The sequence below is a fragment of the Kaistia defluvii genome (assembly GCF_040548815.1).
GTDB classification, from domain to species: Bacteria; Pseudomonadota; Alphaproteobacteria; order Rhizobiales; family Kaistiaceae; genus Kaistia; species Kaistia defluvii_A.
In genome coordinates this window covers 52,299-99,372 of the sequence record NZ_JBEPSM010000005.1, presented here as the reverse complement: position 1 = coordinate 99,372, position 47,074 = coordinate 52,299, and the positions used below count along the sequence as shown (strand labels likewise).

The 47,074-nt window shown below is 63.6% G+C and carries 45 protein-coding genes and 1 tRNA gene; 20 read left to right on the top strand and 26 right to left on the bottom strand.

What is annotated here, in order from left to right:
• Nucleotides 1–261 precede the first annotated feature (261 nt).
• Nucleotides 262–1,674 carry a PLP-dependent aminotransferase family protein gene (locus tag ABIE08_RS22990; RefSeq protein ID WP_354554386.1) on the bottom strand — a complete coding sequence of 471 codons (1,413 nt, stop codon included), beginning with the start codon at nucleotides 1,672–1,674 and terminating at the stop codon, nucleotides 262–264.
• A 233-nt stretch (nucleotides 1,675–1,907) separates the two neighbouring features.
• Here ABIE08_RS22990 and ehuB point away from each other — a divergent pair, with 233 nt between their 5' ends.
• From ehuB to ABIE08_RS22960, 6 genes are read left to right on the top strand one after another with little or no spacing between them, the layout of a single operon-like run.
• Entirely contained in the window at nucleotides 1,908–2,756 is an 849-nt protein-coding gene (ehuB, locus tag ABIE08_RS22985) for an ectoine/hydroxyectoine ABC transporter substrate-binding protein EhuB (protein WP_354554384.1), read from the top strand.
• A 58-nt stretch (nucleotides 2,757–2,814) separates the two neighbouring features.
• Complete coding sequence (gene ehuC, locus ABIE08_RS22980; protein WP_354554382.1) at nucleotides 2,815–3,477, top strand: ectoine/hydroxyectoine ABC transporter permease subunit EhuC; 663 nt, start codon at nucleotides 2,815–2,817, stop codon at nucleotides 3,475–3,477.
• Nucleotides 3,474–4,139 carry an ectoine/hydroxyectoine ABC transporter permease subunit EhuD gene (ehuD, locus tag ABIE08_RS22975; protein WP_354554380.1) on the top strand — a complete coding sequence of 222 codons (666 nt, stop codon included), beginning with the start codon at nucleotides 3,474–3,476 and terminating at the stop codon, nucleotides 4,137–4,139. The genes ehuC and ehuD overlap by 4 nt, the downstream gene beginning before the upstream one ends.
• Nucleotides 4,136–4,906 carry an amino acid ABC transporter ATP-binding protein gene (locus ABIE08_RS22970; RefSeq protein WP_354554378.1) on the top strand — a complete coding sequence of 257 codons (771 nt, stop codon included), beginning with the start codon at nucleotides 4,136–4,138 and terminating at the stop codon, nucleotides 4,904–4,906. Before ehuD ends, ABIE08_RS22970 begins: the two co-directional genes overlap by 4 nt.
• Before the next feature lie 10 nt (nucleotides 4,907–4,916).
• Nucleotides 4,917–6,227, top strand: coding sequence for an amidase (locus tag ABIE08_RS22965; RefSeq protein ID WP_354554376.1), 1,311 nt, complete (start codon nucleotides 4,917–4,919; stop codon nucleotides 6,225–6,227).
• A 24-nt stretch (nucleotides 6,228–6,251) separates the two neighbouring features.
• Nucleotides 6,252–6,635 (top strand): ectoine synthase, encoded by a 384-nt coding sequence (locus tag ABIE08_RS22960; RefSeq protein ID WP_354554374.1) that lies wholly within the window; start codon nucleotides 6,252–6,254, stop codon nucleotides 6,633–6,635.
• Nucleotides 6,636–7,186: 551 nt separating this feature from the next.
• Here ABIE08_RS22960 and ABIE08_RS22955 read toward each other — a convergent pair.
• Complete coding sequence (locus ABIE08_RS22955; RefSeq protein WP_354554373.1) at nucleotides 7,187–8,194, bottom strand: bestrophin family protein; 1,008 nt, start codon at nucleotides 8,192–8,194, stop codon at nucleotides 7,187–7,189.
• 175 nt (nucleotides 8,195–8,369) lie between these two features.
• On the opposite strand from ABIE08_RS22955, the gene ABIE08_RS22950 reads away from it, so the two are divergent.
• The 3 genes from ABIE08_RS22950 to ABIE08_RS22940 are packed head-to-tail and all read left to right on the top strand — an operon-like array spanning nucleotide 8,370 to nucleotide 10,450.
• Nucleotides 8,370–9,122, top strand: a complete 753-nt coding sequence (locus tag ABIE08_RS22950) for an SDR family oxidoreductase (RefSeq protein WP_354554371.1) — start codon at nucleotides 8,370–8,372, stop codon at nucleotides 9,120–9,122.
• A gap of 10 nt (nucleotides 9,123–9,132) precedes the next feature.
• Complete coding sequence (locus ABIE08_RS22945; protein ID WP_354554369.1) at nucleotides 9,133–9,597, top strand: carboxymuconolactone decarboxylase family protein; 465 nt, start codon at nucleotides 9,133–9,135, stop codon at nucleotides 9,595–9,597.
• Nucleotides 9,587–10,450 carry a sigma-70 family RNA polymerase sigma factor gene (locus tag ABIE08_RS22940; RefSeq protein ID WP_354554368.1) on the top strand — a complete coding sequence of 288 codons (864 nt, stop codon included), beginning with the start codon at nucleotides 9,587–9,589 and terminating at the stop codon, nucleotides 10,448–10,450. The genes ABIE08_RS22945 and ABIE08_RS22940 overlap by 11 nt, the downstream gene beginning before the upstream one ends.
• Before the next feature lie 19 nt (nucleotides 10,451–10,469).
• On the opposite strand, the gene ABIE08_RS22935 is transcribed toward ABIE08_RS22940, so the two are convergent.
• Nucleotides 10,470–11,423 carry an AraC family transcriptional regulator gene (locus ABIE08_RS22935; RefSeq protein ID WP_354554367.1) on the bottom strand — a complete coding sequence of 318 codons (954 nt, stop codon included), beginning with the start codon at nucleotides 11,421–11,423 and terminating at the stop codon, nucleotides 10,470–10,472.
• A gap of 78 nt (nucleotides 11,424–11,501) precedes the next feature.
• On the opposite strand from ABIE08_RS22935, the gene ABIE08_RS22930 reads away from it, so the two are divergent.
• Nucleotides 11,502–12,470: an oxidoreductase gene (locus ABIE08_RS22930; RefSeq protein ID WP_354554391.1), complete on the top strand. Its 969-nt coding sequence runs from the start codon at nucleotides 11,502–11,504 to the stop codon at nucleotides 12,468–12,470.
• A 374-nt stretch (nucleotides 12,471–12,844) separates the two neighbouring features.
• On the opposite strand, the gene ABIE08_RS22925 is transcribed toward ABIE08_RS22930, so the two are convergent.
• Entirely contained in the window at nucleotides 12,845–13,261 is a 417-nt protein-coding gene (locus tag ABIE08_RS22925; RefSeq protein ID WP_354554366.1) for a response regulator, read from the bottom strand.
• 522 nt (nucleotides 13,262–13,783) lie between these two features.
• Between ABIE08_RS22925 and ABIE08_RS22920 the strand changes: the two genes are divergently transcribed.
• Together ABIE08_RS22920 and ABIE08_RS22915 are read left to right on the top strand one after the other, a co-directional pair.
• Nucleotides 13,784–16,156, top strand: a complete 2,373-nt coding sequence (locus ABIE08_RS22920) for a PAS domain-containing protein (RefSeq protein ID WP_354554364.1) — start codon at nucleotides 13,784–13,786, stop codon at nucleotides 16,154–16,156.
• Nucleotides 16,157–16,588: 432 nt separating this feature from the next.
• Nucleotides 16,589–17,266 (top strand): energy-coupling factor ABC transporter permease, encoded by a 678-nt coding sequence (locus ABIE08_RS22915; RefSeq protein WP_354554363.1) that lies wholly within the window; start codon nucleotides 16,589–16,591, stop codon nucleotides 17,264–17,266.
• A gap of 202 nt (nucleotides 17,267–17,468) precedes the next feature.
• Here the strand turns inward: ABIE08_RS22915 and ABIE08_RS22910 are convergent, their stop codons facing one another.
• The 9 genes from ABIE08_RS22910 to ABIE08_RS22870 all read right to left on the bottom strand — a co-directional run bounded on the left by ABIE08_RS22910 (nucleotide 17,469) and on the right by ABIE08_RS22870 (nucleotide 25,469).
• Complete coding sequence (locus tag ABIE08_RS22910) at nucleotides 17,469–18,134, bottom strand: response regulator transcription factor (RefSeq protein ID WP_396309400.1); 666 nt, start codon at nucleotides 18,132–18,134, stop codon at nucleotides 17,469–17,471.
• A gap of 259 nt (nucleotides 18,135–18,393) precedes the next feature.
• Complete coding sequence (locus tag ABIE08_RS22905; RefSeq protein ID WP_354554362.1) at nucleotides 18,394–20,337, bottom strand: PAS domain-containing sensor histidine kinase; 1,944 nt, start codon at nucleotides 20,335–20,337, stop codon at nucleotides 18,394–18,396.
• Between the two features lie 202 nt (nucleotides 20,338–20,539).
• Nucleotides 20,540–21,370 (bottom strand): alpha/beta fold hydrolase, encoded by an 831-nt coding sequence (locus ABIE08_RS22900; RefSeq protein ID WP_396309399.1) that lies wholly within the window; start codon nucleotides 21,368–21,370, stop codon nucleotides 20,540–20,542.
• Between the two features lie 146 nt (nucleotides 21,371–21,516).
• The gene (locus ABIE08_RS22895) at nucleotides 21,517–22,443 is read right to left on the bottom strand and encodes an alpha/beta fold hydrolase (protein WP_354554359.1); all 927 of its coding nucleotides are present in this window, start codon (nucleotides 22,441–22,443) and stop codon (nucleotides 21,517–21,519) included.
• 486 nt (nucleotides 22,444–22,929) lie between these two features.
• Nucleotides 22,930–23,277, bottom strand: coding sequence for a carboxymuconolactone decarboxylase family protein (locus ABIE08_RS22890; protein ID WP_354554358.1), 348 nt, complete (start codon nucleotides 23,275–23,277; stop codon nucleotides 22,930–22,932).
• A gap of 149 nt (nucleotides 23,278–23,426) precedes the next feature.
• Complete coding sequence (locus ABIE08_RS22885; RefSeq protein ID WP_354554357.1) at nucleotides 23,427–24,089, bottom strand: aquaporin; 663 nt, start codon at nucleotides 24,087–24,089, stop codon at nucleotides 23,427–23,429.
• 38 nt (nucleotides 24,090–24,127) lie between these two features.
• The gene (locus ABIE08_RS22880; protein ID WP_354554355.1) at nucleotides 24,128–24,469 is read right to left on the bottom strand and encodes a nitrile hydratase; all 342 of its coding nucleotides are present in this window, start codon (nucleotides 24,467–24,469) and stop codon (nucleotides 24,128–24,130) included.
• A complete protein-coding gene (locus ABIE08_RS22875) occupies nucleotides 24,466–25,140 on the bottom strand; it encodes a nitrile hydratase subunit alpha (RefSeq protein WP_354554354.1) in 675 nt (224 codons plus the stop codon). Before ABIE08_RS22875 ends, ABIE08_RS22880 begins: the two co-directional genes overlap by 4 nt.
• Nucleotides 25,140–25,469, bottom strand: coding sequence for an SH3-like domain-containing protein (locus ABIE08_RS22870; RefSeq protein ID WP_354554353.1), 330 nt, complete (start codon nucleotides 25,467–25,469; stop codon nucleotides 25,140–25,142). The genes ABIE08_RS22875 and ABIE08_RS22870 overlap by 1 nt, the downstream gene beginning before the upstream one ends.
• Before the next feature lie 334 nt (nucleotides 25,470–25,803).
• Here ABIE08_RS22870 and ABIE08_RS22865 point away from each other — a divergent pair, with 334 nt between their 5' ends.
• The 3 genes from ABIE08_RS22865 (at nucleotide 25,804) to ABIE08_RS22855 (ending at nucleotide 28,127) form a co-directional block, all read left to right on the top strand.
• On the top strand, nucleotides 25,804–26,595 hold the full coding sequence (locus tag ABIE08_RS22865) for an SDR family NAD(P)-dependent oxidoreductase (protein WP_354554352.1): 792 nt from the start codon (nucleotides 25,804–25,806) through the stop codon (nucleotides 26,593–26,595).
• Nucleotides 26,596–26,936: 341 nt separating this feature from the next.
• The gene (locus tag ABIE08_RS22860) at nucleotides 26,937–27,209 is read left to right on the top strand and encodes a hypothetical protein (RefSeq protein ID WP_354554350.1); all 273 of its coding nucleotides are present in this window, start codon (nucleotides 26,937–26,939) and stop codon (nucleotides 27,207–27,209) included.
• A 678-nt stretch (nucleotides 27,210–27,887) separates the two neighbouring features.
• A complete protein-coding gene (locus ABIE08_RS22855) occupies nucleotides 27,888–28,127 on the top strand; it encodes a hypothetical protein (RefSeq protein WP_354554349.1) in 240 nt (79 codons plus the stop codon).
• A gap of 44 nt (nucleotides 28,128–28,171) precedes the next feature.
• Here ABIE08_RS22855 and ABIE08_RS22850 read toward each other — a convergent pair whose 3' ends face one another.
• Together ABIE08_RS22850 and ABIE08_RS22845 are read right to left on the bottom strand one after the other, a co-directional pair.
• A complete protein-coding gene (locus ABIE08_RS22850; protein WP_354554348.1) occupies nucleotides 28,172–29,143 on the bottom strand; it encodes an MBL fold metallo-hydrolase in 972 nt (323 codons plus the stop codon).
• 357 nt (nucleotides 29,144–29,500) lie between these two features.
• On the bottom strand, nucleotides 29,501–30,250 hold the full coding sequence (locus ABIE08_RS22845) for a sensor histidine kinase (protein ID WP_354554346.1): 750 nt from the start codon (nucleotides 30,248–30,250) through the stop codon (nucleotides 29,501–29,503).
• A gap of 162 nt (nucleotides 30,251–30,412) precedes the next feature.
• On the opposite strand from ABIE08_RS22845, the gene ABIE08_RS22840 reads away from it, so the two are divergent.
• A complete protein-coding gene (locus ABIE08_RS22840) occupies nucleotides 30,413–31,465 on the top strand; it encodes an NmrA family NAD(P)-binding protein (RefSeq protein ID WP_354554345.1) in 1,053 nt (350 codons plus the stop codon).
• Nucleotides 31,466–32,101: 636 nt separating this feature from the next.
• Here the strand turns inward: ABIE08_RS22840 and ABIE08_RS22830 are convergent.
• From ABIE08_RS22830 to ABIE08_RS22820, 3 genes are all read right to left on the bottom strand, one after another.
• Nucleotides 32,102–32,178 (bottom strand) — tRNA-Arg (locus ABIE08_RS22830).
• Between the two features lie 385 nt (nucleotides 32,179–32,563).
• Nucleotides 32,564–34,048: an OpgC domain-containing protein gene (gene opgC / locus ABIE08_RS22825; RefSeq protein WP_354554343.1), complete on the bottom strand. Its 1,485-nt coding sequence runs from the start codon at nucleotides 34,046–34,048 to the stop codon at nucleotides 32,564–32,566.
• Between the two features lie 256 nt (nucleotides 34,049–34,304).
• Entirely contained in the window at nucleotides 34,305–35,846 is a 1,542-nt protein-coding gene (locus tag ABIE08_RS22820) for a serine hydrolase (protein ID WP_354554342.1), read from the bottom strand.
• A 186-nt stretch (nucleotides 35,847–36,032) separates the two neighbouring features.
• On the opposite strand from ABIE08_RS22820, the gene ABIE08_RS22815 reads away from it, so the two are divergent.
• The 3 genes from ABIE08_RS22815 to ABIE08_RS22805 all read left to right on the top strand — a co-directional run bounded on the left by ABIE08_RS22815 (nucleotide 36,033) and on the right by ABIE08_RS22805 (nucleotide 38,838).
• On the top strand, nucleotides 36,033–37,148 hold the full coding sequence (locus ABIE08_RS22815) for a lactonase family protein (protein ID WP_354554341.1): 1,116 nt from the start codon (nucleotides 36,033–36,035) through the stop codon (nucleotides 37,146–37,148).
• Between the two features lie 172 nt (nucleotides 37,149–37,320).
• Nucleotides 37,321–38,025 (top strand): outer membrane protein, encoded by a 705-nt coding sequence (locus ABIE08_RS22810; RefSeq protein ID WP_354554339.1) that lies wholly within the window; start codon nucleotides 37,321–37,323, stop codon nucleotides 38,023–38,025.
• A 171-nt stretch (nucleotides 38,026–38,196) separates the two neighbouring features.
• Entirely contained in the window at nucleotides 38,197–38,838 is a 642-nt protein-coding gene (locus ABIE08_RS22805) for a LysE family translocator (RefSeq protein ID WP_354554338.1), read from the top strand.
• Here ABIE08_RS22805 and ABIE08_RS22800 read toward each other — a convergent pair.
• The 4 genes from ABIE08_RS22800 to ABIE08_RS22785 all read right to left on the bottom strand — a co-directional run bounded on the left by ABIE08_RS22800 (nucleotide 38,816) and on the right by ABIE08_RS22785 (nucleotide 41,771).
• Nucleotides 38,816–39,271 (bottom strand): hypothetical protein, encoded by a 456-nt coding sequence (locus ABIE08_RS22800; protein ID WP_354554337.1) that lies wholly within the window; start codon nucleotides 39,269–39,271, stop codon nucleotides 38,816–38,818. The genes ABIE08_RS22805 and ABIE08_RS22800 overlap by 23 nt on opposite strands.
• The gene (gene rlmN / locus ABIE08_RS22795) at nucleotides 39,271–40,491 is read right to left on the bottom strand and encodes a 23S rRNA (adenine(2503)-C(2))-methyltransferase RlmN (protein WP_354554336.1); all 1,221 of its coding nucleotides are present in this window, start codon (nucleotides 40,489–40,491) and stop codon (nucleotides 39,271–39,273) included. The genes ABIE08_RS22800 and rlmN overlap by 1 nt, the downstream gene beginning before the upstream one ends.
• Before the next feature lie 177 nt (nucleotides 40,492–40,668).
• Nucleotides 40,669–41,184, bottom strand: coding sequence for an AAA family ATPase (locus tag ABIE08_RS22790; protein ID WP_354554334.1), 516 nt, complete (start codon nucleotides 41,182–41,184; stop codon nucleotides 40,669–40,671).
• A 32-nt stretch (nucleotides 41,185–41,216) separates the two neighbouring features.
• Nucleotides 41,217–41,771, bottom strand: a complete 555-nt coding sequence (locus tag ABIE08_RS22785) for a TetR/AcrR family transcriptional regulator (RefSeq protein WP_354554333.1) — start codon at nucleotides 41,769–41,771, stop codon at nucleotides 41,217–41,219.
• Between the two features lie 264 nt (nucleotides 41,772–42,035).
• Here ABIE08_RS22785 and ABIE08_RS22780 point away from each other — a divergent pair, with 264 nt between their 5' ends.
• On the top strand, nucleotides 42,036–43,577 hold the full coding sequence (locus ABIE08_RS22780; RefSeq protein WP_354554332.1) for an MFS transporter: 1,542 nt from the start codon (nucleotides 42,036–42,038) through the stop codon (nucleotides 43,575–43,577).
• A gap of 250 nt (nucleotides 43,578–43,827) precedes the next feature.
• On the opposite strand, the gene prmB is transcribed toward ABIE08_RS22780, so the two are convergent.
• The 4 genes from prmB to ABIE08_RS22760 all read right to left on the bottom strand — a co-directional run bounded on the left by prmB (nucleotide 43,828) and on the right by ABIE08_RS22760 (nucleotide 47,054).
• Entirely contained in the window at nucleotides 43,828–44,817 is a 990-nt protein-coding gene (prmB, locus tag ABIE08_RS22775) for a 50S ribosomal protein L3 N(5)-glutamine methyltransferase (protein ID WP_354554331.1), read from the bottom strand.
• 423 nt (nucleotides 44,818–45,240) lie between these two features.
• Nucleotides 45,241–45,993 carry a hypothetical protein gene (locus ABIE08_RS22770; RefSeq protein ID WP_354554329.1) on the bottom strand — a complete coding sequence of 251 codons (753 nt, stop codon included), beginning with the start codon at nucleotides 45,991–45,993 and terminating at the stop codon, nucleotides 45,241–45,243.
• Nucleotides 45,994–46,198: 205 nt separating this feature from the next.
• A complete protein-coding gene (gene copM / locus ABIE08_RS22765) occupies nucleotides 46,199–46,582 on the bottom strand; it encodes a CopM family metallochaperone (RefSeq protein WP_354554328.1) in 384 nt (127 codons plus the stop codon).
• 88 nt (nucleotides 46,583–46,670) lie between these two features.
• Nucleotides 46,671–47,054, bottom strand: a complete 384-nt coding sequence (locus tag ABIE08_RS22760) for a hypothetical protein (protein WP_354554327.1) — start codon at nucleotides 47,052–47,054, stop codon at nucleotides 46,671–46,673.
• Nucleotides 47,055–47,074 lie beyond the last annotated feature (20 nt).

Genomic DNA, 47,074 nt, shown 5'->3' with positions numbered 1-47,074 from the left:
TCAGCGCCGACCAACCGGAACTTGCCGACAAGTACGAATACGTCGCTGGCTGCATGTGATTGGCTACGTGGCCGCCTGGATTTGGGCGGCCACGGTGCTTTCTCTATGACCTTGTCTCGACAGCCTGGCGCATGCGCGGCCACGATTGCTGGCTGAGGCGGGAGAGTGGGCCGCGCGTGCCCCAATATCCAGACACACGCTGCAGCAGTGATGATCGAGCCACAAGAGTTCAGCCTTCCATCGGGCCAGCCTTCGAATGCGTTAAACGATAGCGCGGCGCGTATCGGGGGGCGGCTGAGAGAGCACGCTTCTGATGCTCTGCAGCGCTGTTTCCAACACCTCACGATCTGGCGCAGCACCTAATGAAATGCGGACGGCTTCCGAGGATGGCGACGTGACCGAAAAACTGGAACCGGCGACGATCAGTACACCGCGATGCTCCAGCTGACGGACAAAATCGACGGCCCGCCAGGGTTTGGGGAGCGACGTCCAGAGATGGGGAGCGGAGGGATTGGCTGCCAATCTCATTCCGGAGAGGATCGACGCGGCGAGTTCTTGCCGGCCGACGTTCTCGGCGCCGATGGCGGCTGACATTTCCCGCAGGAAGCCGGAACGGATCCACCGCGTGGCGATGCCGGCCAGCAATGGCGACGCCATCATCGTCATGGCTTGCAGCGTCGCCGCCAATTCCTGCGCCCGTTTGGGCGAGGGCGCTGCGACATAGCCAAAACGCAGGGCCGGCGTCAGGCATTTCGATAAGGTCGCGATATGCCAGGTGATGTCCGGACCAAGGGAAGCGATCGCCGTGGGTGGCGTATCGAGCAAAGCGCCGTAGGGATCATCCTCGATAATCGAAACCGCGTGCTTGCGGGCGATCCGGACGATCTCCTGCCGGCGTAGCTCAGAGAGACTCGCCGTCGTCGGATTGTCAGCAGTCGGGGTTATGTACAACGCGTCGAGCGACTGAAGCCGGCAGGCGTCCTCGAACGCGGCCGGCAGGATGCCCTCGCCATCCATCGCCAGCGGAACGAGCACGAGGTCCTGCTGGACGGCGACCGTGTGAATTCCCGGATAGCAGAACTCTCCAACTGCCACATGTCTGGAGGCGCGACACAGCAAATGGCAAATGGCGAACAGGGCGCTCTGGGCCCCTGAGGCCAGAATCACGCGGTCCGGCGCGCAGCCGTCGACGCGCTGACTGAGCCACGTCGCCCCTGCTGAGCGATTGGTCCAACTGCCGCCCGTTTCCTGATAATCGAGCAGGGATTCGTCGCTGCCGGACAAGGCCTGGCCGATATCCCGCGCCAGAACGCGCTGGAAATCCTGCGGCTTTGGCGGGCTATTCTTGCTGAGATCGATCGCCCCTGCCGCAACACCCGCGAGAGTGCTGGCGGGACGGGGCTCGCCCGCGACGAAAGATCCCCTCCCCGTCGTGGCGTCGATGATCCCCTCTTCGCGCGCGCGGCTATAGGCTTTGGTGACGGTGGTAAGGTCCACCCCCAGCGCGGCGGCGACCGCGCGCTGCGGCGGCAGACGATCGCCGGGCCGCAGCCGGCCGCTGGCGATATCAGCAACAAGGGCGTCGAAGATGCCCTGATGCTTGGACGGCGAGGCTTCTTCCAGCCTCGGGCTCCATCGGGGACTGCCAGGACCGATCGACGGGGAACGTCCCATGTGCATCTCCGCGACACGCGTTTGTATGGCGTTGCAGATATCCCGCGTTCGCGCCTGTCACAAGCTACAGGCCTACCGATCCGAATGGGAAGTAATTCCATTCCGCCCTTCGACGGAATTGAGGGGCGAAAAGTCGCCACTTTGCCATACATTTGAAACATACATTCTTCCGATATTTCGTACTATTTGTATGGTTGTGTGACCCAAATGATGGCGGTGTGGAGCATACCAGCATGATAAGATCGGCTCTCGTCGGCGCAGCGCTTCTGCTCGCCTCTCTCTCCGGCGCATCCGCCGGCCTTCTCGACGACGTCAAGGCGGGCAAGACGGTCCGCGTCGGCTTTGCCGAGCAGGAACCCTTCATCGTCACCGGGCCGAACGGCAAGCTGACCGGCTATGAGGTGGACCTGCTGAACGCCGTCCTCGCCAAGATCGGCAAGGTCGAGCTCGAAGCCGTGCCGACCCAGTTCGGCGCCCTGATCCCCGGCCTGCAGGCGCGCCGGTTCGACATCATCGCCTCCGACCTCTACATCCGCCCCGACCGCTGCAAGCTGGTCGCCTTCGCCGAGCCGACGCATTTCGTCAATGACGGGATCATCGTGGCCGCGGGCAACCCGAAGGGCATTCACAGCTACGCCGACATCGCCAAGGATCCGGCGATCAAGCTCGGCTACCTGACCGGCGGCGGCCCGATCGCCGACCACGCGCTGGCCGCCGGCGTCTCCAAGGACCAGCTTGTCACCCTGCCGGACGTCGCCTCGCTGCTCGCGGCGGTGAAGACCAAGCGCATCGACGCCTTCCTCAATACCGGCGTCACCGTCCAGTCGACGATCAAGACCGCCAATGATCCCGCCGTTGAGCGCGCGATCCCGTTCGAGCAGGCGATTATCGACGGCAGGCCGGCGATCGGCATCGGCAGCTACGCCTTCCGCCTCGAAGACCAGCCCTTCGTCGACGAATTCAACAAGCACCTCGCCGTGATCCTGACCTCGGGCGAGGCCGCCAAGATCGGCGAGCCCTACGGCTTCACAGCGGCCGACATTCCCGACGGCACGGTCAAGCTCGCCGAACTCTGCAAATAACCTTCCCTGACCGGGGCGCGCGTCCGAAGATGCGCGTCCCGTTTTCGAGTTCGGTTTGATGGCCCTGATCTGGGAATACCGCTTCGATTTTCTGGCCGGCGTCTGGTGGACCGTCACATTGTCGGTCCTTTCGGCGTTGCTCGCTTTGGTTCTGGCAATCGTCGCCGGCGTGGCGCGATCGTCGAAGCTGCGCGTGCTCCGCATCGCCTCCGGCGTCTATGTCGAGTTCTTCCGCGGCACCTCGGCGCTGGTCCAGCTGTTCTGGCTGTTCTACGTCCTGCCCTATCTCGGCATCGACCTGACGCCGCTGCAATGCGCGACGCTTGGCCTCGGGCTCTGCTTCGGCGCCTATGGCGCGGAGGTGGTGCGAAGCTGCATCCAGGCCGTGCCGCAGGGCCAGTTGGACGCCGCCGCCGCGCTCAACTTCAGCTATTTCCAGACGCTGCGCATCGTCGTGCTGCCGGAAGCGCTGATCATGATGATGCCGCTGTTCAGCAATCTGCTGATCGAGCTGATCAAGGCGACCTCGCTGGTCTCGCTGATCACCATTCCCGACCTGACCTTCCAGGCGAAATCGATCATCACCAAGACCTACAGCTCCGGCAACGTGCTGCTGGTGACGCTGGCGATCTACCTCGTCATTTCGCTGATCGCGGCGAGCTTCATGCGCCGGATGGAAAAGGGGCTGTCGCGCGGCCGCCAGACGGGTCAGCCGGCATGACGGAGATCTTCTCCTGGCCGTTCGCGGCCGAGATCCTGCCGGCGCTGCTGCGCGGCGCGGTCGTCACCTTCATCGCGACGATCGGCGGCTTTTTCGCCTCGCTGGTCATCGGCGCCGTGCTGCTGGCGCTTGGCCGCTCGAGGCAAACCGCCCTCGCCTGGCTCGGGCGCGGGCTGGTCGAACTGCTGCGGTCGACGCCGCTGCTGATCCAGGTCTATGTCCTATTCTTCGTGTTGCCGGATGCCGGCATCGTGCTGGAGCCGGTAACCACCGGCATCCTGGCGCTCGGCCTCTATCACGGCGCCTATGTCGCGGAAGCCTACCGCGCCGGGCTCGACAGCATCCCACGCGGCCAGTGGGACGCGATCGAAAGCCTGCGCTTCTCGCGGTTCGCCGCCTATCGCTACCTCATCCTGCCGCAGGCGATCGCGCCGCTGGTTCCCTCGCTCGGCAACACCTTCATCACCATGCTCAAGGATACCCCGATCCTGGCCGCGATCACCGTCCCGGAACTGATGTTCGCCGCCAATGACGCCGGCTCGCAAAGCTTCCGCTATGTCGAGCCGATGACCATGGCAGCAATCGCCTATCTCGTCATGAGCCTGATCGCGGCGTTTGCCGTGTTCCTGCTGCGCGAGCGCCTCGGAGCCCGCTACGCATGAGCGACATGATCACCTTCGACAAAGTGGACAAGCGTTTCGGCCAGACCGTCGTGCTGGACCAGTTCGACTTTCGCGTCGCGCGCGGCGAGAAGGTCGCGATCATCGGCCCGAGCGGCTCCGGCAAGTCGACGCTGCTGCGCATCATCATGGCGCTGCAGGATATCGACGAGGGCAAAGTGAGCCTCGACGGCCGGCCGCTCTGGGACGCGGCGGGCGGCAAGCACCGCATCAAGCCGACGCGAAAGCACCTGCGCGACATGCGCTCGCTGGTCGGCATGGTGTTCCAGAACTTCAACCTGTTTCCCAACCTGACCGCGCTCGGCAATGTCGCCGCCGCGCCGCGCCACGTGCTGGGCCTGTCGCAGGTCGAGGCCGAGGCGCGCGCGACTGCGCTGCTGGCGCAGGTCGGGCTTTCCGACAAGCTGCAGAACTATCCGGCGACGCTTTCCGGCGGCCAGCAGCAGCGGGTCGCCATCGCCCGCGCCATGGCGCTGGAGCCGAAGATCATGCTGTTCGACGAGGCCACCTCGGCGCTCGATCCCGAACGCGTCGGCGAGGTTCTGGAAGTGATGCGGGCGCTGGCGCATGAGCGCGACCTGACGATCGTCGTCGTCACGCACCAGATCGGCGTCGCCCGCGCGATTGCCGACCGGATCTGCTTCATGGAAGGTGGCCGGATCCTGGAAGACGGGACACCGCAGCAAATCCTCAACGAGCCGCGAAACGAGCGCACCCGCGCGTTCCTGCGCGCCGTCCATTTGAGCTGAGAGCGAGATCATGACGCAGACCCTGGCCGGCGACTTTCGCCACAACGTCGCGCAGCAACTGGCGCGGATCGACGCGCACCCCGAAGACGCCAGGCTGGCCATTCTCCGTCGACGCGATGAAGCCGCGCTGCGGGAAGCGGCGGCCTGGGATACGCTGGCGGCATCCCCGTCCGCCCGACCGGCGCTTTATGGACTGACCGTCGCGGCAAAGGCCTGCTTCGATGTTGCCGGCTGGCCGACGACCGCCGGGGCGAAGCTTCTCCGGGACGCGCTGCCGGTGAAGGATGACGCCGCGCTGGTGGCCAGGCTGCGGGCGAACGGCGCCGTCATCACCAGCCAGACCAACATGACCGAGTTCGCCTTCGGCGCGCTCGGGCTCAATCCGCATTTCGGCACGCCGCGCACCCCGCTCGATCCCTCGCGCGAGCGAATCGCCGGCGGCTCGACATCAGGCGGCGCCGTCGCCGTGGCGCTCGGTTTTGCCGATCTGGCGCTGGGCAGCGACACCAGCGGCTCGGTCCGCATCCCGGCCGCCTTTTGCGGCCTCGCCGCCTTCAAACCCAGCAAGGGGCGCTACCCGGATGAGGGGCTGCTGCTGCTGTCGTCAAGCTTCGACGTCCCGGGCTTTCTAGCCCGCGATATCCAGACATGCGCGCGCGTCGACGAGGCGATCACCGGCGAGACGGCGATCCAGCCCGCCGACCTGCGCGGCCGCCGCTTCCTGCTGCCGCCAAAATTCGCGCTCGATGCCGCCGATGAGGTGGTCACTGCCCGCTTCAACGACGCCGTGAAGGCGCTCGAACAGGCAGGCGCGGTAATCGTTGAGCGCGACTGGCCGGAGCTGGAGAGCTATGGCCGGATCGCCGTCGAGGGCGGTCTCATCGTCGCCGAGGCCTTCGCCTGGCACCAGCCTCATCTCGAGAGCCGCGCGGCGGACTATGATCCGCGTGTCGGCCCGCGCATCCAGCTTGGCAAGGAAGTTGCCGCCGTCGCCTATCTCCGCGCCCAGCAGGAGCTTGCGCGACTGGCAAAGGCCTATCACCGCGACCTCGAAGGCTTCGACGCGCTGCTGACGCCAACCGTTCCGATCCTGCCGCCGCGCGTCGACGACGTTTCGGACGACGAACATTACTACCCCGCCAACCGCCTGACCTTCCGGCTGACCGAGGTGGCTAATCGCATCGATGCGCCGAGCGTCAGTCTTCCCATCGCGCCGGACCAACCAATCGGGCTGATGCTGACAGGGCGGAACGGTCACGACAGCGCCCTGCTCGCCCTCGCCGCCTCGGCCGAGGCCGCTCTCGCTTCTTCCCATCGCTGAAACCGAACCACAGAAGGCAAGATCATGATCGTTCACGACGTCGAAGACCTGCGCAAGACCGACCGCCATGTCGTCACCGACAGCTGGCGAAGCACGCGGCTGATCGTGAAGGGCGACGGGCTCGGCTATTCCGTCCACCACACGGTCGTGCCGGAAGGCTCTGAAGTGCATTGCCACTACAAGGAGCATTACGAGACGAACTACTGCATCGCCGGCGCCGGCGAAGTCTTCGACGTCGCCACCGGCAAGACGCATCCGATCGCGGTCGGCACCGTCTATGCGCTCGACCAGCATGACGAGCACATCCTGCGGGCGCTGAAGGGCGATTTGCACCTCGTCTGCGTCTTCAACCCGCCCTTGGCTGGCACCGAGACCCACAATGCGCATGGCGGCTACGATCCCGCCTAGCGTCGTTGCCCAACGACAGGCCTTCGCCGTGCGCCCGCCCTCCCACCAGCGGAGGGCGGAGCTCGGTAGCTTGATCGGCAGTGGTCATTCCAAATAGCCGCTTCCGCTGTTGCTGTGACGTTGTCCGCAGCTGAACGAACGGTAGGTACTCGGAAAGAGAAGACAGGGCGCCGGACGACTAATGTAGGGTCGAGCCGAGTAGCAGCTATGGGCATGACCGCCGCCAAGACCTGACAGTCTGCTCCCGGCCCCGTTGCTGCCGGCCGGCGCACCCATCTACGCCCCGTCGCAGACTGTTGGCGCTACCGGAAGGCGGACATCTCTGCCTTCTGGTATGACACGGCGACCTTAGTGCCAGGCGCGTTATCCACTCTGAACGACTGCGCATTGGCATTGTGGCTGGTGTGTGTGACGGGCAGGCAATTGAGAAGTCTCGCCAAGAGCAGGGTCTAGCGAAGACGCATTCCCCTTGGGCTTTCCGCTCTTGGCCAGCTAGGCCAAACGACTGCCGTCGCTCATGCGCCGGCCCCATTGTCACAGAGCGCTATCAGCTAGGTGGCTATGCCGTTGATAGGTTGAAGGGGCATGGGCAAGTCGAGCTCGCCCATGGCAGAACGCAACTCAATCTCGAGCTCTCGGCAAATCTGCGAAATCGGGACGTCGTTCGCGCCTCCCTCGAAGGGATTGGATGTGCTCTCGCCGACCTGGTCGAGCGACATATACATCCAGCCCAATAGCGTGCTGAATGGAATGGTCAACCAGATCGAGATCACACCCCACACGCCGCTCAGCCTGCTCATTTCCGCGAAGACCGGCGCTGCGCCGAAGGGCAGGAGCGTGCAGAAGATCGCCACGAACATCGTGCTGACAATGGCATATTGGCGCGGGTAGGGGCTGTTCTTGATCCGGTCGCAGCGGGCCTGCTGGTCATGCAAGTCCCGCAGCAGCTTGAGCAATTCGGTGTAGACTTGCGGCGCCAGGCCAGCATCGCGGAACAGCAGATTGATCTGGTGCCCTTGCTGGTTGAGCAATTGCAGGGGCGCTGCGAGCATGCCGCTTTTCAGGATCTTTGCCGCTTCATCGTGACCCAGCAATGCCGCCAGTTCGTCGGACAGAGACGTCGTGTCCTCGATGACGCGGTATCGTTCGCGAAACGCGGCATTAGATTTCCGGCCCATGGATTCCCAGGGCATCGGCCGGCGCAGGCAGAAGCGAAGTGCCGTCATCCAGGCGATATGACGATAGACTAGCGCGCGCTTGGTGGGCTCGTCTGTGAAATCGCAACAGAAGCGCGACAGCATGCGGCTGGTCGCCGAGATCTGGGCAAAGGCCTGAAGAGCCTCGCTACTGCGCGCCAGGACCTGTGAATTCTTGAAGCCGGCCATCAGCGACACCGTCGTGCCCAAAACGACGATGATCGGCCAGGGTACGGAAAAGCCCGCAATCGAGGGGATGCTGTAGGCCCCAATGGCACAGAGGCTTACCAGCACCATGAAGAGGATGCTGCCGCGCGACCACAGCGCAAATTCGATCGGCCTATAGGATCTTCCGACGTGCATGGGATGCCCCGAACTCAAGGTTGATGCATCCAAGACGAGACCCATGCGGACGGTGTGACATGCAGCGGGCAGAATCTTTTTCGACCCCCGTGTCACATCCGCCCCAGGCCATCTCGTCTTGCTCCTGAAGACGTCGCCAATCGCGGCACAGCGTCTCGAGCAAAGGGCAAGAACCATGAAGATCCTCGTCATCGGCGGCACCGGCCTCATCGGCTCCAAGACCGTGCGCATACTTCTCGACCGCGGCCATGAGGTTATCGCCGCCTCGCCCAGTTCGGGCGTCAATACGATCACCGGCGAGGGCCTGGCTGAGGCCATGATTGGTGTCGACGTGGTGCTCGACCTCGCCAATTCGCCGTCCTTCGAAGATGCCGCTGTACTCGAGTTCTTCCAGACCGCCGGGCCCAACCTGCTTGCCGCTGAAGCCGCCGCCAGCGTTCGCCATCACGTCGCGCTCTCGGTGGTCGGCACGCAGGATCTGTCCGAAAGCGGCTATTTCCGCGGCAAGCAGGCGCAGGAAGCCCTGATCAAGGCCTCGCCCATTCCCTATACGATCGTGCATTCCACGCAGTTCTATGAGTTCCTCGGCGGCATAGCCAAGTCGGCCGGCGCTGAAGGCACGATCACCCTCTCGACGGCCTTCATCCAGCCGATCGCCTCGCCCGACGTGGCCGCCGTCATGGCGGATGTCGCGCTCGCCGCCCCGCTCAACGGCACGCTCGAAATCGCCGGCCCCGAAAAAGTCCGCATGTCCGATCTGCTGGCCCAGTATCTGCGCGATATCGGCGATACCCGCGCCGTCATCGGCACGCCGGAAGCGCTCTATTTCGGAGCCCCTCTGAACGATGACACGCTGCTGCCGCGCGGCTCGGCCCGCCTCGGCACCGTCGGCTATGCCAACTGGCTCGCCAGCCAGCCCCCGCGTTGAGGAGAGCTCGATGAAGGCCAGACTGGACGATCACCTCGACAAAGCACCGGCCGCCATCAAGGCCATCATGGCGCTTGAAGCGGCCCTCAGGGCCAGTACTCTGGAAGCTACCCTCCTGGAACTGGTCAAGCTGCGCGCTTCCCAGATCAATGGTTGCGCCTATTGCATCCATCTGCACGCCACATCCCTGCGCAAGTCCGGTGAAAGCGAAATGCGACTCTACCTGCTGGACGCATGGCGCGAGGCGCCCCACTACACAGCGCGCGAACGCGCGGCCCTTGGCTGGACGGAGACCTTGACCCGGCTGTCGGAAACCGATGTCGACGAGGCCGAGTACGAAATCCTCGAAGCCGCCTTCACGCCGCAGGAACAGGTCAACCTGACCCTTGCCATCGGCGCCATCAATCTGTGGAACCGCCTGCAGGTCGGCTTTGCCGTGCCCCCTCCATTCCCCGAGGGCGGCTATGACGCCTGACCAGGCTTCGGACGTCTTCGAGACGCACCGGCGCCGGCTGGTCCGTCTCGGCTATCGGATGCTCGGCGGCCGCGCCGCCGCCGAGGACATCGTGCAGGATGCCTGGCTGCGCTGGTCCAATACGGATCAGTCCGCGGTCACCAATGTCGGCGCTTTTCTCGCCTGCATCGTCACCCGACTGTGCCTCGATGAAATGAAATCGGCTCGCGCGCGGCGCGAGCTCTATGTCGGCAGTTGGCTTCCCGAGCCGATCCTCGAACCGGACGAGCCCGGCATCGATACCGACGAACTGACCATGACGCTCATGCTCGCGCTTGAGCGCCTTTCGCCCTTGGAACGGGCCGCCTTCCTGCTGCACGATGTCTTTGGCCAACCGCTCGACGAGATCGCCACCACGCTGGGCCGTGACGCGCCCGCCGTGCGCCAGCTCGCCTCCCGCGCCCGAAAGCACGTGCAGGAGGCCCGCCCGCGCTTTCCCGTCGCCCGCGAGGATGGTGATCGCATCGCCCAGGCTTTCTTTTCCGCCGCTCACACCGGCGATGTCACCGCGCTGCGGGCACTTCTGGCCGATGACGTCGTCCTGCACTCCGATGGCGGCGGCAAGGTCTTCGCTTTCCTGCGCCCGATTGTCGGCATGGATCATGTGCTGCGCATGTATGGCGGGCTCCATCGCAAGCTCGGCCCCGACTGGACCCAGTTCATCCGACCGGCCTGGATCGACGGCCTGCCCGGCTATGTCAGCCGCGAACGCGGCGCGATCCTGCAGACCACCGCCTTCGCCATAGAGGGCGGCAAGATCACCGCCATCTACATGATGCGCAATCCGGACAAGCTCACCCATGTCGACGGCTGAGCGATCCCTCGCCAGACATTCAGTGACCCGCGCTATCAGCTTCGATGGCCGAGGAGCCGACCTTCTGTTCTTTTCGATAGCGTGACGGCGACGTTCCATAGATCCGGTGGAAGCTGGCGCCGAAGGCGCTGTCCGAGCGATAGCCGAGAGTTGCGCCGATGCTGGAGACCGGCTCGACGCCACGCCGCAGCTTGCCGGCCGCCAGGCGCATGCGCCAGCGTGTCAGATAGTCCAGCGGCGCGACGCCAACGCGCTGCTTGAACCGCGCGGCAAAGCTGGACCGCGATTGGCCGGCAAGGCGCGACAATTCGGTGAGCGTCCAGTTGCGTTCGGGTTCGGCATGTACCGCCTGCAGTACCGGGGCAATGTGACGGTCGGTCAAGCCGCTCAACCAGCCGGTATCATTGGCAGCCCGCTGCGCCAGATGGGCGCGTAGCACGTGGATGAAGGCCAGGCGCAGCAGGTCATTGCACATCAGTTGCGCTCCGGGCGCGCCGGAATCCCACTCGCGATCGAGCTGGTCGAGCAGCCAGGCGATCGGCGCAGCCGCGTCGCCCTTGATGACCAGAATGCGTGGCAGGGCATCGGACAGCACCACGCCATCGATCGTATCGAGCCGCACGCTGCCACCGAGGATGGCGAAGTCGTTGCCCTCGCCCAGTTGTGCCGCCACGCCCGAGCCGGAGAAGACATCCTGGGCCGCGACCATCGTCGCGTCCGGGGTGCTCGCCAGGTCAAAGGCACCATTGGTGACGACGAAACAGTCGCCGGCCTCCAGTTGCACAGGTGCTTGATCCGCCGTGAGCAGCCAGCAGCCACCATGGCGCACCACGTTGAACTTGATATTGGCCGGTGCCGCAAATCGAATGCCCCAATCGCCGCCCGCCTGAAGGCTGATCGAGCAGAGCGCAACCGCATTGATGGCATTGAGGATGGCCGACAGGGCATCACTGGGCATGATTTGGACGATCACGATAGTATCCCGGATTTGGCCGACTGGATTGTCTGGGTAGGTAGATCATATGCAGGGTCATTACCAGTGGAGATCAGCATGACACAGCTTCAACATCCCATCGGATCGCCGTTTTCCGCGGCCAGCACTGCCGCGGACATCGTCAGCGGAATTGACCTGTCCGGCAAGACGGCAATCGTCACCGGCGGCCATTCTGGCATCGGCCTCGAAACCGTGCGGGCACTGGCCGGGGCCGGTGCCCGGGTGATCGTTCCGGCGCGCGACCCCGATCGTGCCACCGCCGCCCTCGCTGGAATTTCCAATGTCGAGATCGACCGGCTCGACCTGGCGGATGCCGCCTCGGTTGCCGCCTTCGGCCAGCGCGTCGTCGAAAGCGGCCGTTCCATCGATATCCTGATCAACGGGGCCGGCATCATGGCAGCTCCATTGTCTCGCGATATCGACGGCCACGAAAACCAGTTTGCGACCAATCACCTGGGTCACTTCCGGTTGACCGCGGCACTCTGGCCGGCGCTGATGCGCAATGGCGATGCCCGGGTCATCGCCGTCTCATCGCGCGGGCATCAGATCGCAGGAATCGATTTCGACGACATCGATTTCCTCGAACGTCCTTATGACAAATGGCTGGCCTACGGCCAGTCCAAGACCGCCAATGCGCTGTTCGCCCTCTCGCTGGACAAGCGGGGCCAAGCCGCGGGCGTGCGGGCCTTCTCGCTGCATCCGGGCCAGGTGCTGACCGGCCTCGCGCGGCATCTCTCGGAAGAGGAGATTGCCGGCTTCGACGCGCGCGACGAACACGGCAATCTCCGCGTCGACCCGGCCCGTGGCATGAAGACGGTCCAGCAGGCGGCAGCAACAGCTGTCTGGGCCGCTACAAGCCCGCAGCTACAGGGGCTTGGCGGAGTCTATTGCGAAGACTGCGAGATTGCCGCCATCAACACCGCCGAAGCCGGCCGCAAGGGCGTTGCTCCATGGGCGGCTGATCCCGTTTTGGCGGAGCGGCTATGGCTTATTTCGGAAGCCATGGCGGGCGTATCGATAGCCTGACAATCTCTGCTGTCGGCCGAGAATATCAATCGGCTCCAGCACGCTCTCGACTGCGGGCTACGTGCGGCGACCGAAGCACCGGTAAATGTGTTTGCCGTCGCGCCGCAAACGCGGCGATGGTGCGGCGCGACAACCCTGCAGCGCGATCTGCTGACCCTCATACAGGAAAAGGTCAGGCTAACACTCCCCGGTGCCAATCATGCAGAGATTAAATCAACGTGCCCTTATGCTGACAAACCCGCGCCCTACACCCAGAAGGCATTCGACCAGGTTACGTCCAGCCACGTCGAGCATTTTTCCGAAGGCCTAACAATCGTACGGACGCCCGAGGTGATTTGGGCCGCGGTGATTCATGCGCCGCTAGTGTCCTGCGGCTAGGCGAGCAAGCGGTCCAGTTCGGCGATGAGGTCGCTAGAATCGAACGGCTTGACCAGAAGTCGCCGCACGCCAGCGGCTTCAGCCTGCTGCTCTACCTCTGGGGTTGGAAATGCGGTTATCAGAATGACCGGCATCTTCGCCAACTGCATGACGCGGGCAAGCTGCAGCCCGCTTGTTCCCGGCATTTGAACGTCGCTAATTACGCAGTCGACCTCGCCGCCACTACCCGACGACAAAAAGGCGTCAGCCGTCTCAAACAGCTGGGCGGCGTAGCCCAGGCTCTTCAGCATGTCATCCAGCGCCGTCCGCACATCGTCGTCGTCGTCGACAACCGCAATCAGAGGGGGCGAATTCGGAGGTATGGTAGACACGAACTCTAGCTTTCCAACTGACTTGCCATGGATGCCGCTCACTCGGCCTTCGCGATCGTAGGCTCGCCGCGGTGCCGATTCGACGCAGATCGCCGACTCCACGCACTGGTTCCATCGCAGGATCTCTACCGCATAGCATCCCCTACCACGGTATGGGGTGGACGGTTGACGATGCCGCAGCTTATTTGAGCCGGATCGCTGTACGTCAGGATTGAACAGCAAACACGTGCGAGCCGCCGGTCGGCGAACAGTACAAGAGTAGAGATCCTGACGGGCATTGTTACATCGATCGCTCTAAGGGCGAGGCTCTCGCCGAGGTTCCGCAATGCGCGTCGACACGCTCGACGCGGGTAACGGCGATGCCCATCAGCCAGCCACCCGCCACCGACGCCAGTCGACACGCCTGTGCCGGGCTGGAACTGCCAGCTTTGGACAGCTAGCTTGCGCCGGGGAGCTCTGGGGCGGATCACCCCGATACAACGTCCTGGCCGGATGACTTGGCCAGCGGACAATAATCTACCGCGGGGCAGCTATGAACACGACGGATCGAAGGGCTCGCGCGGCATGACCCGGCAACTGGGAAGACCACTGCTTTTAACGTCGGCCGGCCTCCTGGCGGCGCTCGTCTTCTGGATAGACAGCATCCCTGAATACGATTTCTCGATCTCGATTCTGTATCTGGCGGTCTTGGTGCTCGTTTCTGCCGTAGGCAGCGGAAAGGCGGTGGGGCGCGCCGCAGGCGCATGCGTGATACTTGCCGTCTGCGCCTGGGCAGTGAACAATCTTCATCAACCCTCACCAACGAGCGCGCTGCGGTGTGTGCTTGCCTGCATTGCGATCCTCGTCACAGCTGCGTTGCTGATCAGCCGCAAGCGGCTCGAGGCGACGAAACAAGATCTTGAACTCAGTCGGTCGCAAGTAGAGCTTTTTGCCAATTCCGTTCCCTACGTCTTATGGCGATCCAATCCTCGCGGTGAGATCGAGTATCTGAATGAAAGCTGGACCGCTGTAACGGGGCTGGACCGTTGGACGGTGCTCGAAGGGCAGCGCTACAATGATGTGGTCCATCCGGAGGATATGGCGGTACTTGTCGAGACCGTCACTGCCGCTGTCGCGAGCCGGACCACAACCAATCTCAAAGTCCGAATACGTCAGGTCGACGGTCGGTACCGCTGGATGCAGATTTACGACAATCCGGTGCTGTCTCCCCTGACGGGACAAGTGGAGCGCTACGGCGGACTTTCGGATGTGCACGACGAGGTTACCGCGAAAGAAGAACTTCAGAAAGTTCGAGCGGAACTCGAAGAAAGTCGGACGGAACTAGTTACCTTCACCAATATGGTGCCGCAAATTCTGTTCCGAGCGGATCGAAACGCGCGGGTGGACTTTTACAATGAACGATTCACTCAGGTCACAGGCCGCGACCTGCACGCTGTCATAGAAAAGCAGGACTGGATCGAGGATTTCCATCCCGATGATCGTGAGGCATATCTGGATAATCTGAGGAGATCGTTCGCCTCCGGGGATGAGCTACGCGATACGTTTCGCCTGAGACACGCTGACGGAAGCTATCGGTGGATGTCGATCGTAGGCCGCCCCGTACGCGTAGCAGAGGGGGCGGAAGAGATCCGATACTATGGCGGAGTATCGGACATTCACGACGAGGTAACCGCTCATCAAAAGGTCCGCGAACTCAACGAAACACTCGAGCAACGCGTCGAGGAGCGGACCACCGAACTAATGCGCACCGAGCGCCGCTATGCCGGATTGTTCGACGTAAGCAACATAACCTTCGCGGAAATGGACTTTAGTGCGGCGGGAAAAATTCTCGACGAGATCAAGGCGAGCGGCGTCAGCGATCTCCGCGCCTATATGATGGCGCACCCAGATGAACTGACGCGGACGCTGGATGCGATCCACACCACCCGGGTCAACGAGGCCCTGGCGCGCCTGATGGGGTTCGAGAGTGTCGCCGAACTCGTCGCGAATCCGCCCCAGCAGAATGCGGACGATGGTCCCGAGGTGCTCCTTCGCCAACTTGAAATGTACTTCTATGGCATCGATCACATCGACGGGCGGACCACGCTCACCGGAAAGGGAGACCAGCGGATCCCCGTCTATTTCACCGTGACCAGACTTCCGGATGGGCTCCATCTTTCTAGCCACCTCAATCTATCGGATCAGGAAAAGATCGAGGAGATGCGCCGAGCCGCGCAGGCGGAACTGGCTCGCGCCAACCGCGTCGCAACAGTGGGCGCCTTCTCTGCGTCGATCGCCCACGAATTGAACCAGCCTATCGCCTCAATGCTGATGGACGCGCAAACGGGACTGCGTCTCGTCGCTCGCGAAACCCCTGACCTGGCGACGCTCGGCCGCATCCTGCAGCGCGTCGAAAAGACCGCCCAGCGCGTTGCCGGGATCGTCCAGCGGACCCGCGAGAACATCGTCGCAGGGCGACGCCAAGCTAGGGCTATCAATCTTCCCCTGCTGATCTCCGACACCCGCGATCTCTTGGACCTTGATCTCAAGCGGTCGGACGTTGACTTGGAGATCATCTGCGCAGACGCGGTGCCGATGATAAATGGCGACCCTGTCGAACTGCAGCAGGTCTTCGTGAACCTGATCAACAATGCGGCCGATGCGATGCGGGGGCAGCCCGGGGTGCGTCGCATCACACTCAGGATAGCAGCGGAAGCAACAGCGGTTCGCGTAAAAGTTGCGGACACGGGGCCAGGCATTCCAGAAGAGTATTTGGAGAAGCTGTTCGAGCCATTCTTCACGACCAAGGCGACCGGCATCGGCATGGGTCTTCAGATCTGTCGTTCAGCCGTGGAGGCCATGGGAGGACAGTTGACCGTTGCCAATCAGATGAGCGGGGGAGCCATTTTCACGTTCGATCTCCCGCTCGCGCCTGAAGGCACCCGCCTGCACGGCTGAACCGGATTTCCGGGTTCCTCCTGCGCGTTCCCCGGGGACAGCAGAGCCCGGCGGGCGAGGGAGCGCGATGGGGACCGACAAAATCGCCGGACACGGCTCAACCTAGCCGGCTCCCATGGGCCATGAATGCGGGCTGGCAATCAGCTCGCCCTATGCGGCTGGTCCCTGCCGGGCAGCGAGGACGATCGGCGAGCCATGTGGCAAAGACCGGTTGGCGACGGCGGTACGATCCCGAGGCCTTCGCGGACTAAGGCTATCCAGCCTGAGCCGCGGCGCCCACGCATACTTCCCCTACCAAGGTAGATCACAAGCTGCGCATCAGCAGCGGCGGCCTAGACACTCGCGCTGTGGCTGGAGCGAACCGACTCCGCGTATTTTTGGCGAGCGAAATTCAACCCGCGCCGTCAAACGATACGGCAGAAGGAGACAATCATGCATATCGAGCCCGGACTCGTAGACGGAGCCAAGATCTGGCTCAGCTACGCCACCGCAGCAGGCGCCGGTGGGTACACGCTCAAGCTCGCAGCCAATGCGATTCATGACCGCGGCGCCGTGTCATTGGCCGCGCGTAGCGCGGTGGCAGCTGCACTCGTCTTCTGCTTCTTTGAGGTGTTGCCTCACGTAGCAATCGGCGTGTCCGAGGTTCATCTCATCCTCGGCTCGACTCTTTTTCTGATCTTCGGGGCGGCTCCGGCAGCCATCGGCCTGGCAGTCGGTCTTCTCGTTCAAGGATTGACTGTGGCCCCGTTCGATCTGCCGCAATATGGAATGAACATCACGACACTTCTGGTTCCGCTGTTTGCGCTGCGGACGATCGCCCCGATGATCATCGCGCCTGGCACGCCCTATGTGCGGTTGACCTATCACCAGGTGCTGGCACTCTCGACCACCTATCAGCTGGGTATCGTTGCCTGGGTCGCGTTCTGGGCCTTCTATGGCCAGGGCTTCACGATTGAGAACACCGTCTCCGTCGCCCTATTCGGAGGAGCCTACGCGCTCGTCATAGCTATTGAGCCGCTGGTGGACCTCGCGGTCCTTGCCGTTGCCAAGACGCTGGCCGGCGTGGGAAGCGGTATGATGTTCGATCGTCGACTCCACGAGACGGCTTGACGTCAAAACGGGACCGCCCGATCGCCAAGTTGGCAACAGGCCATTCTTGGAGAATTCGACCATAGAAGAGGCCCGCGAACTCTCCTTCGCGGCCTCTTTTCGCATTTCGCGTGCGAAATGTTGCTGCTCCCGGCTGAACTTCCTTGAGATTCCTCAGACTGGCTTTCGGCAGCGAAATCGCAAGATCACGACGGGCAGGAGCTCACATGTTGAGGAGCTTTATCTTTCTTACCATGTCAGCAACCGAGACGACTTTCAGTTTCCGTCCGGCATTGCTTCGATGCATCTTCACCGTGATTTCCGTCACGCCCATCTCATAGGCGATCTGCTTGTTGAGAAGGCCGCGTCCCACCCCGCGCAAGACATCCATTTCGCGCGGCGTCAGTTGCGCAGCGAGCCCCCGTAATTCGGTGACCTCCCGATCGTCGACTCGGCGCGTCTCGTCGGCGCGCAGAGCGGTTGTCACGGCATCAAGAAGCTCCTGATCACGGAATGGCTTTGGCAGGAAGTCGACAGCGCCTGCCTTCATGGCCCTGACAGATGTCGACACGTCCCCATGTCCTGTAATGAACACGATGGGAATGCGCGCGCCAATCTTGGCAAGATGCGTTTGCAACTCCAGGCCGCTCGTGCCCGGCATTCGTAGATCGAGAACCAAACAACTTGGCCGGTCGGGAAGTCCGGCGGCAAGGAGGTCGCTCGTTGAAGCGTAAGCCTTCGTCTCGATCCCGATTGACGTGAACAGATCCTTGAGCGACTCCCTCAGTTCTGCATCGTCGTCAACCACAATGACAAGCGGCAAGAGAGGACTGCTGATTGACATCGATCCGCCCTCTGAAGGTGCTTCCAGCTGCCGTTGCATTGGCATACGTCCGTTGGTTGGCACGAAAGCCCATTTCGAATTGCCAGTGGGCTGAAAGATGTTTCTGGCTGCATCCTCCATACCAAACGGCCAATGGCCAATCCACCATACCGCGGCGGTGTGAGGCCTATACCTTGGTAGTCGCACGGCTCGACTGCCGTGGCGCGCTGTTGGCGTTTATGGTCCTGCCGAACCCTGCGGCGCCCCCTACAAAGCTATCCGGTACTATTGGTAGTCTGGCCGGCCCGCGCCTGCTCACGTACCGCTAGCAGGCCTCGGCCATCTCGGAAGCTGCAGCCGGCAAGGTGAACTCGAACGACGCCCCGCCCTCGGGCAAATTGGTGACGTGTAGCTCTCCGCCTAGCCTCTCTACCGTCGTGCGGCAGATCTGAAGTCCCATGCCAATGCCGTCAGGCTTGGTCGTAAAGAATGGGGTAAAGATCTTCGCAAGGACGTCATCGTGAATGCCCGGCCCTGTATCTGCCACTCGAACGCGGACGTGACCTTCCTCCCCCGGCTCGACAGACACTTCCACGTTGCGCTTCTGCTCGGGCACAGCCGCCAGAGCATCAAGAGCATTGACGATCAGATTGACGAGAACCTGCTGCAGCGCGATGCGATCCACCAAAACACGTGGCACGGATGAAGCTGCCCGTATCTTTACCACGGCGCGGCGGGCAACGACTTCCCGCTCGAGCAGCAGCCGCGTTTCTTCTGTGAGCGCCGTCAGATCCACCAGTTCGAGCCTACGCTGGTGGTTGGTAATCTGATCGCGAGTCTGCTGAACGATGCTCGCAAGCCTGCCCGCATTGCGACGCAGCCGGGCCAAGATACGGGCCACCATGTCGTAGTCAGGTTCGTCCTTGGCCAACATCCGGAGTCCGGTTTCGATATCAACGGATATCGATGCGATTGGTTGGTTAAGTTCGTGGGCAATCGAAATCGACAGAGCACCGACGGTCGCAACCCTGTTTGCGCGGGCCAGTTCCTGCTGAGCAGCGGCCATGAGTTCGCTGGCAGCCTCCCGATCCGTAATATCGAAGAGGGTTGCATAGGCGGTACCGTCGGGCATGAGATTGACAGCGAAGATGACCGGCATCCGCCCACCGTCTGCCCGCACGAGCGCCGTCGTCGACGTTACATAGTCCCGCCCCTCGAAGAGCGCCTCGAGTTGGGGAAGCAAGGCTGCAACGGCATCGACGACGCCGTCCCTAGGCGCCTTTGTAACCAGATCAGCCTTCGACTCGTAACCCAGCTTCCGCCAAATGGCGTCGTTCACATCCACGGTCCGGACGCCGGCGAGACAAGCCTGCAGCACCTCCGGATTTCCCAGCAGATAGGACCGCAGATTGGTCACGCCCTTGGCCCTGAGGTCGTCCAGGATGGCCCCGGATTCGCTCCAGTTCTGTTCGGCGACGAAGATATTGGGGTCCTCGTAGAGACTGCGAAAGCGCCAACGCGTTTCCTGGAGTTCGACCGTTCGCTGAGCGACCAGGTCCTCAAGTTCGCGATTCAGCTTCTGAATTCTCTTTTGAGCTTTGAATTCGTCATCGACATCCGAGAGGCCGCCCATCCAACGAACGATTTCCCCGGTCTCCGGCGATCGGACTGGGCGCCCGATAGAATGCATCCAGCGATAGGTTCCATCCCGATGCCTGACGCGGCAGTGCGCTCGGAACTCGTTTCCGCTTGCCCGCGCCGCAAGCCAAAGCCTGAGCATGCCCGGACGGTCCTCTGGATGGACTGGCTCCACCCAGGAATTGGCTCGAACGGCATCATCGACGCTAATGCCGGTGTATTCGGCATAGCGGGCGTTGAGAAAGTTGCACTGTCCCGATGCATCTGTCCCCCACAGAATCTGTGGGACAGAATCGGCGAGAATGCGTTGCTCACGGCGACTGTCCTCGAGTTTGACTTGAGCCAGCACAAGGCGCTTCCGGCTCGTCACGAGAGATGCCGTGATCGCGATCGCCACGAGCGCGAAGGCCAGCTTGTAGGTACTCGTGAAGTCGGGAGCATCCTTGTAAGCCCAGGCATAGGACGCCCCGGCGAGCACGGCGCAAATGCCCGCCCAAGACCAGGTGACTCGCTGGACTGTCCCCATCGAGCCCAGGACAACCACCAACGCATAGAGAACCGCGACTGACGAATCGACGCCGTGACGCAAATCGATTGCGAAGATCACGCAGGCCAGGCTGGCGGCGGCCACAGTTCCCCACCACCTGCCTCCTCTTGCCTTCATTTTCACGTGTGCGGCCCCGATTGCGTACAGTCATGTACTACCTTGCCGAGCCAAAGTAGGCCGGCGGGGTCAAAACGGCCAGCACTCTCTGTTCTATGCGACGCTACAGGCTTTTTGCCCGATCCTGTGTGAAGGGAACGGCGTCAGGCCGCCGTTCCCTTGTTCTGCGTCAGGCCTTGATAAAGGCCAGGATGTCAGGGTTCAGGACGTCGGCATGGGTTGTCAGCATTCCATGCGGAAAGCCCTTGTAGACCTTAAGCTCACCATTTTTCAGCAGTTTCACCGACAACAGTGCTGCGTCCGCGATCGGGACGATCTGATCATCATCGCCATGCAGGACAAGCGTCGGCACCTTGATCTGCTTGAGATCTTCGGTCTGATCGGTTTCCGAAAACGCCTTGATGCAGTCGTAGTGGGCCTTGGCCCCACCGATCATGCCCTGACGCCACCAATTCTGGATGGTCCCCGGCAGAACCTTCGCCCCGGGACGGTTGAAGCCGTAGAATGGGCCGCTCGCGATATCCAGCCACAACTGAGCCCGATTGGCAGCCAGTGCGGCGCGATAGCCGTCGAACACCTCGATCGGCGTGCCTCCAGGGTTGGCGGTGGTTTTGACCATGATCGGGGGAATGGCGCTTACGAGCACCGCCTTGGCCACGCGCCCGGGCTTCGCGCGCGCGACATAGCGCGCGGCTTCGCCGCCGCCCGTCGAGTGTCCGATATGGATGGCGTTCTTGAGGTCGAGTGCGTCGGTCAGTTCGGCGACATCGGACGCATAATGGTCCATGTCGTTGCCGCTATCCGTCTGGGTGGAGCGCCCGTGGCCGCGTCGGTCATGGGCGATGACCCGAAAGCCCTTGTCGAGAAAATACAGCATCTGGTTATCCCAATCGTCCGCCGAAAGCGGCCAGCCGTGATGGAACACGATCGGCTGCGCTTCTTTGGGACCCCAGTCCTTGTAGAAGAGCTCGATGCCAGACTTGGTCTTGAAAAAGGTCATGGTATTCTCTCCGTCCTGATGTGTTTTGGTGAGTGTCGATGCAGAGGCGAGGCTAGGAAAAGCGGCCGCACTGGCGCTGGCGGCGAGCAGACCTGCCATCATGTCGCGGCGCGTCATGTCGAGGCCCCGCCCATTCAAATCGGAAATCATCTTGAACGTCCTTCTGCGGGGAGTGGTGAGTTGGCAAAGGCTGCCAGCGACCGTTCCGGCTGATCGAGAAAGCGGTTCACTTCTCCGGCAAAATCATCCGGGTATTGAAACAGGAAGCCGTGACCGGAGTTCGGGTACAGAACGAGCTTCGCGTTCGGCGCTTCCTGCGCGATGACATAGGAGCGGTAGGCGGGGATCATGACATCCTGGATGCCATTGGCGACCAGGATCGGCATCGAGAGTTCCCCAAGCCGGCTGCGAACCTCTTTCGAGGCACCGATCGCCCTCAATTGGCCGGTAAAGCCGATTGAAGACACTTTTGGGACGCGATCCGGGACGGCCGCGAGACGCTCGAGTGAAGCGATGCCGGCTGCCCTGCTGGCGGCGCTGGGGGCGAAGAACAGGAACAGAAAGTCTTCGTCTCCGTTCTCCGCGTGAGCCATCACGTCCCTAACACGCGGATCCGGCTGAGGACCCTCGCTTACGCCCCCGGGACCAGACCCTGCGATCACAAGGCGTCGGATCCGGTGCGGCGCGGCTAGCGCGACATGCTGTGCCACGAAGCCGCCGAGCGACCAGCCCAGCAGGTCAACCTGCTCAAGCCCCAAAGCATCGAGGAACGCGAGCACGACCTCAGCCATCCCATCGAGGGTATCCGGCACTCTGCCGCCCGATCCTCCGATGCCGGCATTGTCGAGCCGGATGATGCGGCGGTGCGCGCCGAGCGGCGTGAGGAAAGCCGGATCCCAGTCGTCCATTGTTCCGCGAAACCGCTGCAATATCACGAGGGGAAGCTCCCCCCCTCTACCGTCATCGCGATAGGCTAACCTTCCATGGATCGTGTCGATCAACTTGTGAGGACTGTCCATCCAGCGTTCCTTTGCTAGTGCCTGGGGATGCCAGCGCATGCCGGCGAAGACCATGCGAGTGTCGTGTTTTGAGGGGGGCTCCACCATCATACGGGGTGCGGCTGCCCCCCACACGAAGGTAGGGGGCTCCCCGAAAAATCGGCCGGGTTGAGCCAATTGCGGCCTGCTCGCGGCTCAATCCGGCGATGACGGAAACAGGTCCGCTGGGAAGCCGGGCAGCGCTGGTGATGAGGGCGCGAGTGAAAGCGACTGGCAGGGGAGCTATGCTGTGGATCGGGGCGCCGGGACACGGCACAATGCCAACCCGGAAGTGGAGATCCAAAGGGCCGAGGCCTTGTGCGCTGGCTCCAGCTTTGGGAGAAGATCCCGCGCCGCGCAAGGAACCGCATCGGCACGAGGTGATCGCGTCGATGCGTGCGCCACCGGAAGGGCACCGCGTACGCGGCAGCCAAGCGGCGCTGAATTCCGGGCTGAACTTATAAGGGCGACGTGCCCCCTTTGATCAAGGACGACGTTCTTGGAGTCACGGCGCCGGACGGTTCACGCCTCGTCGAGCGCGTCGAATGCGTCCATTGCACGGGTCGAATAGACAAGAGCTGCGCCGGCGTTCAGGCTGATGGCGACGCCCAGCGCCTCGGCAATTTCCTCTTTGGTCGCGCCGTAGCCGATGGCCGCCTTGATATGGACTGTTATGCAGCCGTCACAGCGTAGGGTGACGGCACAGGCGAGCGCTATGAGTTCGCGCGTCTTGGCGTCGAGATGGCCTGTCTTTGCACCGGCGCCGCCGAGCATCGCGTAGCCGCGCGTGGTGTCAGGCGTAATCTTGCCGAGCCCACCTACTCCTGCCAGTACCTGCTGACGATAGCCATTCCAATCGATCATATGCATTTCTCGTGTGCTCCTAGAAGGTTCCGGGCCGGAATGGCGCGGACGAGGGTTGGAAAGCAGCGACGCGATCAGCCGAAAGCCGACGCGTCGACCGCGTTGCGCGTTTACGAAACCAGGACATGCAGGTTTGTCGGCGGGCGCGGACGCAATCAGGTTCGGCGGGGCGCCTTGGGAAAGATCACGGCGACCAGCGCAAACGCACCAAGTGCGCCGAGCATCTGGGCCAGGATAAATGGCAGGGCAGATGACAGACCGAGCGATACGGGGCCGGCGGATACCAGCGCGCCGAGCACGACCGCAGGATTGGCATAGGAAGTGGTCGGCGTCGCCAAAATCGCCGCCAAAAGCCAGGCGCCGACGGCAAACGGCCCGGTTTCCGTTCGACTGCCGCGCATGCAGCCGAAGACGACCAGCATGAGGCCCGCGCTCGCTACCGTCTCGCTGGCAAATCCTTCCCAGCGCAATCCGGCCACCGGTTTCGACGTCGCGTGCCAGAGCCAGGCTCCGATCGCGCCGCCGGCTAGGCCGCCCCCCAGTTGGGCGAGCACATAGGCAAGTGCGCAGGTTCCGGAACGTTCGCGGGCAAGCCACTGAAGTGCCGTGATAAGGGGATTGAAGTGGCCGCCCGACACATGCCCGAACGCCACGATCAAAGAGACCAGCGCCCCCGCGAGCACCAACGCCAGAGTAAGCCGCACCAGACCGGGCTCGACGCCGTAGCTTTTCTGGGCGGCGATGCCGCCGGCGCTGGCTGCCAGGACAAGCAGCAGCGTGCCCACCCCCTCCGCAGTGGCTCTCCGATGGAGAGCCACGCTCGGGTCCGCTTCTTGGAAGCAAGTCGCCTGGGCACTCAACTTGCTGCGCCCCGACTTGCAGGGTGCCGGGCCTCGACTTCGGCCATTTTCTCGGCAAGCTCTGTCGGTGTCAGGATTCCCTTGGTGAAAGCGATATTGGCGAAGGCGACGATCCACCGCTCGTAGTATGGGAGCTTGCCGATCAAGGCTTCGCCGAGCGCCTCGACGCCCTTGCGCTTCTCCTCGGTGTTGATGATCTTCCTGAAGTCCAGCACGTCGGCGAGTGCATGGCAGCGCTTCTCCCAGGGTTCGAGCGCATGCTCGACCCGCAGGACGGAACCAGCCTCGAAGCCGCCGATATCGTTGGGAAGTCGACTTACAAAATCCTCGGTGCTCATCGAAGGCTCTCCACGGGCAGGGTGACGGGGATGACACCGATCATGGCGTCGCGCGTGACAATCGCGGCGAGTTGCTCCTCCGACCAACCATCCGTGCCTGGCGGGCGCATCGGCAGGACGAGGTACCGGATTACGGCAGTGGAGTCGCTGACCCTGATCTCGACGTCGTCGGGGATGAACGTACCGAACTCGGACAGGACGAGGCGCGGCTCGCTCACCGCTCGGGCCCGATAGGGTTTGAGCTTGTACCAATCCGGCGGCAGGCCGAGGACAGGACGCGGATAGCAGGAGCAGAGCGTGCAGACGATCAGGTTATGGACCTGATGGGTGTTCTCCAGCACGATCAACTGCGTATCATCATAGAAGCTGATGCCGAGTTCCTCACATCCGGCACGACCGTCGGCAAGAAGTCGCGCGCGGAACGAAGCATCGCTCCAGGCCCTTGCAACCACCGCCGCGCCCAGTGCCGGGGTGCGGGAATCCAGTACCTCGATCTGGTGACGGATATCGTTGGCAGAAATGATGCCCTTGGCGATCAGGAGTTCCCGCATCGCCGTCTCCATCACCTCGTAGTATCCCGGTACCGACCCTGCATCGAGGGCTTCATGAGAATGATCGTCGTGGGAGTGATCATGGTCGTGGCCATGGTCGTGGTCATGGGGCTCAGACATTACAGACGCTCCAACCAGGTTTCGAAAACCTCAATCCGCAGTTCATCGCTGGGGGAGCCGACGTATTGAGGCCAAAGGCGCACGAGCGGGACAGCTATGCGGTAGTAGTGGCGGCGGTCACCTGCATTGCGCCCATATCCCTCCTGCTCGTTGTCGATCATGGCAGGCCGGATAATGCGCACGACGGTCGCCTGGGCACCCCGGAGATAGGTCGGCACGCGGTAATGGCCGATCGGATTTCGATCGAGTACGCGTACCTCCTCTCCGACCTCGAATGAGGGATGATCGCCAACGGCCGGAACAAGCCGTTCCAGTGCGGGTAACAGCATTTCTGTTCTCCTAAAGTCCCTGATCGCGGTTCAAGCTCCCGGTGCAAGCGGCGTCAGGGTCGAGCTTGCAGCTACCCGACCGAGTCTGCGATCCGCCGTCGCGCATGCCCAGTGAACGCTGTTATCGACGACAGCAGACCTTGGTAGGGGCGCCGGATTGGCATCCGGAAAATGCCCCTCCGAACACACGCGATGAGCCTGCGAGGCACGCTCCACACCCGCCATCCGTCTGGGAAGGGCAATACCGAAGGACGGCTCGACCAGGGGAGCGACGGATGATGAGTGTGGCGATGGCCCACTGAGGCCATCCCACCCTCAAAAAAGGAAGACTGCTATGTCCAACCAGGGAACTGCGCTTGTCACCGGCGCCTCCAGCGGGATCGGCGCTGTTTACGCCGATCGGCTCGCACGAAGGGGGTTCGACCTCACGCTCGTCGCGCGCAACACCGACCGCCTCGAAGTCGCAGCCAAGCGCATCACGAACGAGACCGGTCGGCTGGTTCGCGTCGTCACCGCGGATCTTACGGACGCCGCGAGCCTGCACCGCGTTGAAGGTCTTATCCGAAGTGATCCCGCGCTCACGCTCCTGGTCAACAATGCCGGCTTCGGCGCCGTCGCCCCGCTGATGGAGTCTGATATCGACCGAATGGAACGGATGGTTGATCTCAATGTCACGGCCTTGATGCGCCTAACCAACGCCGCTGTGCCCGGCTTCGTTGGACGGGGCAAAGGCGCGATCATCAACATTTCGTCGATCGCGGCCGTCGCTCCCGAGATTCTCAATGGCGTCTACGGTGGCACAAAGGCCTTCGTTCTGGCCTTTTCCCAGTCCCTGCAGCACGAACTGGGAGCGAAGGGGATCCGCGTGCAGGCGGTTCTGCCGGGTGGGACCGCGACCGAATTCTGGGACATCGCCGGCAACGGCGACTATGGCCGCAGCGCGCGAGCCATGAGCCCCGAACAGATGGTCGATGCCGCCCTTGTCGGCTTCGACCGGGGCGAATTGGTCACCATCCCCTCCCTGCAGGATGGCGCGCTCTGGGATGAATTTCAGTCGCAACGGCGGCGGCTAGCCGCCGATTTCGCTCATTCCAAACCCGGCGCCCGCTACATCGCTTCAGCCTGATCCCACACTCACTCCGCGCTGACGCGTCGAACCGGGCCAGTTCCATCGTCACCCGGCGCACAGATGATTCGACGCTCACCTTTGCCGACCAAATTGTTCCTCTTTCAGGGTCATCAAGCTGGCGAGATGAAAGCGCGAAGCAACAGCCCTCGTAGGCGTTGATCTCAAGCGGACCCGGCGACACAGCCGAGGGTAAACCAAAGTATCGACCGGGCGCTACTCAGCTCCGTCTCTCGAAAGACATAGATCAGTATACTGAACTTTTGATTCAGATCATCATTGCCTCATCGAACATGAATAACATGATCGATAGAAATCAACCTCAATAGATTGGAAAAATTATGAAGGCCATCGCCCTTATTTCCACTGTCGCATTTCTGGCAAGTGCGAATCTTTCTGTTGCTGCCGAAGAGATCGTCGGAATCGTGGAATCCGTCAATACGAGTAACGGCACCCTGTCTCTGCAGTCTGGCCACTCATTTACCTTCGATAATGCGACGGTTCTCTACGGTATTCTTCCAGGTCAGCGCATCGGCGTCACCTACGAGGGCCCCAAAGGCATTGGTGCCTATAATCCGCATCCCGCCCGTCGGCGGGACATCGATATCGACTGATAGCGAGAATGCGCTGCGGTCGGGGTGACCAGCCCGCAGCGCATCCCGGCGCCCAGATTTCACGCGCGGCGGCGTATCCCACGGATTGCCGGCAACACCCGCTGAAGTCGTCGAGATCAAGCGGCGCGAGTTTCGTCCCGGCCATGTGCCGGGCGGATCCAGATTCGAATAGAAATTCCTGCCGTGGGAACACATCGGCCCAGCTTCGGTAGACGAGGCACTCGCACGGCGTGCTGCTCTAGGCGGCCTATTGCGTCCGGCGGCGGCAAGGTTTGCAACGCCGTCGCCAGCGCCCCGGCGACCGGCTCGACACGTATGGAAGGCAGCAGGCTCCCGATCCGCGACCGCCTCATGCGAGCCTGCGACAACAACCGGCTCTAGCCAGAGCGAGCAAAGCCCTCAGCTCGGCTTCCCAAGCGCCCGGCACCGCTAGTCCAGCACCTCACCGGGCCGCTCGACCCGCGGTGCCCGCTGGCGCATAGGCAAAGCCGGACAGCAGCGGAAGCTTGGCCTTTCAGGCGGCAGATAAGCCGTTTGCTTCAGATTCCCGGTCTCTCACGGTGGCCACAGAAGTTCCGCCCCACGCAGCCATCCCGGACCTCCCCTTACAACGGTACGACCACCGCCTATCCCGGTCTTCCGCTAGACAGCGCCAAGGCGACCTGAGACTCGGCAAATTTGCGCAAAGAAGGTTGGTTTGAATCGGGCAAACGGCAGTGCGCCTATGCGGGCCTCCTTGCGCGACGGTTCGCCCGGCCCGGCCTGCGCCAGGACAAGGTTGGTGTCAGCCGCACCGAACAAATCATGCCCGCGACGGGGGCAAGGAGAATGGTCCCAGAACTCAAGAGCGCCCGCTTGGTGTCCGGTTCGCTCGGCGCGAACGCTGAGGAAGCCTCCATCGAGTTTCTGTCGCCGTAGCCGCGCCGTGTCGGCGCGGCACGCGGCTCCCGTTGCGCTCCAGCCTATACGCCTTCGTAGACAAGACGCGTGAAGAAGGCGGGCGAGATCACCGCATTCCCCCATTTGGGATCGAATTTCTTCGTGGGCGCCGCGGCTATCGTTTGTTCGACGTCCAGACCCTTTTGCTTCAGCGCCGCGACGTTATCGCGAATGGCCGTAAGCATGTCCCGGTATTCGACAAGATCGCTCCTGCTCGCTGCCGACGGACCGTGACCAGGGATTACGATGGTTCCTTTGCCCGCCGACGCAACATTCGCGTTGGCAGCCGCAATCATCCCATCGATGTTGCCTCCGGTCGAATAGTCGATGAAAGGATATAGACCGTTCCAGAATGTGTCTCCGCAGTGCAGAATATCTGCTTCGGAGAAGACCACCGATATGTCGCTGTCCGTATGCGCCGGCCCGTAGTGCCGCAACACGATGTTCTGCTTGTTTAGCGTGATCTGCTCGCTATCAGAGAATATCCTGGTCGGAATCGCTGGAAGAGGCGAAGCGGGAAAAGTGAAATCCCAATCCTCGACCCGCTGGGCGGAGAGCAGGTGCTTCTGGGTATTTTGGTGCGCGATGATGGAAGCGCCCTGCGAACTGATCCACTCGTTCCCGTCGGTGTGATCGAAATGCCAATGGGTGTTGATCAAAGTCGTGATCGGTTCCCGGCTCAATGAGTTCGCTGCGTCGAGGATCCGGGTCCGTGTACCCGTGATGCCTGCATCCACGAAGACCTTTCCGTCCATTCCCGTCAAAACGGCAATATTGCCGCCGGAGCCTTCGAGCACCGAGATGCCATGCCTCAACTTGTGGACGGAGATGCGAGCCCTGGCTGCATCATCCCGGAACCCGTCGACCAGATTGCGGGCTTCGGCGAAGGCTTGGCGTGGAGAGAGCCACGCCCCTGTCGCCGCCAGGCCTCCGGCAGAAACGCAGCAGAGACAAAACTGGCGACGCGACAGTCTACCGTTTGATGGTCCGTTCATTTTAGCTCTATGCTCCAGGTCATCCGATTAATACAAGATTCGAAAGTCATATCCGACAAATTCAGATCCATATTTCTTTGGATCTATGTCGAATGAACGCATTTTCGCGAAACTTGAGATGACTTGGTAGACAGAATTAGATAGTTATTACCTTATAACTACGTATACATGCCTCCTGGGAGACGTCTGTGGCGTGGCGAGGAATTAGCTGCGACCAGCCAGCTTTTGAGAGCCAGACTTATTGACAACCCGCGGGCTCAACAGGACGGCGGAAATATCGTCCAGGCCGACCGCACAAACGGTGGGCGCGTAGTCCTTGGGAGGCCCTTCAATGAGGGATCTCGCCTACGGGGAAGGTCACAGCCGGGTACCATTGAATTCGGGGCGGGCCACCGGCAGTCGCAGAATGACGATTGTGCCGGTGCCGAGCCTGCTATCAATATCGACGCGGCCTCCGCAGGTATCCACAAAGTGCTTCACCATAGCGAGACCAACACCGCCAATGCCATTCCCCTTGGTGGTGAAAAACAGATCGAAGGCTCTTCGCGCCGTCTCCGATGACATTCCCACGCCTGTATCCCGAACCGTCAGCTCTACCTGGGCGTCCGACGTCGGCGCCCCCAAGGCGGCGTCGATCGTGATCAACCCACCATCCGGCATGGCATCGCGAGCGTTAAATACCAGATTCAGGATGGCGTTCTGCAGAGCCTGGTGATCGCAACTGACGGCGGGCAAGTTGTTTCCAGCATGGATCTCCACAACGACGGTCGAATCACAGGCGCCTTTGACCAGGGCTGAAATCTCGCGGAGACACTCAGCAACATCCGTCAGCTCAAGCTTGCAAGGCTCACATCGGTTTCGGGTGAGCGTTTCGCGAACCAGCACTCCGGCTCGCTGTAGCGCCGTGCTGGCTCCAATCAGGAGAGGCTGCAGAGCCGGAGTTGCCATGACGGAGGCATCACGGGTGACGAGGCTCAGAGCCGACGACGCAACCTGGATGAGATTGCCCAGATCATGGACGATGCCTGACTCTTTCAGTTGCCATTGCTCCTCCTGACCCGAATTGTACTCGGCGATATGGCTGGATGTCGTTTCGGTGTGTTGCAAGGCGGTTCCCCTTTGGCGACGGCGCCCGAAGGCCGCAGGCGTTCGAGGACGATATCGCCGAGGGCGATTGGCGGTCGATTGCGCCAAGGGTCGGGAGGCATCATACCGAGGCATATGGCTAAGCATCCTGGACCCCGCTCTAAGCCTTGAATTTCGGCGGTTATGGCCGTGCCCCTTGAGAGTCCGCCCCTCTTCCGGAATCTTCCCATCTACCTTTTCACACAGGAACCCATACCAACGTTCACTGCCCGTCTGGTGGTCATTCGCTTTAGCTTCAACGGATCGTTCCAAACCAGCAAGGCGAGCAGCATGTCTAGTCCCTCTTTCCAATCCGGCCGATTGCGCATCGCTGTGGCCGGCGCGTCCGGTCGGGTCGGCACCGCGCTCGTCGCGAGCCTATCTGGCGACTCCGTGGACGTGGTTGCGCTGACGCGGGATCCGACGAATCGCCGACTGCCTGCAGGAATCGAAACGGCTGCAGTGGACTTCGACATCGCCTCGACCCTTTCAGAAGCCCTAGTTGGTATTGATCGGCTCTTCATCTCGCACGGCACGTCAGACCGGCAGGTCGCCAACGAAATCGCGATCATCGATGCGGCAGTCGCTGTCGGCGTGCCGCACATCGTCAAACTCTCCGCGATGGGCCCCCCGACCCGGCTCCATCCATTCGACTGGCACATGAAGATTGAAGCGCATCTCGCGGCCCAGGACATCGGCTTTACCGCACTCCGCCCCGGCACGTTTGTAGATACCCTCGCCCGCGCGGGTGGTCCGGTTGCATCCGACACGTGGGGTGGGACGGCGGGTAGCGGGCGCGTCAATCTGATCGACACGCGCGACATTGCCGAGGTGGCGCGCGTTGCTCTCTTGGAAGATCAGTTCCTGCAATCGCAACGAGCCTACCATCTGACCGGACCAACCGCGGTAAGCATGCCGGAGGTCGCTGAAGAGCTGTCACGACTGCTCGGTCGCCCGGTCGAGTATCGTCATCGGTCGATCGCCGAACACCGTCAGGCCCTGATTGGGTCCGGGGTAAGCGAAATGTTGGCGGATCTGATTTTGGGGCTGGACCGCCTGTTCAAGGAGTCCGTCATGGCCGAGTCGACGGCCACCTTTTCGGAACTCACCGGGCAAAACCCACGATCCGTCGCCGACTGGCTGACCGATAATCTCTCGCTATTCCAGACGAAGCCGCAGCCCGTCGCGGTCACGTAACCGCCCACAATTGTGGATGGCGCCCCGAGAGACGATCAACTGCGTCGAAGTCTCCTTCAGAGCCGAGGGGATGCTGGAGATGCAAGGCGCGCCCTTACTCTTTAAGCCGCCGACCTGCATCCTGCCGCGACAACGCCGAGGTGTCGTTTCCAAGAAGGTTGTTCACACGTTGCCAAGGCGTTGGGCCTTTGATGCCTGAGTGGGGTCGTTCACGGTTGTCGCTGTCGGTCCATGGGCCGATGGCGCGGGCGCAGTATTCGGAGCATGCGTGAGCGGCCGTAAGCCCATTCGCGCAAGCTGGTCTGGGTGAAGCGCTCGGCCTTTCCGTTGGTGCGAGGCGCGTCGGGGCGAGTGCGAACGTGCTTGGCCCCCGGGGCCAGCAGAGCGTTTGCGAAGAGGTTGGTGCGATAGGCCGAGCCATTGTCGGTCATCACGCGCTGGACTGTCACGCCGTGGCGGACGAGCCAAGCGACGGCGCGCTCCAGAAAAGCGGCCGATGAAGGTTGGCCCTTTGAGGGGCTACTCCCAATCCCGCTCAAGCGCATCCGGTAGAGCAGAGGCCATAGGGCTTAGAGTGCGTTTTCCGTACAATTTCCGTACGAAGCGCGGCCAATCGAGCCAAATCTTTGAAAAGATTGGTGCACCCGAAGGGATTCGAACCCCTGGCCTCTGCCTTCGGAGGGCAGCGCTCTATCCAGCTGAGCTACGGGTGCATGCCGGAAGCGGCAAGGCCGCGTGCCGGTCTACATAAACGAAGGACCGGCAGGCAGCAATGGTGAAAGCCAGCCTTTCACCGAAGAGTTCACTACCCCCGCACCAACCCAATGTCCCGCTCGACGCGTCGTCCCAGGGCCCGAGCAATCCCAGCCCTGGCGAGCCCAGTCCCCTGTTGCCATCCTGAAACCAAGCCATACGGAATCGGGTCGGGATCCCCCCCAACTCTAGTCAATGCTCCTCCCGACAGGGCGGCAGGGCCGAATGCGTGCTCCTCGCGGCGCCGCCGGTAAGGGAAGCGAGTGCCCCATCCTGGATCTGCCAGAGGGCGCATGCGTCCCTCGCCCTCCTGGGGCCAGCTAGGATCGAGCGCTCGGCGCCGCCCTACCCGGCCAGGGCCGGCTGGGCGACGGGACGGGGGCGGCGGGGTGGGCGGGCGGTATCGGCCAGATGGGCGACGAACCAGAGCAGGACCAGGCCGCCGCCCAGGAAGGCGATGTCGAACCAGACGCCGGTGCGCACCGTCGTGACCAGCACCTGGCCCAGCGCGGAAAACACCGAGAGCAGCGCGAAGATCAGCAGGCCGTGCCGGCCCATCGTCGCCAGCGGCGCGAACAGGACCGAGCGGCGGCACAAGGCGCTGATGCGCAGGCCATAGATGAGATAGGCGAGCGCCAGGAAATGGCTGAGCCGGGTCAGGCCGAGCACCGACTTGTCGGTATCGAGATGGCCGTTGGCGCCGATCCAGTTGCGCGCGGCGCCGGGGCCATAGGGCGACATCAGGAAGCCGATGGCGACGACGATCGCGGCCAGCAGCAGCAGCGGCGCCGTCACGGGGATCTCGCCGCGCTGCTTCAGCGACAGGCCGGCGGCAAGGCCGATCGCCATGATGAACTGCCAGGCGAGCGGATTGAGGAACCAGCCGCCCTGGGTCGGCCAGTTGGGCAGGTTCCAGCCGGTATAGCGGGTGAGCGCATAGAGAAGCGCCGAGACGACCAGCATGAGCGTGACGTCGATGCGGGCGAGCCAGAGCAGCGCCGGCACCGCCAGGATCAGCGCCATGTAGAGCGGCAGGATGTTGAAATAGCCGAGCTGGTGGCCGAGCGAGACGATGCCGATCAGGCAGGTCCAGGCATCCTTCACATAAAGCGAGCGGCCATGCGACATCAGCAGGTCGGGCTGGCGCCAGTAGAGCGCGCCGGCGGAAAAGATGGCGATCGCCGCGAAGGAAAGCGCGACATGCACGCCATAGAGCTTCAGCACCCGCCGCAGCATGGCGACCATCACGCCGGCCCGTTCGCCGGGGCGGAAGCGGTGGCCATAGGCGAGCGCCAGCGAGACGCCGGAGAGAAACACGAAGGCCTCGGCCGAATCCGAAACGCCAAAATTGCGATGGGTGATCGCCTCCAGCACATTGCCGGGGACGTGGTTGATGAAGATCGTGCAGAGCACCAGGCCGCGCCAGAAATCGATGCCGTCGAGGCGGGCTGAGGCCCGGGCGCGGGCTTCCGCCAATGCGGCGCGGTGGTCGCGGTTGAGCGCGGCGCGCGACCATTCGCACAGGCCGACAATGCCGATGCAGACCAGCGCGTAGAGCACCAGCGGCGGCACCTGCGCCGAGGACAGGCGCAGCGTGTAGATCGGCTCGATCCAGAAGAAGACCGTGAACACCGCCGTCAGCACCGTGGCGAGGATCGCCGGGCCCTTGCCGAACAGCGCCGCGCCCAGCAGCACCGCCGGCGCGAACAGGAAGAAGGAGAAGCTGTGCCAGGGCCATTGCAGGCGCAGCGCGAAGCAAGGCAGGGCGAAGAGGCAGGTCAGCGCATATTGCGCGGGCGTACTGAAACGCTGCCCGAATTGAGCAATCAAAGCTGTCCTCCCGGCCGTCGACCCGTGCTGCATCCCCGCCAGCGCAAAGGATGCCTGACAATCGATCTAAACCATGGATCGGACGGCTTTGGAACGACAATAGCCAGCGTTCCCGCCATTTCCATACGATCTTTCGCCATTCCCCCGCCCCCGCCCTGCGGCGTGCCGCCCAAGCCCGAGGGCGACGCGCGGAGATAAGCGAGGCGAGATGGCAAAATTACGCCGGCTGCGGAAAGCCGGCCGCTCCGGCGAAGGCTCAGTCGGCGACGCGAACGAGCGTGCCCAGATGGTTGTCGTCGAGGAATTCGATCGTCACCGCCTCGGCCTTGCCGGCGGGGCCGACGGCAAAGCGGACGGCGGAGGGCATGTCGGGCATCTCCGGCGCCGCATAGGCGAGGAACTGGTCACGGTCGAAATGGGTGAGCGGCAGACGGTGCTGGCCCTCGGGGCCGAGCGACAGGGTCAGCTTGCCGTCCGCCTCCGCGAGCACCGCGTCGCCGACATAGGCGTTGCGATAGCGCCCGGCATAGGCGGAGAGCGGCAGCGCCGGGGTCGATGGCTGCGGCGGCTCGGCATAGGCCGCCTTCGCGGCCTCGATCGCCGGGCCAAACAGGCTGGCGAACAGGCCGTTCCAGGCGCCGAGCCAATCCTGCCGCAAGGAGCCGTCGAAAACCCAGTCGAAATAGCTGTCAGCGAGGCCCTCCGGCGCGCCGGTGGGAAAGGCATTGGCCAGGACGAGGATGCCGAGCGACGCATCCGGATAGAGCTGGACCAGCGTGCGCGCCCCGGCGCTGAAGGCGCCGGCATGGCCCCAGCTCAGGCCGTGGCGGCCGAATTCGACGTTCCATCCGAGCCCGTAGAACGTGGTCGCCCCGGTGACGGGGTTCTTGCCGCGGGACATCAGCGGCTCGTGCGTGGCGGCAAGCGCATCGGCGCCGATCCGCCTCTGCCCGTTCCATTGGCCGTTGGCGAGTTCCAGCCGCATCCACTGGGCAAGGTCACGCGCGCTTGAGCTGACGCCGCCGGCCGGCGCCTGCACGTCGGCATCGCGCGTCACCTTCGCTTCCCAGCCATCGCCAATATCGACATGCAGCGCGGCGCGATCGGCGCGGGCCACGAAATCGGCATGGCGGGCGCTGGTCGACGTCATGCCGAGCGGCTGGAAGAGCCGCGTTTCGGCGACCGCTTCCCAGGATTGGCCGGTCGGCTTGGCCGCCGCCAGCGCCCCCGCCGTCAGGCCGGCATTGCTATAGGCATAACCGGCGCGAAAGCTCGACGACGGCGGCACGAGGCGAAGCCGGTGCATCACCGTATCGCGGTCGAATCCGATCGCCTCGATATCATTGCCGGCGCCGCCCGGCAGGCCGCTGCGATGGGCGAAGAGATCGCGCAACGTCACCTCGGCGCTCGGATAGGCGTCGTGCCAGCGGAAAGCGGGATCGAGATCGGCGATCTTGCCGTCCCATTCGACGACGCCGTCGCTGACCAGGGCCGCGACGACCGTGGCCGAAACCGGCTTGGAGAGCGAGGCGATCTGGAACACCGTGTCCGGATCCACGGCCTCCGCCTTGCCCATCTCGCGCAAACCGAAGCCTTTCAGAAACACGATCTGGTTCTCGTGCACCACGGCGATGGCAAGGCCTGGGACGGCGCGATTGGCAACGAGTTGCTGCGCCATGGCATCCAGGCGCGGCAGCGCCGCCAAAACCTTGTCGCGAGAAACCGGCTCGGCCAGCGCCCCGACGCATCCCAACCCAAAGACGGCTGCGACCGCCGCATATCGCCAAGCCTTGCCCATGCCGCCACCCTTCCGTTGCGGCACGAGTGTGCCAGAGCCCGGAACAAGCACAAGCGGCAACTTTTCCGGGCGCTCTCCGACCTTTCCGGTTGAAAGCCACGCGAAAGGAGGGCGACGACAAGGGCCCGGATTGTCTATCGTGCCGTCAACCAGCGGTTCGGCCGCGACACTCGGGGGGATTTCGGCGTGGCACAGGAAAAGACCTTTCTCTATATCGGTGGCTGCAACCGGCCGACGCCCTATTTCGCTTCGGCCAATGCGCCGGGCATCTCGATCTTCGGCTTCGACCCGGCAAGGGCTACGGCAACCCCGCTCGGCGCCCAGGGCGGCATCGAGAACCCTACCTTCCTGACCGCCGCGCCCGATGGCGGCACGCTCTATGCGACCAGCGAAGTGGCGGAATGGAACGAGGGGCTGATCAGCGCCTATGCCATCGCCCCCGCGACAGGGGCGCTCTCCTATATCAACCGCCAGTCGACGCTCGGAAGCATCACCGCCTATGCGACCCTCGACCGCGCGGCGCGCTTTGTCCTGATCGCCAATTACATGGGAACGCCGGAAAGCGAACGTCCGAACCAGTCCGTCGCCGTCTTCCCGCGCCGGGCCGATGGTGGGCTGGATCCGGTCGCTGCCTCGGCGGCGCATGCCGGTCGCGGGCCGGATGCCGGCCGGCAGGACCGCTCCCATGCGCATTGCGTGCTGGCTTCGCCGGACAACCGCTATCTCGTGGTCAGCGATCTCGGCATCGACCGGCTGGTCTCCTATCGCTTCGACGCCGCGACCGGCGCGATCGAGAAGGCAAACGAAACGGCACTGCCGCCCGGTTCCGGCCCGCGCCATTTCGCCTTCCATCCGACAAAACCCTTCGCCTATGGCATCAACGAGTTGGGTTCGACCGTCGCCTCCTTCAGCTTCGACGCCGAAAACGGCACATTCCTGCTGCTCGACATCGCCACGACGGTTCCCGACGCGGCGCTGGCGACCAATCATTGTTCGGAGATCAAGCTCGGCCCGGACGGGCGCTTCCTCTATGCCGCCAATCGCGGCGATGACAGCCTCTCGATCTTCACGATCGGCGAGGATGGCACCGCAATGGACCGAAGGACCGTGCCGGGCGGCGGCAAGACACCGCGCCATTTCGCCTTCTCGCCCGATGGCAGGACGCTGGCGCTGGCCAACCAGGACAGCGACATCGTCACCCTGTTCGGCGTCAATCCTGACGACGGCTCGCTGACCCATCTCGGCCGGGACATCTCGGTCGGCACCCCAACGGCTATCTGTTTTGTGACGGTGGCCGGCTGACGGCGAAAACAGTCGCGCTTTCGCTTGTTCGAACCTTGTGAAGAGGCCGGTGATTGTGTTGCAAGCCAGACACAACCGTTGAGAAAGCTCCGTGAATCCAATTGAACATCTGTACTTTCCCTAACGGTATCGGCAGAAGAGACTCATGGGTCGTGGGTAGAAGGGTTTGAGGATGATTTACATTCAGCGCGCTGCGGTAGTTGCCGCTCTCGCCGTTATCGCTGCTTCTCCGGCCATGGCTGCCGATTTGACCGTAGCTCCTGTCGAGACGCCCGTGGCGCAGTCCTACATCTGGACCGGCCCCTACATCGGCGCCAACCTCGGTTGGGCCAATCTCAAGTCGGATTGGCACGATCTCGATGACGACTGGGAGGGTGACAATTGGGATGCCGGTTCCGATGGTTTCACGATCGGCGGACAGATCGGTTACAACTACCAGCTTCAAAACAATGTAGTTCTCGGCATCGAGGCCGATTTGAACTACGCGACGAATAGCACCTCGTTTGATGCGCCCGGTTTCGGCGACGTTGAACTTGAAAACGACATGAATGGCTTCGGCACGATCCGCGCTCGTCTCGGCTACGCCTTCGACAACGTCATGCCCTACGTCACCGGCGGTCTGGCACTCGGCCACTTCAAGCATCAGTGGACCGAGGATGGCGATCCGAGCGATAGCTGGGGTGATTTCGGCGGCTGGGAGGCCGGCTGGGTCGCTGGCGGTGGCGTCGAGTGGGGCTTTGCGCAGAACTGGACCGTCAAGTTCGAAGGTCTCTATGCGGGCTTTGGAAACGTGACGTCGACCAATGATGACGGATATCGCATGGACGTCGACCGCGACGTTGGCATCATCCGTGCCGGCCTGAACTACCGCTTCTGAGCGAACTCGCTAGCACCAGACAAACCGCCGGTCTCGACCGGCGGTTTTTTTGTTTCCGGTCGAGCACACGACACCCCTCTCTCGAGCGCCGCCGAGACCACGAGGGCAAGGCGACATATCGGCCAGACCCAAAGCCGTGTTATAGCTCTGGCAGCAACGGAGCTCTTTGCCATGCTCACCTTCCTGCCTTCGCTCTCGGTTTTCCTCGCCTATCTGGTCGCCGTCATCGCGCTGACGCTGACGCCCGGGCCGGACATGACGCTGTTTCTCGGCAAGGCCATTGGGCAATCGCGAAAGGCCGGCGTCGCCGCTTTCGCCGGCGCCTCGACCGGGCTTATCGTCCATACGGTGCTGGTGGCCGTCGGGCTATCGGCGCTGCTCGCCGCCTCGACCACGGCCTTCACCATCCTGAAGGTGGTCGGCGCCGCCTATCTGGTCTATCTCGCGGTGCAGGCGATCCGGCATGGATCGGCGCTCTCGGTCGGCGGCAAGGGCTCCAGCGACCCGATCGGCAAGGTCTATTTGAAGGGCCTGATGGTCAATCTGCTGAACCCGAAGATCATCGTGTTCTTCGTGACCTTCCTGCCGCAATTCGTGACGCCGTCCGACCCGCATGCGGCGGGCAAGCTGCTGTTTCTCGGCCTGATGTTCGTGGTCGTGGCCACGCCGATCAGCATCGCGATGATCTGGTCGGCCGGCTCGCTCGCCTCATTCCTGAAGCGCTCGCCGCGCGCGACGCGCGCCGTCGACTGGCTGTTCGCCAGCGTGATGGGCGGCTTCGCCGTGCGGCTTATTCTGGCCCAGGGGAAGTAGGCCGCTCCGCCGGAGCGGTCAGCGCGCGGCCCTGGGCCGCCAGCCCCGAGCCATGGCCGGCAATGACCCAATAGGCGAAGCCGGCGACGAGCCCGGCCGCAACCGGCGGCAGCGCGGCAAATTCCGTGCTCTTGGCCGCGAGGTGGATGCCAAGGCCGATCGCACCGCCAAACAGCGTCCACAGGATCGCCGAGCGCAAGGCGAAGACCTCGGCCACGACGATGCCGACCAGGAACGGCAGCAGCGCGTAGCGCGAAATCTCGACCAGAAGAACGAAGGCCGGCGCGAGGATCACCGGGATCTCGCCATTCGGGCCATCCCAGATGTCGTTGCTGGTGAAGCCGAAAGCGGCGAGATAGACGACGACGGCCGAGGCGATCGCCGCCATCAGCCCCAGCGGAATCAGCAGGATGATCCGGAGGAAAGCCCGCATCAGTCGTCGTCGCTGGTGACCATGGCCTCGAGCGCCAGCCGCTCGCGGACGCGCATGCGCTCGCTCTCGCTCTTCAGCTGGCCGCAGGCGGCGAGAATGTCGCGGCCGCGCGGGGTGCGGATCGGCGAGGCATAGCCGGCGCGGTTGACGATGTCGGAGAAGGTCTCGATCGTCTCCCAGTCCGAGCACTGGTAGTTGACGCCGGGCCAGGGATTGAACGGGATCAAATTGATCTTGGCCGGGATGCCCTTGAGCAGGCGGACCAGCTCGCGCGCGTCGGCCGGGCTGTCATTGACGTCCTTCAGCATCACATATTCGAAGGTGATGCGGCGCGCATTGGTGAGGCCCGGATAGTTGCGGCAGGCCTCCATCAGTTCGGCGATCGGGTATTTCTTGTTGAGCGGCACCAGCATGTCGCGCAGATCGTCGCGCACGGCATGGAGCGAGATCGCCAGCATTGAGCCGATTTCGGCGCCGGTGCGCTCGATCATCGGCACGACGCCGGAGGTCGACAGCGTGATGCGGCGCTTCGAGAGCGACAAGCCCTCGCCATCCGAAGCGATCAGCAGCGCCTGCTTGACGTTGTCGAAATTGTAGAGCGGCTCGCCCATGCCCATCATGACGATGTTGGAGACGAGGCGGCCTTCCGACGGCACGGCCATGCCGACCGGGGTCGACTTGTCCGGGAAGTCGCCCAGCCGGTCGCGCGCGACGAGGATCTGGCCGACGATCTCTTCCGCCGTCAGGTTGCGCACCAGCTTCTGCGTGCCGGTATGGCAGAACGAGCAGGTGAGCGTGCAGCCAACCTGGCTGGAGACGCAGAGCGTGCCGCGGCCGATCTCGGGGATGTAGACAGTCTCGATCTCGACCGGCCGGCCGGCGCCGCGCGGCGGAAAGCGCAGCAGCCACTTACGCGTGCCGTCCTGCGAGATCTGCTCGGTGACGATTTCAGGCCGCTTCAGCGTGAAATGGGAAGCAAGCGTCGCGCGCAGATCCTTCGACACGTTGAGCATGTCGTTGAAATCGGTGACGCCGCGGGCATAGATCCAGTTCCAGATCTGCGCCGTGCGCATGCGGATCTGCTTCGGCTCGATGCCGATGCCGGCCAGCTTCTCGCCGATCTCGGCGCGCGTGAGGCCGACGAGGGACGGCGTCTCGTCCTTCGAAAGCGGGGGAACCTGAAGCGGGGCGGTGGTGGCCACGGCGAGCGGTGCGGTCATGTCGATATCCGGGTGAGAGGCCGGGCGCGAGAGACGCGCGCATCGGGGCCATCCATCATTGTTGCCGGCCTCATATCACAATTTTCAAGAAATCAGGAATGCTTCAAATGAGCGGCCGCCCCGCGTCGGACAAGGGGCAGCCGGCCGATCGACGCGGATCGGCATCGAACTGGGGCTTCAGCCGGCAAGGATCCGGGCGACGACCTCGCCGACCGTCATCTGCGAACTGTCGATCCAGAGCCCGATCCTCGGCGTCTCGCGAACCAGCGCGTCGGCGAGGATATCCGGCGGAAAGCCTTCGCCATAGCCGGTCTTGCTACGTTCCCGGTCGCGGCGCGCCAGCGTCGCGGCGTCGGGGCAGAGCACGACGATCCGGGGATCGAGATCGGCGAGGCGCGCCACCACGTCGGTGAGATGCCGGCCGATGAGAATATCCTGGTAGACGACGGAGAAGCCGGCCGCATGATAGCGCCGGGCGGCGTCGCAGGCGAGATCGTGGCGCAGCCTGAGCTGGGCCTGCGCCTCGTCATCTAGGACGGGGCCCATCACGGCGGCGCCGTTGACGATCATCCGGCGGAAGACATCGCCGCGCAGATGCACGGATTTGGGCAGCGCCTCGGCGACGGCCTGGGCGACGGTGGATTTGCCGGCGGCCATGGCGCCGGTGATCAGGATGAGGCGAGGCTGGGACATCTCACGTGCCTAACGCCGCGCGGCGTGGACCGTCAACCCTGCGTGGAGGTCAGCGCGTCCCAGCCGAGCATGGCGCTCTTGGCAACAGAAAGCAGCGTCTCGCCATTGGCGCCGTCGCGGGCCTCGATCGACATGCCCTTGATGACGGTGCCGAAATAGGCGGCGATCCGTTCCAGGTTGAGGCCCGACGGCAGCTCGCCATCGGCGACGCCGCGCTCCAGCCGGTCGCGGATGCGCCGCGCCATGTCCTTGCGCCGGTCGCACAGGAACTGCTGCGCCGCATCGGTCTCGGGGCCGCCATTGGTGGCGCCGAGCACAACGAAGCAGCCGACCGGCTTGTCGGGCCGCACGCAGGAACGCGCGCTGGCGAAAAGCATGGCCGAGATCGAATCCCGCGTCGTCAGCTCGCCTTCCAGCATCTGCAGCGTGCAGGCGTCGTCGGTCGCGACGTAGAGCGCCACGGCTTCGCGAAACAGCTCTTCCTTCGAGCCGAAGGCGGCGTAGAGCGAGGGGGAATTGATGCCCATCGCCTCGGTCAGCTCCGAGATCGAGGTACCGGCATAGCCGCGAGCCCAGAACACATCCATGGCCCGTTCGAGGGCGACGGATCGATCGAAACTGCGGGGACGTCCGCGAGCGTTCATGGCGTGCGTGCAGCCCTTTTCTTTTTGTAACGATCAACAAATAAAGCGCTTGACGGCGGGAATCAAGCCATTATGATTTGTGTATCGACCGACACATAAATACGAGTCGGCGGTGACCCTGAGCCCGCGACGCCTCTCCCGTCGCGGGCTTCAGCGTCCCTAGGGCCGCGCTACCGCGCCGGCCCCGCCCAACAGATCGAGACCACCATGACCGACCCTTCTCACCCGGCGCCCGCGGGCCGGCACCTCGTGCTCGCCGCCGTCTTCCTCGTCGCGGTCACCATGCCGCTCTCCTTCACCGGCCCGGCGGTGGCGACGCCTGCCATCGGCCGCGATCTCGGCGGCGAGCTCTCGCTGCTGACCTGGATCGTCAACGGCTTCATGCTCGCCTTCGGCAGCACGATCATGCTCGGCGGCGCGCTCGCCGATCAATATGGCCGCAAGCGCATGTTCCGCATCGGCGCCATCAGCTTTACCCTCACCTCGCTCGCCGTTGCGCTGTCGCCCAACGTGCTGATCCTCGACTTTCTGCGCGCCTTGCAGGGCATCGCGGCGGCGATCTCGATCTCGGCCGGCTTCGCCGCCGTGGCGCAGGACTATGAAGGCGCCGACCGCACCCGCGCGCTGGGCCTGCTCGGCACCGGCTTCGGCATCGGCCTCGCCTTCGGCCCGCTGATCGCCGGCGCGCTGATCGGCTCGTTCGGCTGGCGGGCGCTGTTCGTCGCCACCGCTTTGGCCGGCGTGCTGACCCTGCTCGTCGGCGTGCCCAGAATGCGCGAAACCCGCGATCCCGGCGCGATCGGCATCGATCGCTGGGGCGCGGCCAGCTTCACCGCCATGCTGGTGGCGCTGACCTTCGGCATCATCCTCGGACCGGAGCGCGGCTGGGACGACACGCTGGTCGTCGCCCTGCTCACCGGCGCGGCGATCCTGCTGATCGCCTTCATCGCCATCGAGAACCTGCAGACACGGCCGATGCTCGACCTGTCGCTGTTCCGCTATGCCCGCTTCGTCTCGGTGCAGGCCCTGCCGGTCGCGGTCGCCTATTCCTTCATCGTCCCGTTCATCCTGCTGCCGGCCCGCTTCATCCGCATCGAGGGGATGGACGAGTTGCAGGTCGGCGTGATGCTGCTGCCGCTCAGCCTGCCGATCGCGACGATCCCCTTCGTCGCCGCCAACATCGCGCGCTGGATTCCCTCGGGAATCCTCGCCGGCCTCGGCCTGATCCTGGCGGGCGCCGGCGTGCTGTTGCTGGCCTTTGTGCCGGTCGGCGCCGCCCCGACGACATTCATCCTGCCGCTGTTCATGATCGGCGCCGGCGCCGCCCTGCCCTGGGGCCTGATGGACGATCTCGCCATCAGCGTCGTGCCGACCGAGCGGGCCGGCATGGCGACCGGCATCTTCGGCACCATGCGGGTCGCCGGCGAAACCGTCGCCATCGCCATTGTCGGCGCGCTGATGGCGGCCTTCGTCACCGACGGGATCGGCGCGAGCGTCGGCGATCTGCCGGTCGAGATCGCCAGCCAGTTCGCCAATGCGGTGGCCGGCGGCGGCCTCGACCAGGCGGCGGCGCTGGCGCCCTCGATCGAACGGGCGATCGCGGCCGAGGCCTATGGCGCGGCGTTCCGCAACACCATGCTGATCTGCTCGGCGATCACTTTCACGGCCGCGCTGATCACGCTGGTGACGCTGCGCACCCGCCAGCCGAAGAAGCGCCGCGAGCCGATCATGCTGGAAATCGGCGCGTAAGCGGAAGACTTCCGGCCGATCGGCCGGCTCCCCCATCATCCTGAGGCGCTTCGCGTGAGCGAAGCCTCGAAGGAGGGTCCAGCGGGCGAAAATCGCCTGGCGGTCAGAAGCAAGGGTAATCCCTAGACCCTCCTTCGAGGCCCGGCTTCGCCGGGCACCTCAGGATGATGGTCGAGGGGAACCCAACGCCCCCCCCCAAAAAGAAGGCCCGCTTCCATTCCCGGAAGCGGGCCTTCAGGGAAGCGACCGATCAGACGTCTTCGGGCGCGTCGCCGTCGAGCTCTTCGAGATCGGCCAGGTCCTGGTCCTCGACAGCCGTGTCCTCGACGCCGAGGCTCTCGGCCGAGAGCCAGAACACCTCGCCGTCGCTCTCTTCCGTATCGAGCCAGAAGAAATCGAGATGCGGATATTCGGCCTCGAGGATCTCGCGGCCGGCGCCGATCTCGCAAAGCATGCCGCCGCCCGGATTGAGATGGGCGGCGGCCGCGTCGAGGATGCGGCGGACGATATCGAGGCCGTCGAGGCCCGAGGCCAGCGCCATCACCGGCTCGTGCCGGTATTCTTCCGGCAGCTCTTCCATGGCGATTTCGTCGACATAGGGCGGGTTGGTCAGGATCAGGTCGTAGCGCTTGTCGCCGAGCGGGGCGAACAGGTCGCCCTCATAAAGTTCGATCCGGTTGCCGAGATTGTGCTCGGCAACGTTGATCTTCGCGACTTCGAGCGCATCCGGCGACAGGTCGACGGCATCGATCTCGGCGCTTTCGAACACGCCGGCCGCCAGGATCGCCAGCGAGGCGGAGCCGGTGCAGAGGTCGAGCACGGTCTCTACCGACGAGAGATCGTCGATCAACGTGAACTCCTCGCCGCCGAAGAAGTCCGAATGGATCAATTCGCCGATGAAGGAGCGCGGCACGATCACGCGCTCGTCGACGAAGAACGGCACGCCCTGGATATAGGCGCGGTTGAGCAGGTAGGGCGTCGGCTTGCGGGTGGTCACCCGCGCCTCGATCAGCTCCGCCAGGCGCGTGCGCTCCTCGGGGAGCAGGCGCGCGTCGAGGAAGGGCTCGAGCGTGTCGATCGGCAGCTTCAGGCCTTCCAGCACCAGGAAGGCGGCATCGTCGAACGCCGTCGAGGCGCCATGGCCAAAGGCCAGGCCGGCCTGGTTGAAGCGGCTGACGGCGTAGCGCAGGAAGTCGCGGACCGTGAAGAGCTGATCGGCGGGGGCGGATGATTCGGTCAAGGCAGGCTCGTGGTTAAGAAAAGGTTTCGAGACGTCCTAGCAGGTCGGGACGCCGCGCGCATCTCTCCAGCCTGCGATCTCCAGTCTCATCTCCGGTTCGGAAGGGCGCGTCGACGCTCGCGCTTCCCCTTGGGTCGCGATCAACAGCCCCGACCATCATCCTGAGGTGCCCGGCGAGGCCGGGCCTCGAAGGAGGGTCCAGGGAACACCCAAATGTCTGGCCGGTCCTTCGACAAGCAGGCCGATTTCCAATCGAGCGGGGAAGCCCCGGTTGCGGTTTTAGGAGATCATCCGGAGAGGCCGTAAACCCTCACCCGCCGGCCTGCGGCCGTCGACCTCTCCCTCAGGGAGAGGTGAAAGAAGCTTGAGCGGTGGGGCCGTCTCGAGCGCGCGGGGCGGCGAGACGGCCGAACCGGGAGCGGTCTACTGCCCCTTTGCCTTCAGGCGCTTGTTGCAGTCGCTCCAGTACTGCGGCCACTTCGCGCCCTGCGGCAGGGTGCCGGCCTTCTTCTTTTCCTGCCATTCGGCGCCGCAGGCGCGGATGCGCACGACCGCGGCCTGCTGGCCCGGGGTCATCGGCTTCTTGCCGGCAGTGGTCTTGGTCGCGTCGAGCTTGGCGGCGGCGTCCGGATCCGGCAGCGCCATGCCGAGTTCCTCATCGGTCGCGGCAGCCTTTGCCTTGCCCGGCTTGGCGGGGGCAGTCGCGTCCGGATTGGCGGCGGCGTAATCCTTGCTGCACTGGCTCCAGAATTTGGGCCAGGTCTGGCCGGCCGGAACCTTGTTGGCGGCCTTCATCTTGGCCCAGTCGTCGCTGCACGACGCCATGGCGGCCGACTTGGCCGCAGCCGGCTTGGCCTCCGCAGCGGCCTTGCCGGTAGCGGCCTTCGCGGTCGACTTCGCGGCGGCCTTCGGCTCGGGAGCGGCCGGCGCCTTGGCGGCGGTCGCGGCGTCGCTGTCGTCTGGATGCGCGGCGGCGTAATCCTTGCTGCACTGGCTCCAGAATTTTGGCCATGTCTGGCCGGCCGGAACCTTGTCGTCGGCCTTCATCTTGGCCCAGTCGTCACTGCAGCTCTGCATGGCGGCCGACTTGGTGGCGGCGGATGCCGGCAAGGTCGCCGCGAACAGCCCCAAGGATAGGCTGGCGCCCACCAAGATCAATGTGGATCGCATCTTCATAGTGCCGATCTCCCTTTGATGTCGCGATGACATCCGATCCCAGCGAAGCCACGACGGCATCGCACGTCCCCCGTTCACGGAGGGAACATCCGCGCGTTGCAAGTGTCAATCTCCCGGCGCGGGTCGGATCAAAAATCGTTGGCGGGTTCCGGCAAGATCGCGGCCGCTATTCGGGCGGCCGCGATCTCCTCTCTTCTACGGCTTATTATTTGCTGTTCTTGGCGAGCCAGTCCTTCATGAAGGCGATCTCTTCCTTCTGGGCCCGGATGACGGCCTCGGCGAGCTTGCGCGCCTCGGGGTCCTTGCCATATTTCAGCTCGATCTCGGCCATGGCGACCGCGCCCTCGTGATGGGGAATCATGGCGCGGATGAAATCGACGTCGGCATTGCCGGAATAGTCGATCGCCATGCCCTCCATCATCGCCTTGTCGGCGGCGCGGAAGGCTTTGGTCGAGGCGCTGTCACCCGGCTTTTCCGACGACATCGCGCCATGGTCCATCTGGCCATGATCCATCGTCTCCTCGGCCGAGGCCGGCAGGATGGCGAGCGTGAAGACGGCAGCGGCCGCCAGTTTTCCAAAATACGTCATGATCGTTTTCTCATTGCATGAGGCGGGCAGGAACAGGCGGCGTCGCGGCCCGCACGCGCCGACGCATCGATGGCGGAAGGAAAAACGATCAGGCGCGGGGCGGCGGCAGGTCGGGGCCGATGGCGCGCTGGGCCGGCATGACGTCGGAAAGCGGGCGCGGCGCAGCGCCGGGAGCGGCGAGACGCTCGGGCATCGCCTCGACGAAAAGCGCGAAACCCGGCAGCGCCACGCAGCAGGACGGCATCGCCATCGGGGCGGCCGGCGTGTGGCTGGCAGGGCCGCCCGACGCCATGGCCATGCGATGCGCCGGAACGCCGAGCTGGCTCGTCGCGGCGGCGTGGATGACTGGCGCGGCATGCGGACAATCCGGCTGGCCCGCATGATCCATCGCCATGGCCGGGCCGGCGCCGCCGGGCACCAGCACGCTAAGGATGATCCAGACAAGAGCCACGAGACGCCGGATATTCTGCATGCCGTGAAACTGGTCTTTGC

Coding starts and splice junctions, on each gene's coding strand:
- ABIE08_RS22920 (WP_354554364.1), top strand. CDS start 13,784: ATGACCCGGCAACTGGGAAGACCACTGCTTTTAACGTCGGCCGGCCTC.
- ehuC (WP_354554382.1), top strand. CDS start 2,815: ATGGCCCTGATCTGGGAATACCGCTTCGATTTTCTGGCCGGCGTCTGG.
- ABIE08_RS22840 (WP_354554345.1), top strand. CDS start 30,413: ATGGCCGTGCCCCTTGAGAGTCCGCCCCTCTTCCGGAATCTTCCCATC.
- ABIE08_RS22955 (WP_354554373.1), bottom strand. CDS start 8,194: ATGCACGTCGGAAGATCCTATAGGCCGATCGAATTTGCGCTGTGGTCG.
- ABIE08_RS22910 (WP_396309400.1), bottom strand. CDS start 18,134: ATGCCAATGCAACGGCAGCTGGAAGCACCTTCAGAGGGCGGATCGATG.
- ABIE08_RS22850 (WP_354554348.1), bottom strand. CDS start 29,143: ATGAACGGACCATCAAACGGTAGACTGTCGCGTCGCCAGTTTTGTCTC.
- ABIE08_RS22965 (WP_354554376.1), top strand. CDS start 4,917: ATGACGCAGACCCTGGCCGGCGACTTTCGCCACAACGTCGCGCAGCAA.
- ABIE08_RS22790 (WP_354554334.1), bottom strand. CDS start 41,184: ATGTCCCAGCCTCGCCTCATCCTGATCACCGGCGCCATGGCCGCCGGC.
- ABIE08_RS22760 (WP_354554327.1), bottom strand. CDS start 47,054: ATGCAGAATATCCGGCGTCTCGTGGCTCTTGTCTGGATCATCCTTAGC.
- ABIE08_RS22990 (WP_354554386.1), bottom strand. CDS start 1,674: ATGGGACGTTCCCCGTCGATCGGTCCTGGCAGTCCCCGATGGAGCCCG.
- ABIE08_RS22780 (WP_354554332.1), top strand. CDS start 42,036: ATGACCGACCCTTCTCACCCGGCGCCCGCGGGCCGGCACCTCGTGCTC.
- ABIE08_RS22940 (WP_354554368.1), top strand. CDS start 9,587: ATGACGCCTGACCAGGCTTCGGACGTCTTCGAGACGCACCGGCGCCGG.
- ABIE08_RS22950 (WP_354554371.1), top strand. CDS start 8,370: ATGAAGATCCTCGTCATCGGCGGCACCGGCCTCATCGGCTCCAAGACC.
- ABIE08_RS22960 (WP_354554374.1), top strand. CDS start 6,252: ATGATCGTTCACGACGTCGAAGACCTGCGCAAGACCGACCGCCATGTC.
- ABIE08_RS22820 (WP_354554342.1), bottom strand. CDS start 35,846: ATGGGCAAGGCTTGGCGATATGCGGCGGTCGCAGCCGTCTTTGGGTTG.
- ABIE08_RS22945 (WP_354554369.1), top strand. CDS start 9,133: ATGAAGGCCAGACTGGACGATCACCTCGACAAAGCACCGGCCGCCATC.
- ABIE08_RS22875 (WP_354554354.1), bottom strand. CDS start 25,140: ATGTCTGAGCCCCATGACCACGACCATGGCCACGACCATGATCACTCC.
- ABIE08_RS22860 (WP_354554350.1), top strand. CDS start 26,937: ATGAAGGCCATCGCCCTTATTTCCACTGTCGCATTTCTGGCAAGTGCG.
- rlmN (WP_354554336.1), bottom strand. CDS start 40,491: ATGACCGCACCGCTCGCCGTGGCCACCACCGCCCCGCTTCAGGTTCCC.
- ABIE08_RS22880 (WP_354554355.1), bottom strand. CDS start 24,469: ATGAGCACCGAGGATTTTGTAAGTCGACTTCCCAACGATATCGGCGGC.
- ABIE08_RS22810 (WP_354554339.1), top strand. CDS start 37,321: ATGATTTACATTCAGCGCGCTGCGGTAGTTGCCGCTCTCGCCGTTATC.
- ehuB (WP_354554384.1), top strand. CDS start 1,908: ATGATAAGATCGGCTCTCGTCGGCGCAGCGCTTCTGCTCGCCTCTCTC.
- ehuD (WP_354554380.1), top strand. CDS start 3,474: ATGACGGAGATCTTCTCCTGGCCGTTCGCGGCCGAGATCCTGCCGGCG.
- ABIE08_RS22930 (WP_354554391.1), top strand. CDS start 11,502: ATGACACAGCTTCAACATCCCATCGGATCGCCGTTTTCCGCGGCCAGC.
- ABIE08_RS22770 (WP_354554329.1), bottom strand. CDS start 45,993: ATGAAGATGCGATCCACATTGATCTTGGTGGGCGCCAGCCTATCCTTG.
- copM (WP_354554328.1), bottom strand. CDS start 46,582: ATGACGTATTTTGGAAAACTGGCGGCCGCTGCCGTCTTCACGCTCGCC.
- ABIE08_RS22890 (WP_354554358.1), bottom strand. CDS start 23,277: ATGCATATGATCGATTGGAATGGCTATCGTCAGCAGGTACTGGCAGGA.
- ABIE08_RS22785 (WP_354554333.1), bottom strand. CDS start 41,771: ATGGATGTGTTCTGGGCTCGCGGCTATGCCGGTACCTCGATCTCGGAG.
- ABIE08_RS22970 (WP_354554378.1), top strand. CDS start 4,136: ATGAGCGACATGATCACCTTCGACAAAGTGGACAAGCGTTTCGGCCAG.
- ABIE08_RS22915 (WP_354554363.1), top strand. CDS start 16,589: ATGCATATCGAGCCCGGACTCGTAGACGGAGCCAAGATCTGGCTCAGC.
- ABIE08_RS22895 (WP_354554359.1), bottom strand. CDS start 22,443: ATGGTCTTCGCCGGCATGCGCTGGCATCCCCAGGCACTAGCAAAGGAA.
- ABIE08_RS22870 (WP_354554353.1), bottom strand. CDS start 25,469: ATGCTGTTACCCGCACTGGAACGGCTTGTTCCGGCCGTTGGCGATCAT.
- ABIE08_RS22900 (WP_396309399.1), bottom strand. CDS start 21,370: ATGACCTTTTTCAAGACCAAGTCTGGCATCGAGCTCTTCTACAAGGAC.
- ABIE08_RS22865 (WP_354554352.1), top strand. CDS start 25,804: ATGTCCAACCAGGGAACTGCGCTTGTCACCGGCGCCTCCAGCGGGATC.
- ABIE08_RS22805 (WP_354554338.1), top strand. CDS start 38,197: ATGCTCACCTTCCTGCCTTCGCTCTCGGTTTTCCTCGCCTATCTGGTC.
- ABIE08_RS22800 (WP_354554337.1), bottom strand. CDS start 39,271: ATGCGGGCTTTCCTCCGGATCATCCTGCTGATTCCGCTGGGGCTGATG.